The sequence below is a fragment of the Curtobacterium sp. ME12 genome (assembly GCF_903970855.1).
Taxonomy (GTDB): Bacteria; Actinomycetota; Actinomycetes; order Actinomycetales; family Microbacteriaceae; genus Curtobacterium; species Curtobacterium poinsettiae_A.
Map to the genome: position 1 here is coordinate 1 of NZ_CAJCKD010000029.1, position 44,796 is coordinate 44,796.

The following is a 44,796-nucleotide window of genomic DNA, read 5'->3' on the forward strand; positions in this document are numbered from 1 at the left end:
GGTCTTGAGGCTCTTACGCATCGTGATCAGTCCTTTGCTGTTGTCGCGCTCGGCGCGGCTGCTGTGTGCGCGCCGAACACACCCTTGGTGGGGTGGAGAACCAGCGATGTGCGGCTGGTGAGCGCACCGGGTGTTTCCCGGTCGTTGCAGGTGATTCGGCACCCTCCGGCGACGGGTTTGGACCGATCTCCGGTCGTTACCGCTCTGTGACCTTCGAGCCCATCCGGACAGCGGTCACGCCCGCAAGTACGTTCGCTGTGAGGCCGCTGAACGTGGCTCATCGAGAAAGGCATTCCCCATGGCATCGACGTCCAGTCGTCCCACCTCCGTCACCGTGTCGTTCGTCATCTGGCTGGTGGTGGTCCTGGCGAACATCCTGCAGGGCATCATCGGTCTGGTCTCGGGTGGCAGCTCGTCCGCCGCACAGGACGTCGGCACCGCCCCGCTCGTCGGTGGCGCGATCTTCGCGTTCATCCTCGCCGTGATCGAGCTCATCATCGTCTTCAAGATGCGCGACGGCCGCAACTGGGCCCGCATCGTGCTGACGGTCCTCGCGGTCCTGCAGCTCATCGGTGTCGGCGTCGGTGCGGCCTCGGGTGGCAATGCCTTCGGGTTCATCGGTGGCATCGCGGTGCTCATCGCGACGATCCTGATGTACGTCGGTGGCGCGAACGGGTACTTCCGTCGCCACTGAGCGGGCGTGCGTGCGGAGGCGCTCCTGCGTGACGCACACCGGTCGCTGAACGCGACCACTTGACGCAACGGGAGGCCCGGTGCCAGCTGGCACCGGGCCTCCCGTTGCGTCGTCCACCCGGGTCAGAACGCCTTGCCCGGGTTCAGGGTCCCTGCCGGGTCGAGCGCGTCCTTGACGGAGCGGTGCATCGCGAGCACGCGTTCGCCGAGCTCGACGCGCAGGCCCGGCAGCTTCAGCAGCCCGACGCCGTGCTCACCGGTCACGGTCCCACCGAGCGCCAGGCAGTCCGCCACGATCTGGTCGAACGCGGTCTTCGCGCGGGCCTTCGCGGCGTCGTCGCCCTCGGGCGCGATGATGAGCGGGTGCAGGTTGCCGTCGCCGGCGTGCGCGATGTTGGCGATCGTGACGTCCTGCGCGTCCGCGGTCACCTGGATCCGCCGGAGCATCTCGGGCACCGCGCTCCGTGGCACGCAGATGTCCTCGGTCAGCACCGGACCGAGCCGTTCGAGCGCCGGGTAGGCGAGCCGGCGGGCCTGGAACAGCCGGTCGATGTCCTGAGGGTCGGTGGCCCGCTCGACGTCCGTGCCACCTGCCTCGGCGAAGACGTCCGCGACGTGGTCGGCGATCGCGTCCCCGGCGGCACCGCGCTCGTCGACCCGCGCGAGCAGCAGGGTGTCGACGTCCGCCGGCAGCCCGAGGTGCATCCAGTCGTCGACGGCCCGAAGGCAGGTGCGGTCGACGATCTCGAGCGCGGCGGGGACGATCCCCGCACGCGAGATCGCCGCCACGGCGTCGCCCGCGGCGGTCAGCGAGGGGAAGTACCCGATCACCGCACGTTCGTCACGGCCGGCCAGGGGGAGCAGCTTCACGGTGACCGAGACGACGATGCCGAGCGTGCCCTCGGAACCGACCATCAGTCCGGTGAGGTCGTACCCGGCGACGCCCTTCGCCGTCCGGCGGCCGAGCTCCACCACCGACCCGTCGGCCAGCACGACGGTCATGCCGAGCACGTAGTCGCGGGTGACCCCGTACTTGACGCAGCAGATGCCGCCGGCGTTCGTGGCGACGTTGCCGCCGATCGTCGAGATCGCCGAGCTCGCGGGGTCCGGCGGGTACCAGAGGCCGTGCTCGGCGACGGCGGCGCGGAGTGCGTCGTTGATGACACCGGGTTCGGTGACCGCGTACCGCTCGTCGGTGTTCACCTCGAGCACCCGGTTCATCCGCTCGAGCGACACGACGATCGAGTCGGCCATCGCGTTGGCGCCGCCGGACAGGCCGGTGCCGGCACCGCGGGGGACCACACGCAGACCCGCTGCGGCTGCCCACCGGACGGCGGTGACGACGTCGTCGGTGCTGCGTGCCAGGACCACGGCGAGCGGTGCCGCGGAGTCGGCCCACTCGGCGTCGTCGTGGCGGTAGTGCTCCAGTGACTCCGGGTCGTGGAGCACCTGCTCGGACCCCAGCAGGTGTTCGAGGGCGCTGGCGTCGGCTGCGGTGGTGACGGTCATGCGGAGTGCTGGTCCTTCCGGCGTGCTGCGGTGCGGAGCGTCCGACGATACGCCTCGGCGCCGTCCGTCCGTGTGCTCTGCCAGCCACGCTGAGGAGCGTTGGGCCCGCGGCGGAACCGTCGTACGGAGCAAGGAGGCCCCATGTACTTCCACGCACAGACCTGGATCAACGAGATCGCCGACGGTGAACCGGACCCCGCCGCCGCGAACGCCCTGCAGGAGGGGCTCGGCGGACAGTTCGGCGAGATGCGCACGATGATGCAGTACCTCTTCCAGGCGATGAACTTCCGCGGCCCCGCCGCCAAGCCGTACCGCGACCTCATCCAGGGCGTCGGCACCGAGGAGATCAGTCACGTCGAGCTCATCGGCACCACCATCTCGCGGCTGCTGGACGGCTCACCCGAGTACAGCGGCAAGCTCACCGACCCGCTCGACACCCCGGGAGCGAAGGGCGCGACGCCGCTGAACATCGCCCTGGACACGAGCAACATCCACCACTACCTCGTCGGTGCCCAGGGAGCCCTGCCCGTCGACGCCGCGGGCAACCCGTGGAGCGGCAGCTACGTGTACAACTCCGGCAACCTGCCGCTCGACCTGCTGTACAACCTGATGCTCGAGTCGACCGGTCGCCTGCAGAAGTGCCGGATCTACGAGATGACGGACAACCCGACCGCCCGCAGCACGATCGCCTACCTGATCGTGCGTGACCAGGCGCACGAGAACGCCTACGCGAAGGCGCTCGAGACGCTGGGTGTCGAGTGGAAGACGCTCCTGCCGATCCCGAAGACGAACGCCGAGCGGTTCCCGGAGGTCAAGGAGCTCGTCGACCTCGGACTGCAGAGCAAGCAGTACAGCTTCGATCTCGACGGCGCGTCCGAGGCGGGCAAGATCTTCCGCGGGGCGTCGCCCTCGAAGGACGGCACCGACCTGTCCGCCACGGAGCAGGCCCCGGTCGGTGTGCCGTCGTTCATCGCGGAGGAGCGGCTCGAAGAGTTCGCACCGGGGCTCGACGCAGACCTGCTCGCCCTCATCCAGCAGACCGCCGAACTCGAGCTCGACCAGGCGGAGACGCCGATCTACGGGCCGGTGGCCTGACACCCTGCGGGACGTGATGACGCCAGGCCGGTGACGCGTCCGCCACCGGCCTGGCGTCGGGTCGTCAGTCCAGGCAGAACTCGTTGCCCTCGACGTCCTGCATGACGATGCACGACTCGTCGACCTGGTCCGCCGTCATCCGACGGATCTGGGTGGCGCCGAGTGCGACGAGTCGAGCGCTCTCGGCGTCGAGGGCGGCGAGTCGTTCGGCGCCGACCATGCCGGTTCCGACCCGGACGTCCAGGTGCACGCGGTTCTTCACCGTCTTGCCCTCGGGGACGCGCTGGAAGAACAGGCGCGGGCCGGTGCCGGTCGGGTCGACGCACGCGAAGGCCGACCCCTGGTGTTCCGGCGGCAGCGACCGGTCGAAGGCGTCCCAGTCGGCGAACCCCGGTGGGGGCGGTGGGACCACGTACCCGAGGACCTCGCACCAGAACCGGGCGACACGCTCCGGCTCGGCGCAGTCGAACGTCACCTGGACCTGTCGCACCGTTGCCATGGCGCCGAGGATACGACGATGCGCGACCGGCGTCCGCCCGGGCCGCCCGCGCCCGCCCCGCGCCCGCCCCGCGCCCCCGGCGCCCGCTCAGCCGAGCTGGGCTGCCGCCGCTCGGAGCTCGGCGAGCGCGGCCGTGGCGTGGTCGGCCAGCCGGTCGTCGTCCGCGCGCCCCACACCGGACCACCGCTCGAAGCCCTGCTTGAACGCCAGGACCCCCATCTCGGCGGCCAGCCGAGCGGGCGCGTCGGGGACTCCGCGGCCGACCAGGGCATCGGTCATGGCCGCGGCCATCCCGACGCTCTTCAGGGCGTCGCGCTCCTGCAGCTCGACACTCGCGGCGACGGCCGCTCGCAGTCGTGGTCCGAGCTCGCGGTTCATCGGTCCCATCTCGTCCGAGGCCCGTTCCAGTCCTGCTGCGACGGCGTCGAGCGGGGTGGTGTCGGCCGGTGCGCCGGTGATCCCTTCGGCGAGCAGTCGGCTCAGGGTCTCCTGCCCGGCGACGAGCAGTTCGCGCTTGTCCGGGAAGTGCCGGAAGAACGTGCTCTTGGTGACACCGGCGCGCTCGGTGATCTGCGCGACGGTCGTCTCGTCGTAGCCCTGCTCGGAGAACAGGTCGACCGCGGCCAGGACCAGTCGTTCCCGGGCCCCGGGTTGCCATCGCGCCATGGGACGATCATACGCGACGGGACAATTGTCCCGTCGGGGGTGTACGGTGACGGTACAAAAGTCCCATCACTTCTGAGGAGCACCCATGCACGTCTTCGTCACCGGCGGCACCGGCACCATCGGCACCGCGGTCGTCACCGAACTCATCGCCGCCGGGCACACCGTCACGGCACTGGCCCGGTCGGACCGGTCGGCAGCTGCCCTCGTCGCCGCGGGGGCGACCCCCGCCCGCGGTGCACTCACCGACCTCGACGTGCTGCGCGAGTGCGCGCGCTCCGCCGACGGCGTCGTCAGCCTCGCGTTCTCGAACGACTTCAGTTCGGCGGAGGCGCTCGAGCGGGGCATCGCCGAGGAGCGCGCCGCCATGGCCGCACTCGGCGAGGCGCTCGTCGGCAGCGACCGCCCGTTCGTCGTCGTCTCCGGCACGCCGTGGGAGTCCGGTCGGGCCTCGGTCGAGACCGACCCGCTCCCGCTCGAGGGGCCGGTCGCGGGTCGAGCCCGATCCGTCCTCGCCGCCCTCGACCTGGCGGCACGGGGCGTCCGGGTCTCGGCGATCCGGCTGCCGCGCACCGTGCACGCCGACGGCACGGGTGGGTTCGCGGGGATCCTGACGGAGACGGCCCGACAGGCGGGGGTCGCGGGCTACCCCGGCGACGGCGAGCAGCGGTGGCCCGCCGTGCACGCCGCGGACGCCGCGGTGCTGTTCCGGCTCGCGCTCGAAGGTGCTCCGGCGGGGACCGTCTGGCACGCGGTCGCCGACGAGGGCGACCGGGTGCGTGACCTGGCCGAGGTCATCGGGCGTCGGCTCGGCCTGCCGGTCGAGCGGGTGGCCGACGAGACGTTCGGCGCGTTCGCGCCGATCTTCGCGATGGACCAGCCGGCGTCGAGTGCCCACACGCGCGAAGCGCTCGGCTGGGTCCCGACACACCCGAGCCTGCTCGAGGACCTGGAGAACGTGCAGCGCTGAGCGCCGCGGAGCACCGTCAGCGGTGGGCGGACGGCGCGCTGGACGGGAGGCGCGGTGCCGGGCCGCCACGGGCCTCCTGTCCGCCGTGCAGCCGCGTCAGTGCTGCCCGCCGCGCAGGCGGCCGATGCCGAGCACGATGCCGACGACGACCATGCCCAGCGCGAGGCCGGCCACGGCCGACACGGCGGTGTCGGCGATCCACACGACGACGGGGCCTGCGGCCTCGAGTGCGTGCTCGATCACGTGCAGCAGGTCGTACGGCCCGTGCCAGACGGTCTCGGCGAGGTTCGCGATGACCAGGTGTCCACCGACCCAGAGCATCGCGACCGTGCCGATGACGCTGATGACCCGGAAGACCATCGGCATCGCACGGACGATGCGGGCACCGATCCGGCGGGTGCGGCGGACGGAGTTCTTCATCATCTGCAGGCCGATGTCGTCGACCTTCACGAGCAGTGCCACGGCGCCGTAGACGACCGCGGTCATGACCAGGCCGATCACGATCAGGGCGCCGAGTGTCGGCCAGAGCCCGAGGTCGGGGTCGAGGCCGGCAAGTGCGATGAGCATGATCTCGGTGCTCAGGATGAGGTCGGTGCGGATGGCGCCGAAGACGAGCTTCGGTTCGGTGACGGCCTCGTCGGACCCGCCCTCGTGGTGCACGCCGAACCACTCGGTGACCTTCTCGGCGCCCTCGAAGCACAGGTAGGTGCCGCCGAGCAGCAGGAGCCACGGCAGCACGCCGGGCGCGAAGGCCGTCAGCAGCAGGGCCAGCGGGATGATGATGACGAACTTGTTGAACAGGCTGCCGAGCGCGATGCGCCCGACGACCGGGAGTTCACGAGCGGGCTCGAGGCCCTGCACGTACTGGGGCGTGACGGCGGCGTCGTCGATGACGACCCCGGCGGTCTTCGCGCTGGCCTTGAGGGCTGCGGAGAGGATGTCGTCCACCACGGCGAGCAATCCGACTGACAATTCGTTCTCCACTCGTCTGACCTGTGACCGTGCACAGCGTAGTGGCCGCGGGGCATCCTGAACGCCAGCCACCGGACGTCCGTAGGCTCGCGGCATGGCTGACTTCACCGCCTCCCAGGCCGCCGTCGTCCGGATCGAGCGTTCCGAGCAGGGGCGCTGGGACCTCTCCGTCATCAGCGACGCCGGTGTCGCGATGGGGCACGGGGTGTACCTGTTCGACGCGGCCCAGGACGACGCCGAGGACGAGCAGGCCGCAGCCCTCGACTTCGTGCGTGACTACGGGTTCCGGTTCGAGCGCGACGCGGTGCAGGCCGACGGTCCCGACGCCTTCTGGGCGCCGCTGCTGCCGTCCGACCAGCAGTAGGCGCTGCAGCGCGCGGGACGCAGCGCGCCTGGGTCAGCGTGCCGAGCCCTCGAACCCGATCAGCCAGGTGACCCCGAACGCGTCACGGACGGTGCCGTCCCAGTCGCCCCACGGCCGCTGCTGCAGCGGGTCGACGACCGTACCGCCCTCGGCGAGCCGGTCGAACCACCGACGCAGGACGTCCGGTTCCGCAGCGCCGAGCAGTGAGAAGAGCAGCCCCGTCGCCGAGAACGGGGTGTCGCCCTCGCTCGCGTCCGCGGCGAACAGCTGCAGCTCGCCGGTCAGCTGGCCGTGCGCGACGGCGTCGGCCGGACCGTCCGTGCGGGAGAAGTCCGCGTAGGTCGCGATCCGCACCTCGCCACCGAACACCCGCTGCCAGTGCTCGAGGGCCCCCCTGGCGGTACCGGCGAACTGGAAGTACGGCGCGGGTCCGGTCGTGTGCATGCCGGCAAGGTACTCCGGCGGGCGGAGTGGGGGAAGCCTGGGGTTCGTCAGTCGAGCAGCGCCAGTGCGCGCTCCACGACGTCCTCCGGTCGTCCGTCGCCGTGCAGGGCCCACCAGGTGAGTGCTGCGCTCGCGGCGGCGGCCAGCGTGTGGGCGCGCACGGCGGCGGCGAGGTCGTCGGCGGTGCCCCCGTCTCGCTCGGCCACGTACCGCAGGATCTCGTCGGTCAGGGCCGTGACCGTGGCTGCGCCGACGTGCTCGAGCGACGGGTTCGCGCGGATGACCCGGAGTCGGTGCCGGGTGACCTCGACCGCGTCGTCCGGGAACGTCGCACCGATCCGGTAAGCCGCCCGGAGCGCGACCGCCGAGGGCTCGTCGGCCGGCCGTGCCCGGAGGGCTTCGCGGAACCGTGCCGCGAACTCGTCGAGACCTCCCCACACCAGCGCCGCCTTGTTCGGGAACAGCCGGAAGAGGGACCGGCGACTGACCCCGGCCGCCGCGGCGACGTCGTCCATCGACACGGCATCGAAGCCCTGGTCGTCGAACAGCCGGAGTGCGACGAGGGACACGGCGTCGGGGTCGATGGTGCGCGGGCGCCCCGTCGGACGGTCGTTCGTCGAGCTCATGGAGACCTTTCGGCACTGAGTGCTATAACCGGAGTGGCGCAGCGAGCGCCTCGCATCGAGGAGACGACATGACCGACACCACCACCGCCGGACGGTTCACCGGCAGGACCATCATCGTCACCGGAGCGGGTTCCGGCATCGGACGCGCCACGGCGACGCGCATCGCGAACGAGGGCGGCCGCGTCATCGCGACCGACGTCGTGGCCGAGCGGCTCGACGCGCTCCGCACGGAGCTCGAGGGCTTCGCCGTGGAGACCGTCGTCGGCGACGTCGCCGCGAGCGAGACCATCGACGCACTCATCGCCGCCGCCGGCGACCGTGTGGACGGGCTCGCCAACGTCGCCGGCATCATGGACGCGTTCCTGCCGCCGGACGAGGTCGACAACGCCACCTGGGAGCGTGTCTTCAGCGTCAACGTCACGGGCCCGATGCGCCTGACCCGCGCCGTGCTGCCCCTGATGATCGCCGCCGGCAAGGGGTCGGTCGTGAACGTCGCGTCCGAGGCCGCCTTGAAGGCCTCGGCCGCCGGCGCTGCCTACACCTCGTCCAAGCACGCCATCGCCGGGTACACCAAGAGCGTCGCGTTCTTCCACGGGCCGCAGGGCATCCGGGCGAACGCCGTGGCACCGGGTGCGGTCGCCACGAACATCGAGGCACCGATGCGCAGCGAGTACGCGGCCCGCCGCGTCGGTCCGATCATGCAGACCACCATCCCGCCGGTCGCCCAGCCCGAGCAGCTCGCCGCCGCCATCACCTGGCTGCTGAGCGACGATTCGACGAACGTCAACGGCGCGGTGCTGCCGAGCGACGGTGGCTGGTCCGTCGTCTGACGCTGACCACCTGACGGACGGGAGGCCCGTGGCGGCGCCGCCACGGGCCTCCCGTCCGTCTTCGGCCACGTCGACGACGCGCGGTTCCTTCCCAGAGCGCGTGCGCTGGAAAGCGGAACCGGGCGTACCGGGCAGGAAGTTCCTGCCCGGTACGCCCGATCCGACACGGCGAGCCAACGGCCGGCGGCTCAGGAGACGAGCGCCGCCATCTCGCGCACGACGGAACGGAGCCGATCCGCGAGCTCGTCGTTGCTCCGCACGGTCTCGCGGTGCGCCGCCTCGCTGAGCGCGGACATCACCAGGGTCACGGCGGTGCGGGCGGTCTGCGTGTCGGTGCGGGTGCCGACGACGCTGAGCAGGGACTGGCGCGACTCGGCCATCCACCGCATCACCATCGCGGACATCTCCGGCCGGAGCACGAGCAGCTCCTTCATGCGACGGCGGTCCTGCGAGAGCGGGACGGTCGCCGCGACCAGGGTGCACAGGTCGTCGACGAGGGCGCCGTCGGCCTCGACGAACCGGGCCGCGGCACGCTCCGGGACCTCGACGGAATCGAGCCCGAGCGCCGCGTGGGCCTTCGACGAGAAGTAGTTGAAGAAGGTGCGGGGGGAGACGTCGGCGTCGGCGCAGATCTGCTCGACCGTGACGCCGTCGAGCCCGTGCGCCGACACCAGGGTGAGCGCTGCGTCGTGCAGTGCCTGTCGGGTCTGCTGCTTCTTCCGTTCACGCAGCGTGCACGGCTCCGTTGCCGCAGCCACTGCCGGTGTGGTGATCACGTGGACTCCTGGTGGTTGGTGTGTCTGTGTGTGGGAGGGGCGCCCGCCCGGAAAGGGGGCACGGACGGACGCCCCGGTCGGTCACCGACGGTGCGTCGGCGTGGATCCGGTCGAACCCTGTCCGGTCGAACCCGATCCGGTCGGTACGGACCCGGTCATCGGTCCGGTGAACGAGCCGGCCTCGGCTGCTGCGGCACCCGCCTCGGCCTCGAGCTGCGCCTCGGCGGACATGTCGGCCTGCTCCTGCAGCGCGGAACGCTGGCGCAGCGGCGGCACCCGGAAGAACCAGGTGAGCACGAACGCGAGCAGGATGACGCCGAGACCGACCCAGTAGATCGTCACGGACGAGGCGTTGAAGCCCGCCATGAACGGCCGGGTCAGGCGGCTGTCGGCACCGGTCAGGAACGAGGTGTCGTTCGTGCTGGTGGCGCTGTCGCTCGTGCTGGTGCCGTCGTCGATCTTCTTCGCCAGCTCCGGGGTGAGCTCGTCGACCCAGTAGGAGCGCTGGTCGGCGTTCGACCAGTCGACGGACACGGTGCCGCCCTGCACGCTGGCGTGCGCCTGGTCGGCGACCTGCTCGAGCGCGGACTGCTCGGCGGCCGGCGTGGCCGCGGCGACCTGCTGGTCGATGACGCGCTGCGCTGCTGCGGCGGGCACGGCACCCGCGGTGACCTGCTGCTGCACGGCCGCGGTGACCTGCTCGGTGACCGCGGCGTCGGCGGCCTGCTCCGCCTTCGCCGAGGCCGCGTCGAGCTGCGACTGCACGGTCTTCGTCAGCGGGGTGACGACGGGCGTCCAGATCTTGTCCATGGCGCCCTGGTTCGCCTTCGCGCTGGCGACGGTCGGGTTGAGCGCGGCGTCGAGTGCCGGACCGAGGTCCTTCTGGTTCGCCGTGGCCGTCAGGATGTTCGCCGGCATCACCGAGAACAGGATGGACAGCAGCACGGCGGTGCCGAGCGTGCCACCGATCTGACGGAAGAACGTGGCGGACGACGTGGCGACGCCCATGTCACGGGCCTCGACGGAACCCTGCGACGCCAGGGTCAGCGACTGCATGACCGATCCGAGGCCGAGGCCGATGAGGAACATGCCGATCATCAGGAACCAGAGCGGCTTGTCGATCGTCATGAAGGTCAGGACGACGTAGCCGGCGGAGACGAGCGCGGTGCCGATGACCGGGAAGATCCGGTACCGGCCGACGCGTGCGACGATCTGACCCGAGGTGATCGAGGCGATCATGAGACCACCGACGAGCGGCAGGGTGGCGAAGCCGGACTCGGTCGGGGTCAGTCCGACGACGATCTGCAGGTAGAGCGGGATGGTGAGCATCGCGCCGAACATCGCGAAGCCGACCAGGAACCCGATGACGGTCGCCATCGAGAACGTGCCCGAGCGGAACAGCTTGAGCGGGATGATCGCCGCGTCGCCCATCTTCGACTCGATGAGCAGCAGACCGATCAGGCCGACGATACCGACGACGTAGCAGGCGATGGCGGCGGGGGAGCCCCAGCCCCAGATGCGGCCCTGTTCCGCGACGAGCAGGAGCGGCACGAGGGTGACGATGACGGCGGTCGCGCCCCACCAGTCGACCTTCGGCTTCGCGTCGCCGGCGCCGTGCACCTTCGGCAGGTGCAGGAACACGATGACCATGAGGAGCGCCGCGACACCGATCGGCACGTTGATCAGGAGCACCCAGCGCCAGCCCGTGATCCACAGGATCTCGGAGGAACCGGCGAGCAGACCGCCGATGAGCGGGCCGATGACGGACGAGATGCCGAAGACGGCGAGGAAGTACCCCTGGTACTTGGCGCGCTCCCGCGGGGCGAGGATGTCGCCCATGATCGCCAGCGGCAGCGACATCAGCGCGCCGGCACCGATGCCCTGCACCGCGCGGAAGGCGGCGAGCATGAGCATCGAGGTCGACATCGACGACAGGACGGCGCCGAGGATGAAGACGACGATGCCGAAGATGTACAGCGGGCGCCGGCCGAAGATGTCGGAGAGCTTGCCGTAGATCGGCGTCGCGATCGTCGAGGTGATGAGGTAGGCGGTCGTCACCCAGGCCTGCTGGTCGAGCCCGTGCAGGTCGTCGCCGATCGTGCGGATCGCCGTGCCGAACACCGTCTGGCCGAGCGAGGACAGGAACATGCCCGCCATCAGGCCGTAGATCACCAGGAGGATCTGACGGTGGGTCATCAGCGGCTGCTGGCCGGCGCCCGCGGAGGCCGCGGGGGCCTCGGCGGTGTGCCGACCGTGCTGCACCGGGACGGGTGCGGTGGCGGTCATCGAACTCCTTTTTCTGGCTGTGAAACTTTGCAGACCGCGCAACGATACATCTGTTGCTTCCGGCAAGCAACTAAATGTGCCCGCTACGCTGAGCGCGTGACCGACGACCGGCGTACCGCCGAGCGACTCCTGCGATCCCAGCTCGACCGGCTGTGGGTTCGGCAGACCCTGCGCTCTTCGCTCATCGAGTCCCGCGGTGGCCTCGACCCGACGGCCCGCGTGATCCTGCGAGCCGTCGCCGGGCACGGGCCGGTCCGGGCGACCGCGATCGCCGACGCGACGGGGCTGTCACGCCCGGTGATCAGCCGCCGGGTCGCCTCGCTGATCGAGGCCGAGCACCTGATCGGGTCGCCCGACCCCGCGGACGGCCGCGCCACGCTCGTCACGCTCGCCCCCTCCGGACGACGGCTGCTCGACGAGCTGGACGCCGCCGGGGCCGAGGTGTTCGACGACCTGACGGAGGAGTTCGCCTCCGACGAGCTGCGCTCGCTCGCCGAGATGCTGACGCGACTGAACGACCGGGCGGACGCGGTCCTGGGGATCGGCACCACGCGCTCCTGAGGTGACCGAGGGCAGGGACGGGAGGCCCGTGGCGGCATCGCCACCGGCCTCCCGTCCCTGCGGAGCGCGCATCCGAGATACCGTTGGTGGTATGAGCACGGACACCACCCCAACCACTGAGACCCTCGACGACGGGCCCGTGGTGACGTTCGCCGGTCTCGGCCTGAGCGACGCTGTGCTCAAGGCCGTCAAGGACATCGGCTACGAGACCCCTTCCGCCATCCAGGAAGCCACCATCCCCACGCTCCTCGCCGGGCGCGACGTCGTCGGACTGGCGCAGACCGGTACCGGCAAGACCGCGGCCTTCGCGCTGCCGATCCTGTCCCGCATGGAGTCCGGCAGCAAGAAGCCCCAGGCGCTCGTGCTGTCCCCGACGCGTGAGCTCGCCCTGCAGGTGTGCGAGGCGTTCGAGCAGTTCGCGTCCCACATGAAGAACGTGCACGTGCTGCCGGTCTACGGCGGCCAGGCCTACGGCGTGCAGCTGTCCGCCCTGCGCCGCGGCGTCGACGTCGTCGTCGGTACCCCCGGCCGCATCATGGACCACCTGGCGAAGGGCACGCTCGACCTGTCCGAGCTCAAGTACCTGGTGCTCGACGAGGCCGACGAGATGCTCAAGATGGGCTTCGCCGAGGACGTCGAGACGATCCTCGCCGACACCCCCGACGACAAGCAGGTCGCGCTCTTCTCGGCGACCATGCCCGCGCAGATCCGCCGCATCTCGCAGCAGTACCTGACCGACCCGGCCGAGATCACCGTCAAGACCAAGACGAAGACCGCCGCGAACATCACGCAGCGCTACCTGATGGTCTCGTACCCGCAGAAGGTCGACGCGCTCACCCGCATCCTCGAGGTCGAGGACTTCGAGGGCATGATCATCTTCGTCCGCACCAAGAGCGAGACCGAGACCCTGGCCGAGAAGCTCCGTGCCCGCGGGTACGCAGCCGACGCGATCAGCGGTGACGTGGCCCAGGCCCAGCGCGAGCGCACGGTCAACCAGCTGAAGTCGGGCAAGCTCGACATCCTGGTCGCGACGGACGTCGCCGCCCGTGGCCTCGACGTCGACCGCATCACGCACGTCGTGAACTTCGACATCCCGGTCGACATCGAGTCCTACGTGCACCGCATCGGCCGGACCGGTCGCGCCGGCCGCTCGGGCGACTCGATCAGCTTCGTCACCCCGCGCGAGCGTCGCCTGCTGTCCGCGATCGAGCGTCACACCAAGCAGCCGCTCACGCAGATGCAGTTGCCGACCATCGACGACGTCAACGAGACCCGCCTGACGCGCTTCGACGACGCCATCACCGCGGCGCTCGAGGACCAGGGCCGGATCGCCGCCTTCCGCGACGTCATCGCGCACTACGTCGAGCACCACGACGTCCCCTCGGACGACGTCGCCGCTGCCCTGGCCGTCGTGGCGCAGGGCGACTCGCCGCTGCTCCTCACCGCAGCCGACGACGCACTCCGCACCCAGATGGAGCGCGACGCCCGTCGCAGCGAGCGCGACGAGCGTGGTGCCCGCGACGACCGTGGCGGCCGCAGCGACCGCGGCGACCGTGGTGGCGACCGCGACCGTGGTGACCGCGGCGACCGCGGCCCGCGCCGTTCGCAGCCGATGTCCCCGTACCGCATCGAGGTCGGCCGTCGTCACCGCGTCGAGCCGCGCCAGATCGTCGGTGCCCTGGCCAACGAAGGTGGCCTGCGCCGCGACGACTTCGGTGCGATCCAGATCCGTCCGGACTTCTCGATCGTCGAGCTGCCGGCCGACATGGACCCCGGTGTGCTCGAGCGCCTCACCGACACCCGGATCAGCGGCAAGCTCATCGAGATCCGTGCGGATCGCCGTGGTGGCGGTCGCCGCTCGGACGACCGCGCCCCGCGCGGTGACCGCGACGACCGTCCGGAGCGCAGGCCGCGCTACTGAGACGCGCGCGTCTGCGACGCGACCTCTTCTGACGGGAGGCCCGGTGCCAGCTGGAACCGGGCCTCCCGTCCGTCGTCAGTGCGGGTCCCGGGCCTGCGGCATCTTGCGGTGCGGGGAACCGCAGATCCCTCCCGCAGGCGTTCCCCCGGAGTCCGCACGGTGCTGTGATGACCGGAGCCGTGACGCAGGGAGCCGCGGAGAAGGCAGGGGAACCATCGTGTACCGAGCACTCATCACCGCGGTCGCCGCCGCGGCGCTCGTCTTCGGAGGCGCGGTGCCGGCGACGGCGCACACCTCTCCGTCGGTGCCGGGAGCACCGACCGCCGTCCGCGTCACCGGCGACGCGGACAGTGCCACGCTGACGTGGCGCGGTCCGAAGCACGGCGCGAAGGTGACGGGCTGGAAGGTCGCCGTCGCCGCCGTCGCGAACCGGCACGACCGCCAGGTCGACCGACTCCACCCGCGCGCCCGCTCCGACCGGTTCGACGAGCTCTCGCCCGCCACCACGTACCGCTTCTCGGTGCGTGCCCTCGGCCACCGGGGGACCGGCCGCACGATCACGCTGCGCTGGACGTCACCGTCGGTGCCCGAGCCGGAGGCAACGCAGTCGCTGTTCGCGCTCGACGGCAACGGTGACGTCGTGCGGTTCGCGGATTCCGGCGGCGGTGCGAAGACCGTGGTCGCGACGGACGGCGAGGGCTTCGCCGCGAACGCCGACGGTGACGTCTTCACCCCGTCGGCGGACGGCACCGAGATCCTGCTGCACCCGGCAGACGGTGGCGGGATCTCGATCATCGCGTCCGGGCTGCACCTGACCCCGGACCTGCGCTCCGACGCCGAGGGCAACCTGTACTGGGTGGACTCGGTGAGCGGTGCGGTGCAGAAGCTGTCCGTCGGCACCTCGACCCCGAAGGTCGTGCTGGACCTGGGTGGCAAGGCCGTCGGGAGCGATCAGCGTTTCTGGACGGTCACCCCGGACGGCAAGGTCGTCGTGCTCGGCGGAACGGTCAGCCAGCCGTACGTCAAGGGCACCGGCATCGCGCCCCGCACGTTCACCGGGCCGATCGGCACGGTCGTCGGCTACCCCGCCGGCGTGCTCGCCGACTCGCACGGCAACGTCTACGTCGACATCCGATCGACCGGTGGCGCCGGGTCGTGGGTCTGGTACCAGCTCGAGCCCGGGGCGACCCGACTGACGCAGATCGAACCGCGGTACGCGTTCGAGTACGCCGCCGCGAACGCCGACGGCTTCTCGCTCCTGCAGTCGGCGCAGTTCTGCCCCGCCCCGTCGGAGTACCGGCCGGGCGGGTGCACGATCGACCGCGGCATCCCGGACAAGCTCGTGGTGGGCAGCGGCGGCACGTCCACCGTGCCGGTGACCGGGCTGACCGCCGGGTCGCGTGGCGAGCACCTGGGTGCTGCCTCCGCCGACGGGGACGTGTTCGTCTCCATCGACAGCGGCCCCTCGGTCGGGCTGTGGAAGGTCCCCGCCGCGGGTGGAGCTGCCCGGCAGCTCGACGCGGCGCAGTACTCGAGGCTGCTGGTGATCTGACCGGCGGTGCGAGGCGGAAGGGGGTGGGACGCAACGGCGCGTCCCACCCCCTTCCGTGTGCGGCGGCGGCGGTCCAGGCGGTGTCGCGGCGATGTCGCGGCGGCGGCGGCGGCGGTTCAGGCTGCGCCGGCGGCCGTCCGGCGGCACACCTCGTCCCACGGGGTCGGTTCGATCCCGAAGTGCGCCCGGCTCTCGCGGTCGTCGACCACGTACGGCGCGGTCCACTGGTAGGTCAGGTCGGCCAGCTCGCGCATCATCGGCGACACGAGCCCGCCGACGCGGAACAGGGCCGCGGGCATCCGGTGCACCGGCACCGCGGGCTTCCCCGCCGCCGCGAGGACGTCGGTGAGGGCCCGGCGCTGCGTCCGCGGTGCGTTGCTCGGCACCGTCCACGTGCGGCCGTGGGCGCCCTGGTCCTCGGCGGCGGCGACGAGGGTCCGGGCGACGTCGAGCACGTCGGTGAAGGTGTGCGGCAGGTCCGTGCGACCGACCATCGACACCGCCCGGCCCCGCAGCGCCGCCGGCAGCACGCGCGTGACGTGCCCGTTCGCGCCGATCCCGGGGCCGAGGTAGTCCGAGGCGCGGACCTCGACGGCGCGGACACGGCCGGCGTCGTGCGCGGCGAGGGCGTCGGCCCACATGGTGGCGCGGAGCACTCCCTTGTGGTCGGTGGCGGCGTCCGGCAGTCCCTCGTGCATCGGCCCGTCGACCGGGCCGTACGGGTACAGGTTCCCGGTGATGGCGTAGGTCGCCCCGGTGCGTTCGGCCGCGGTGAGCAGTGCTGCGGCGAGCGGGGGCCAGGTGTGCTCCCACTGCGTGTAGTCGCCGGGGTTCGCGCAGTTGTAGAGGACGGCTGCTCCCTCGGTGGCGCGGGAGAGCGCGTCGGAATCGGACGCGTCGAGCGCGAGGTGCTCGACACCGGCGATGCCCGTGCTGCGACCGGAGCGGGAGACGACGGTGGCGCGGTCGCCCCGGACGGTCAACAGCTCCGCGACGTGCCGGCCGACGGGGCCGGCGCCGACGACGAGGTGGTGGGTCATGGTCTCCTGCTTCCTGGTCGATCGCGTCTTGGTCGATCGCTTCCTGGTCGATGCGAGAGCACTGCTCTCGGGGTCGAGCATGACGCTTTGGCTTCGAGAAAGCAAGAGCAGTGCTCTCCTTTGTGTGCACTGCTCTCCCGTGCCAGGATCGTCGGATGGCACCCACCGCACGAGTACTCGCACGGCAGACGGTCACCGCAGACATCCTGGCCGCGGCGCGCACCCGCCTGACCGACGAGGGTCCGGCCGCCCTCAGCCTGCGTGCCGTCGCCCGTGACGTCGGGTTGGTCTCGTCGGCCGTGTACCGGTACTTCCCGAGCCGCGACGACCTGCTGACGGCCCTGCTCATCACCGACTACGACGAGCTCGGCGCCGCGGTCGAGGCCGCCGGTGCCGCGGCCGGACCGGCTCCCGGTGCGCGCTGGGTGGCGATGTGCCGGGCGGTCCGGGACTGGTCGATCGCGCACCCGGGGGACTTCGCGCTGCTGTTCGGCTCACCCGTGCCCGGCTACGCGGCACCGCGCGAGACCGTCGTGCCCGCGACGCGGACGACGTTGGCGCTGGTGCGCGTGGTCGCGGACGCCGTCGGCTCCGGTGCGCCTGGTGCGTCGGGCTCGTCCGTCACGTCGACGCCGGAGGCGGCCGGGAGGCCCGGGTCGCCCACCGCTCCCACGGCGGCTCCCGGGGTGGCCGGTCCCGCCGTCGCGGACGCGGTCGCCACCCTGCGCTCGTTCGGCATCGCCCTGCCCGACGAGGTCCTGGTCCGCACCCTGATGGCCTGGACGACGGTGTTCGGGACCATCTCGTTCGAGCTCTTCGGCCACTTCGTCGGTTCCGTGTCCGACCCGGCCGCCTACTTCGACCAGGTCATCGTGCGCCTGGCGGATGACCTGGGGTTCGCCGCCGCGTTCTGACGCCGATGCTGTCCCCAGATCGGGTGCGCAGCCTGACAGAGTCGCCACCGGTGCGGTAGACAGGTCGTCACGCCGAGGTCGTGCCCGAGGACCAGAGCGGACGACCGGCACGGTGGCCCCTGGGCCAGCTGCCGGACGCAACCACACCCGGGCGTGCGCAGCGGCCGGGGCCCGCGCGGATCAGGAGGCATGCTTGCGACGCAGCACGTGCGGCGGCACCACGAACGGGGCGACCCGGTGACCGCGCTCGACGTCAGCCGACAGGACCGCCGCCGGCTCACCACCGGCACCGCCCGCCGACGCCTGGTGACCGTGCGCACGGTGGCGCTCCTGGCGTCCCTCGCCGGTGTCAACTACATCGTGTGGCGCTGGGCGGCCTCGGTGAACTGGCACTCGTGGTGGATCGCGGTGCCGCTGATCCTCGCCGAGACCTACAGCGTCATCGACTCCCTGCTCTTCGCCCTCGGGGCCTGGCGGCTCCGGGAGCGCGGCGAACCACCGGCGAAACCGTCCACCGACGTCACCGTGGACGTCTTCATCACCACCTACAACGAGCCGATCGACCTGGTCGAGCGCACCGCCAGGGCGGCCAAGGCGATCTCCCACCCGCACACCACCTGGATCCTCGACGACGGCAACCGCCCCGAGATGCGTGCAGCGGCCGAGGCGCTCGGCATCGGCGTCATCACGCGCGGCGCCGACTGGGTCGACCGGCCCCGGCACGCCAAGGCCGGCAACCTCAACAACGCCCTGCTCGCGACCCAGGGCGAGTTCCTGCTGATCCTCGACGCCGACCAGGTGCCGGACCCGGCGATCCTCGACCGCACGCTCGGCTACTTCAAGGACCCGAGGATGGCGCTCGTGCAGACCCCGCAGTGGTTCGAGAACGTACCGGAGTCGGATCCCCTCGGCAGCCAGGCACCGCTGTTCTACGGCCCGATCCAGCAGTCGAAGGACGGCTGGAACGCCGCGTTCTTCTGCGGGTCGAACGCGATCCTGCGTCGCGAAGCGCTCATGCAGCTCGGCATCTCGCGCTACGTGGCCGAGGTCGAGGCGTCCGTGCAGCGCACCCTCGCGACGTCCCGCAAGCTCCTCGCCCGTTCCAGGGAGACCGAGACCGACCCGCGCGTGCTCGCCGCGCTGGACGACGCCGAGCTCGTCGTCGACCAGGCTCGCGAGCAGGTGCGCGCCGGTGAACCCCTCGGGGACGTGACGTACGCGTTCCAGCGCGGGATCGACGCCATCGCGTTCCGGTTCGCCGCCGCCGACCTCGAGTCGGTGCGGAACGACCTGCAGGAACTCGCGGCGATGTCCACCGACGCGAACACCTTCGCCGGTCTCGACGACGCCGCGCTCGACGTGCTCGGCCGGCGTGAGGCCTCGCCGGTCGCCGCCATCGAGTCGATCGCCGTGCTCGCCCGTGCCCTCGACGTCAACCGCGACGACGAGGCGCAGCCGATCATGCCGCTGGCGACGATCTCGGTGACCGAGGACATGGCCACGGCGATGCGCCTGCACGGCCTCGGCTGGAAGTCGGCGTACCACGACGAGATCCTCGCGAAGGGCCTGGCCCCCGAGGACCTGCCGACGATGCTCGTGCAGCGGCTCCGTTGGGCGCAGGGCACCATGCAGGTGTTCTTCCGCGAGAACCCCCTGGTGCAGAAGGGGCTGTCGTGGGGGCAGCGGCTCATGTACTTCTCGACGATGTGGAGCTACCTGTCGGGGTTCGCCGCGATCGTCTACATCGCCGCCCCGGTGCTCTGCCTGTCGTTCGGGGTCGTCCCCGTGCAGGCCTACAGCGTCGACTTCTTCGCCCGGCTCATCCCGTTCCTGGTCCTGAACCAGCTGCTGTTCTGGGTGGTGGCCGCCGGCAGACCGACCTGGCGCGGTCAGCAGTACTCGCTCGCGCTGTTCCCCGTGTGGATCGAGTCGGTGACCAGCGCCTTCGAGAACGTCTTCCGCGGCAAGCCGCTCGGGTTCCGTGTCACCCCGAAGGTGCGGGACGAGACCGAGCAGAAGCCGCGGTGGGACCTGGTCAAGCCCCAGCTCTACGCGATGGGCGCCCTGGTCGCCGCCCTGGTCATGATCGGCATCCGTTACCTGACCGGCCAGGCCGAGGGGATCGCGCCGCTCGTGAACACCGCGTGGGTCGTCTTCGACCTGTTCATCTTCAGCATCGTGATCCGGGCCGTCCGGTACCGCGGACCGGCCACGCCAGCCCAGTCCGAACACGAGTCGAGCACCGCCGGAGGGCCACTGTGAGCACCGTCACCACGTTCGAGGTCGCGGCCGTGCCCGAGTCGCTCGACGTCGTCCAGGACCGCTTCGCCGCGTGGTGGGACGGCCTGGGCATCGACGACGTGCGGATCCGTTTCGCGCTCGAGACCGCGCTCGCCGAGGTCGCCGCGAACATCGTCGAGCACACCGTGCGCACCGACCGGCAGACCGGTCGCCGCTACACGGTGCGGCTCGAGGCGACCGACCGCGAACTGACGGCGGTCCTCACCGACAACGGACTCCCCGTCGACATCGACCTGAGCGCCGTCACCATGGCCGACGTCGAGCAGGAGAGCGGCCGGGGCCTCGCGCTCGCCATCGCTGCGCTCGACCGGTTGGAGCACCGGCACGAGCCCGGCCACAACGTCTGGACCCTTGCGTGCGAGCGGTGAAGAAGCCCGTGGCCCGCGCGGTCGCCCTCCTCGTCACGTTCGCCACACTCCTGCTCGGTGGTGCGCTGCCGGCGTCGGCTGCGTCCGTGCACCCGGCGGCCGCCGTGCAGCCGGCCGAGGGGTCGACGTGGTTCGGCCCCGACCTCGACTGGGCGAGCGACTCGCCCGAGGGGTACGCGGGGCGGCTCGGCGCGACGCCGTCGATGTACGGGGTGTCCGTCGACTACCCGCTCGACCGCACGGCGAAGCAGGAGCTCCTCCGCTCGGCGCGTGCGGCGGCGACCCAGGGTGCGGTGCTCGTGGTGAGCCTCGAACCCGATCGCGCACTCGGGTCGCTCGACACCGCGGACACCCGTGCCGTCAACACCGTGTTCGAGGACCTGCACGACCAGTACGACACCCAGGTGCTCGTGCGGTTCGCACCGCAGATGAACGGCACGTGGGTCCGCTGGGGCCAGCAGCCCACGGAGTTCGTCCGGGTGTTCCGGGCGCTCTCCACGACCGTGCACGCGGGCACGTCGGACGCGCTCATGGTCTGGTCGCCGGGGTACGGCGCCGGCTACCCGTTCGGCGAGTCCGCCGGGCGGCTGCGGAACCTGTCCCCGGTCGACGTCGCGAAGGCGGACACGAACGGCGACGGACAGCTCACCGGTGCCGACGACCCGTACGGGCCGTACTGGCCGGGGGCCGAGGCCGTCGACTGGGTCGGGCTCTCGATGTTCTCGTACGGCAAGGGCGACCCGACCGAGGCCGCCGGTCGCGCCGTGCCGCTCACCCGCAGCGGTGAGGTCGAGTCGCGGTTCGACGAGGACTGGGGCTACGACCAGCCGCAGTCGGACACGTTCTACGACCGGTTCGCGGTGGCCGACGACCGTCCGATGCTGCTCGACACCGGTGCCCTGTACAACCGTGAGCTGCAGGGCGACGCCGAGCTCCAGGTCAAGCGGAGCTGGTGGCGGCAGGTGCTCGCCGCCGTGCAGGAGCGTCCGCTGATCCGGGGCATGACCGTGCTCGAGGCGGAGCGACGCGAGCCCGAGGCCGGCAACCGCGTGGCCGACTGGCGACTCACCGCGGACCCGGCCGTCGCGGAGTCCTTCCGCGCCGACCTCGAGCGGTCCGGCGACTTCGCCTTCGGACCGGTCACCGACCGCGTGACCGTGCAGCAGGGCAACGCCGCGATCTCGCAGGAGTACGAGACCGGCGGCGACCAGATGGCGTGGATCGTCTGGCTGGCCGCCGGGTTGGCGATCGTGTTCCTGCTGAGCGGGGTGTTCGGGCGGCTCCTGCCGAGCTGGCGATACCCCGACGACGGCAAGCCCGGCCGTGACCTGCGGCTCGATCTGTTCCGCGGGTTCATCATCCTCGCCGTGGTGATCACCCACATCGAGATCGGCGGGCCGTACTCGTACCTCACGCTGCACGCCGTCGGGGCGATCACCGGCGCCGAGATGTTCGTGTTCCTGTCCGGCATGGTCCTCGGCATGACGTACCCGTTCGCCGTGAAGAAGTTCGGCGAGTGGGCGGCGGCCATCGGGGCGTGGAAGCGCGCGCGCAAGCAGTACGTCGTCACGCTCGTGGTGATCCTGGTGGTCTTCGCGCTGAGCTTCGTCCCGTTCCTGAACACCGACGCCATCACCACGTTCACCGACCGCGGGACGGGCACCGGCGGCGTCGAGGCCGAGGGCCGGGTCTACGACCTGTACCCGAACGCGATGCAGCTGCTCGCCTACCCGCCGCCCTGGTACGCGATCCGCCAGTTCCTGCTGCTCGAGATGGGGCCGTGGCCGTTCAACATCATGGGCCTGTTCGTGGTGCTGAGCCTGTTCATCCCGGTGTTCATCTGGGTGATCCGCCGCGGGTTCTGGTGGGCGCTCCTCGCCGCCAGCTGGGCGCTGTACGTGTTCCAGGCGCTCCACCCCGACTTCCGTCCGCTGAACTCGCAGTTCGAAGCGGTCTTCCCCCTGCTCACCTGGCAGGTCGTGTTCACCCACGGGCTCGTGCTCGGCTACTACCGACGGCAGATCGTCGGTGCGCTCACCGGGCGCCTCGGCAAGGTCCTGGTCGGCATCGCCGTCGGCGGGTACGCGGCGTTCCTGGTCTACGTCTGGGCGGGCGACCACTACGGGTTCACCCCGGTGCCGTTCCCGGCGGAGATGTACGAGTCGCTGTACAACACGGCGTACCAGCGGGTGGACCTGCAGTGGGGCCGCCTGGTGGACATCGCGTTCTTCGCGATCGTGTCCTACGCGATCCTCACCGTGTTCTGGAAGCCCATCGCCGCCGCCATCGGCTGGCTCTGGATCCCGCTCGGGCAGGCGAGCCTGTACGTCTTCGTCTGGCAGGTGTTCTTCGCCCTGGCGATCGCGTCGATCCCCGGAGTGCCGTGGGGCGACTTCTGGATCGGGTTCGTGGTGCACACGGCGCTGATCCTGCTGGCCTGGTACATGGTCCGCAAGAAGTTCCTGTTCTCGGTCATCCCGCGCTGATCGTGCGCACGGACGGACAGGAGGCCCGTGGCGGTGTCGCCACGGGCCTCCTGTCCGTCATGCGCTCACACGGTCCGCGTGACCGTCAGCGGCGTCGGGTCCACCGGGTCCGGCGGGACCGGGAGCGACCCGCGGATCTGGTTCTGCGCCTGGCAGTCGCTGGTGCAGTTCGTCGCACCCTGCGACAGTTCGACGGCGTCCTCGCCGAGCACCCCGCCCAGACGTCCGCCGGGCTGGACCGTCCACGTGGTGGTGGTCGTGGTCTGCGAGGTCTTCGTGGCGACCTGCGGGCTGTCCTTGCCGAGGAGCATCTGGTGGGCACCGCTGCCCGACGACACCGCGGCCGTGCCGTCGCCGAAGTTGATCTTGCCGGTGTACGGGTTCGTGAAGTAGAACAGTCCCGCCCCGAGGGTGTGGGTGAAGGTCACCGGTCCCGCGAACTCCGTCTCCATCTGGAAGACGCCGCCCTGGGCGCCGTCCTTCGCCTGGATCTTGAGCTTCCCGGCACCCGTCGAGAAGATCGCGACGAGGGTGTCGTCCTTGACCTCGAGCGACGACAGCTTCGTGCTGGCGAGCTGCGCGGCAGTGAGGGACGGGACCTTCGACGCGAACACCACGGTCGGCTTCGTCACCATCCGCTGGGTGTCGGCAGCGCCGGTCAGCGTGTAGTCGTACACGCCGAGGTCGGCGATCCGGATGTCGAAGCCGTTGTGCTTGCCCCGTACCGCGATCGTGCCGGCGACCGCGGTGTCGCGCACCTTGAGTTCCTTGCCCTGAGCGGGGTTCGCCGTGACGCCGTTCACGGTGACGGCGTAGTCGCCACCGGTCGAGGTCTTGCCGGACGCGTTCGCGGGGGAGACCCCGACGAGGGCAGCGGCGGCGACGGTGCCGAGGGCGATCGCGGCGACGATGCCGCTGCCGATCCTGCGTGAGCGCTGGGTGTGCATGGGTTCCTCCTGGTGGGCCTGTCTGGCCGGTACGACGATCGTCGCCGCCGGCCCGACTCCGCACCATCGGACCTTGGTACTAGTACCCGTCAGCAGTGCCCGTTCAGCAGTGCCGCTTCAGCAGTGCCCGTTCACCACCCGTGGTCGCGCGCCCACAGTGCCGCGCTCGTGCGGTCCGCGACGCCGATGCGCCGGAACAGCGAGCCGACGTGCACCTTCACGGTCCGCTCCGCGATGCCGAGCTCCGCGCCGATCTGCCGGTTCGACATGCCTCGGGCGATCCGGACGAGCACGTCCCGTTCACGGGGTGGGAGCTCCGGATCCCGGTCCACCGCGGCTCCGGCGGCTGCTCCGGGCAAGAGCGCCCGGGCCACCCGGGGGTCGATCGGCGTCTCGTCGCGCGCTGCGGCACGGACCGCCGCGACCACGTCGTCGGGCGCGGCGTCCTTGAGCAGGTAGCCCGTCGCGCCGGCCGCCAACGCGGCCCGCACCCGGTGGTCGTCCGAGAACGTCGTGACGACGAGGACCCGGACCGACGGCAGGAGCGCCCGCACCTGCCGGGTCGCCTCCACGCCGCCCGCACCGGGCATCGACAGGTCCATCACGACGACGTCGGGCTGGAGCGTCGGCACGAGCGACACCGCTGCTTCGCCGGTGGCTGCCTCGCCGACGACCTCGCAGTCGTCCGTCGTCCCGAGCACCGCGCGCAGCCCGCTCCGGACCAGCGCGTGGTCGTCGACCAGCAGGACCCTCAACGCAGGGCCTCCGCGTCGACGGGGACCTCGAGGTCCCAGGTGGTGCCGGCACCCGGCGCGGTCCGGAGCAGCAGGGACCCGCCGGTGTCCTCGGCGACCTCGCGCAGCAAGGTGGTGCCGAGGTGTCCGGTGCGGCCGCCCTCGACGACCACGGCGGGGTCGAAGCCCGCCCCGTCGTCGTGCACGACCACCCGGACCGAGCCGCCGGCCTGCGTCACCGTGACGTCCACCCGGGTCGCTTCGGCGTGCTTGACGACGTTCCAGACGGCCTCACGGACGAAGCGCACGACCGCGAGCAGCGCTGCGGAGGACGCTTCGACGACGTCCGGCACCCGCACGGTGGTCGCGAGCCCCGCAGCACGCGCGCGGGCACAGACGTCGTCGAGGGCGGCACCGAGTCCCTCGGGCGTCGGAGCCGCTGGCCGGATCGTCGCCATCGAGGTCCGCAGCGACGACACCGCACCCCGGAGCACCGTGGCGGCGTCGCGCGTGGCGGGATCGGCACCGAGGGACAGCGCGAGTCCGGCGACGTCCTGCACCGGTCCGTCGTGCAGTTCGGCGGCCATCCGTCGGCGTTCCGCGGCCTCGGCGTCGAGTGCGCGACCGAGCAGCCGCTCCCGCAGGCGCTGCCCGGAACGGATCCGCAGCAGCAACCCGAGCAGCAGCGGCACCAGGAGCGCGAGCACCACGGCCACCGTGCCGAACGCCAGGACGGCGAACGACCGCCGCAGGTCCGCGGCGCGCGCGAGCACCTGGTCGTACGGCTGGTACGCCTCGAACAGCAGCGCCTCGCCGGACGGCGTGTGCACCGCCTGGTACGCCTCGAGCAGCGGCCCGTGCCCGCGCTCGTAGCGGTTCTCCGGCTCGGTCAGGTCCGACACCTCGGCGTCGGAGCGGTCCGACTCCAGCGCCTCCAGGTCCTCGTCGGACAGCGGGAAGCGCTCGCCGACCAGTCGACGTTCGTCCGACCAGAGCACCGTGCCGTCGGCAGCCCAGAGCTTCATCCGGACGGCCGATCCGGCGCGCAGCTCACCGGCCACCGCGTCGTCCAGGCGCGTCCGTGCGGCAGCCCGGTCGACGGCCGGCCGCAACGGGTCGGCGACCGCGTCGAGCAGTGCGGGTTCGACCACGACGCGTGCGAGCGCCGCGGTGTCGCTGGTCGCGTCACGGACGGCGAACGACTCCGCGATGCGCTGCGCCACCAGGGTGCCGGCGGTCGCGACCGCGGCGCCGCCGACGACCGCGGCGAGCACGACGCCGACCAGGACGAGTCGCCAGGGCGTCCGGCCGGTCCGCCGGCGCGGGTCTGCCGCGACGAGCACGACCGGCTCCGCCGCCGTGTCACTGTCCGACGACCGTTGTCCGTGCACCCGGACACCGTAACCGGCGGCGTCCCAACCGGGCGCGCCGGGGCCCGGATCGCCGCAGAACGCAGGCCTGGAGGCCCGTGGCGGCGTCGCCACGGGCCTCCAGGCCTGCTCAGGGTGCGTCGTACCGCACACGGTGAGCAGGAACGGTCGGGTCGCGGTGCGCGACCGGACCGTCGCTGATCACGAAGCGGGGAGCCGCTCGCGCAGGGCGCCGCGGACCGACTCCCACCCGGCCAGGCGGTCGCGGATTGCGTCGTCCTGCTCGGCGGTCAGCGCGTCCCGGTGCGCCTGTTCGAGCACCTCGTCGATGACGACGCGGCGGCCGCTGCGGGCCGAGGTGATGGCCGCGTCGACCATGGTCAGGCTCATCACGTTGCCGTGCACCTCGCCGTCCGGCGCCTCGCCCGAGCGGACCGCCCGGACGAAGGACGCCAGCGACCCGGCGATCTCGTGCCCGACCGACGGCGCCGCTGTCGGGGACCCCGGTGTGCCGTCGAGGTCGCTCGACGGGTCGTGGTCGCCGTCCCAGAGCGCCGTACCGGCCGCTCCGGAGGCACGCCAGTCGCCGTTCCACGAGGTTTCGGCACCCGGCGCGCACCACGAACCGTCGTAGACGTAGCGGACGTCGTCCTCGAACGTGAAGACGGCTGCGGCCGCCGCATCGCCCCGGTACCAGGACCACGAGGGGTTCCACGATTCGCAGTACACCGACACCGGGTCGCGTTCGAGCACGTACCGGGCGGAGTCGAAGGCGTGGATGGCCATGTCGAGCAGCAGGACGTCGTCCATCTCCTCGCGGAAACCACCGAAGTGCGGGGCCTTCGCGAACCGGGTGCTCAGCCCACCCACGGCGCCGAGGTCGCGGACGTGCTGCCGGAACGCGACGAGCTGGTCGTTGTAGCGACGGGACTGCGACACCATGAACAGCTTGCCGGTCGCCTCGGCGGCGGCGGCGAGTGACAGCGCCTCGGCGACGGTCTGTGCGGCCGGTTTCTCGCCGAGCACGGGGAGCCCGGCTCGGAGCGCCTGCAGGGTGACCGGGTGGTGCGCGACCGGCACGGTGATGTCGAGGACGGCCTCGGCACCGGTCTCGGCGGCCAACACCGTCAGGTCCGTGCCGACCGGGATCGACGGGTCGCCGGCGAGCTCGGCCCCGGCGCGGGCGGCGTCGAGGTCGAGGTCGACGATGCCGACCAGCTCGACCTCGGGGTCGGCGGCGACGGTGGCGAGCCAGGCCCGCCCCATCCCGCCGGCGCCGACCTGCAGGACGCGGAGGGGGCTCACGCCTGCGCCCCGTCGCGCTCGGCAGCCGGCTGGCTGGCCGTCGGTTCGGCGGGCTCGGGCTCGGCGTCGTCGAACGGACCGCGGTAGTGCTGCCCGTCGAAGTACTCGCCCAGCTCGTAGCGGCGGAGCGTCGGGATCTCCCGTTCGCGCTCGGGCCGGGCCCACTCGGCGCCGTTCGCGATCACGCGGCGGACGTCCGGGTGGTGGTACACGGGGAAGTCCTGGTCACCGGGGGAGAAGTAGAAGATCTTCCCGAGGCCGCGGCGGTACGTCATGCCGCTCCGGAACACCTCGCCGCCCGTGAAGCCCGAGATGAACACCAGCTCGTCGGGCGTCGGGACGTCGAAGTACTCGCCGTACATCTCCTGCTCCGGGATGACGATCGGGTTCGGCACCCCGCGGGTGATCGGGTGCTGCGGGTTGACGGTCCAGACGAGTTCCTGGTCGTGCTCGCTGCGCCAGCGGAGGGTGCAGGTGGTGCCCATCAGCTTGCCGAAGATCTTCGACCAGTGGCCGGAGTGCAGGACGAGCAGCCCCATGCCGGAGAGCACGTGCCGGTGCACCCGGTCGACCACGGCGTCGTCGACGTCCTGGTGTGCTGCGTGCCCCCACCAGGTGAGGACGTCGGTGTTCGCGAGGACCTCGTCGGTGAGGCCGTGCTCGGGCTCCTGCATGGTGGCGGTCCGGACGACGGCCTCGGGCAGGTGCTCGCGGATGCCGTCCGCGATCGCGCCGTGCATGCCGTCGGGGTACCGCTCGGCGACGTGCTGCTCGACCTGTTCGTGGACGTTCTCGCCCCAGACGGTGATGCGGAGCGGGGTGGTGGTCATGGTGTGTGCCTTTCGGGGGTGGTGGGACCCGGTCACTTGACTGCGCCGCCGGTGGCCCCGGCGGCGATGAACTTCTGCGCCACGAGCAGCAGCACGATGGCGGGGATCGAGGCCATCACCGCGGCGGCCATGACGGTCGACCAGTCGGCGGTGAAGGTGCCGATGTAGTTGTAGATGCCGAGCGTGATCGGCCGGACGTCCTCGGTGGTGGTGAGGGTCAGGGCGAACAGGAAGTCGCTCCAGGTGAACAGGAACGTGAACAGTCCGGCGGTGATCAGGGCGTTGGCACTGATGGGCACGACGACCGAGCGGAAGGCCCGGAAGTTGCCGGCACCGTCGACCTTCGCGGCCTCGATGATCGACGGCGGGATGTTCTGCATGAACGCCCGCATGATCAGGATCGCGAAGGGCACGCCGGCGGTGCTGTCGGCCAGGATCAGCCCCGGCACGGTGTTGAGCAGACCGAGGTCGTTGTACGCCGCGTACAGGGCGTTCGCGACGACGATGCCGGGGATCATCTGCGAGATGAGGATGCCGAACAGCACCGCGTTGATGCCCTTGACCTTGAACTGGGCGAGCGCGTAGGACGCCGGCGTCGCGATGAGCAGGCTGACGACGACGCTGCCCAGGGCGATCACCAGGCTCGTGACCAGGGCGCCGCCCTGGTCGGCGATCGCCTGCGCGTAACCGCCGAGCTGCGCGTTGATCGGGAACCAGGCGGCCTCGATCGCGGAACCGGCCGGCTGCAGCGAGATGTTGATCATCCAGTAGACGGGGAACAGCATCACGGCGAGGATCAGGATCCCGACGCCGGACAGCACCCACTGCTTCGCGCTCGTGGGACGGACGGGTCGCCGGGTGCCGCGGGTGACCACCGCGCGGGTCCGGAGGAGGTCGTTGGTCGGCGCTGCGTCAGTCATCGACGGCCTTCCTGTTGAGGCGGAGGTAGACGATCGCGAACAGGGCGGAGATCACGATGAGGATGTTGCTCAGCGCGGCGCCCTGACCGAAGTCGAACTGCTTGAACGACAGGTCGTAGGACTGGGTCGCGATGGTCTGGGTGGCGTTCGCCGGACCGCCGTTCGTCAACCCGAGGATGATGTCGAGCACCTTGATCGTGTAGACGACGCCGAGCACGAGCGTGACGCTCACGACCGGTCGCAGCATCGGCCAGGTGATCGCCCAGAAGGCCTTCCACCCGGTCGCGCCGTCGAGCGCCGCTGCCTCGTACAGCTCGGTGGGGATGTCCTGCAGACCGCCGTACAGGATCGTGGTGTTGAAGGGGATCCCGATCCAGATGTTCACCGCGATGACGGTGATGAGCGCCACGGCGGGGCTCGTCAGCCACGGGACCGACGGGATGCCGAAGGTGCCGAGGAACTGGTTGACGACGCCCGAGTCCTGGTCGAGCATCCACTTCCAGACCGCGCTCGAGACGATGAGCGGCAGCAGCCAGGGCAGCAGGAGCAGCGAGCGCAGGAGGCCGGACAGCGGGAAGTTCCGGCGGAAGAACAGGGCGAGCAGCAGGCCGAGGACGAACTGGCCGACGATCGACCCGATCGTGAACAGCGCCGTGTTGAGCATCGCCGTGCCGAACAGCTGTGACGAGACGACCGAGGCGTAGTTCGCCAGGCCGACCCACGGGGCCTCGCCCGTGTAGAACGTCGATGTCGTGTACGCCTGGAAGCTCATGACGATGTTCTTGACCACCGGGTAGCCGAAGAACAGCAGCAGGAACAGGACGGCCGGCAGCAGGAACAGCAGCTGCGCGATCCGTTCGAAGCGCAGCGAGCGGCCCGGGCGGGGCCGCCGGGACGGAGCGGGTGCTCCGTCCACGGCGGCCCGCCGTGGGGCGACGGGGGTCGCGGTGCTCGTCATGCTCAGTTGCTCGACTGCGCGTTCTGCAGGGCGTCGGCCGGCGAGTCCTGCCCGGTCAGCGCCGACTGCACGGCCGTGTAGATCTTCGTCGCGGCCTTGGGCCAGTCCGCACCGAGCTCGCCCGTGCGGGCGCGGGCATCGGCGACGAGGTCGACGAACACCTGCTCCTCGGGGACGTCCTTGCCGAACTGCTGCGCGACGTCGGTCTTCGAGGGGATCGTGTACCGCAGCTTCGCCATCGCGAGCTGGTTCGCGTCGCTGTTCATGCAGTCCACGATCTTCGCCGCGACGGCCTGCTTCGCCTTGTCACCGGTGTTCGGGACGGTCCAGACCTCGCCACCGAGCGGGGCCACGGCCTTGTCGCTGGCCGACTGCACGGGGATCTGGGCGATCCCGTAGTCGACCTTCGACTCCTTCAGGCCGGGGATCTGCCACGGGCCGTTGATCATCATCGCGGCCTTGCCGGCCATGAACTGGTCGTTCACGTCGGCCTGGGTCCAGTTCACGACGCTCTTCGACATCGAGCCGTCGTCGACCAGGCCCTTCCAGAGCGACAGTGCTTCCTCGGTCTCCGGGGTCGCGATGTCCTTCTCGTCGCCGCCGTTCGACCACATGAACGGCAGGAACTGCCAGGTGCCCTCGTAGGTGGCGTTGGCGTCGACGGCGAACCCGTACTGGTCGCCCTTCGTCAGCTTCGCCGCGGCGGACTGCAGCTCGTCCCACGTCTTCGGCGGGGTGACACCTGCCTCGGACAGCACCTTCTTGTTGTAGAAGAGCGCGATGGTGTTCACGGTGGGGGCGAGGCCGTACACCTTGTCCTCGTAGGTGCCGGCCTGCAGCACGCCCTTTGCGTACCCGTCGGTCGAGATGTCGTAGTCGGACAGCGGCGACAGCGCACCGGTCTCGGCGATCTGCTGCAGGTCCGGGTTGTCGAGCATCAGGACGTCCGGCAGGGTCTTCGACGACGCCTGCTGCAGGACCTTCTGGATGAGCGACGAGCCGGGCACCAGACTGCGCTTGATGGTGACGTCGTTCTCGGCCCCGCACTTGTCGAGGTACTCGCCGATGACCTTCTTGTCGTTGCCCTGGTTGTAGTAGTCGAGCACGGTGATGGAGTCCACCTTGCCGCCGGAGCTCGCGGACGAGCCACCGGAACAACCGGCGAGGACGAGGGGGACGGCCGCCAGCATGGCGACCGCGCTGAGGACCTGAGGCGTCCTGCGGTGTCGAGGCTTCATTGCTTCGCTCTTCTCTGGATGGTTGCCGGACACGAGTCGAACGTGTCGCTCGTGGATCGGGGACGACCGGACCAGAACCGCTCCGTCGCGTCCCGAGTGGGGTCGAAGCTAGCATCGAAGCGGTTAGATGGTAAAGCGCTTAGACGAACTTTTTCGGGCACCGTCCCCGCTACAGTGAGCGGGACAGGGTGAGGGGGCGGCATGGCGACGATGCAGCAGGTCGCCGACCGGGCGGGCGTCTCGATCGCGACGGTGTCCTTCGTCGTGAACGGCAACAAGCGCGTGTCCGCCGACACCCGTGCCCGGGTCACGGCGGCGATGCGCGAGCTGGGCTACCGGAACAACGTGGTCGCCCGGGCGCTGGCATCGCGCCGTACCCGGATCCTCGCGCTCGTGTTCCCGGTGCTCGAGCACCGACTCGGCCAGACCGCGCTGCAGTTCTTCACGAGTGCCGCGAGCCGCGCCTCGGAGCTCGGGTACCACCTGGTGCTCTGGCCGGCGGTGACGACGGCGGACGACGTGCAGGACCTCATCTCGGGCGGTCTCGCCGACGGGGTCGTGGTGATGGAGGTCACGATGCACGACCCCCGGATCGCCCGGCTGGCCGAGCTCGAGGTCCCGTTCGTCGCGATCGGCCGCACCGCCGACCCCTCGGGCATCTCGTACGTCGACATCGACTTCGAGCGCACCGTCGAGGATGCCCTCGACCACCTCACCGGGCTCGGGCACCGTCGGATCGGGCTCGTGGTCGAGGACCTCGACGGCACCACCATGGCCGACTACGGGCCGAAGGTCCGCTCCGAGGCGGCGTTCCACGCCGGCATCGAGCGCCGCGGCCTGATCGGCACCGTGGTCGCCGCCGGTGCCTCCGCCGAGGGCGGGCGCCGTGCGGCGGCGGACCTGCTGGTGCGCGACCCCGACGTCACGGCCGCGATCATCATGAAGGACGACTCGAACTTCGGGCTCGTCAGCGGGTTGCGGGCCGGCGGGCGCCGGGTCCCCGCGGACGTCTCCGTCATCGCGATCGTGTCCTCCGACGGCGCCGGCGCCGCGACCGAACCGGTGCTCACGACGCTGAACGCCCCCGGCCCGGAGCTCGGCCGCCTGGCGGTCGAGTCGCTGGTCGATCGCCTGGAGGGCGGCAGCACCGAGCGCACGCACACGCTCATCCCGTGCGCTCTGCACCTGGCCGACTCGACGGCCCCCGCCCCCGCCTGACCCCCTGCCGGCCTGGAGGCACGGGGCGGCCCCGCCACGCGCCTCCAGGCCGCCGGATGGTGAGCCGAGTCTCGGCTGGCCGGACGGGATGCGCCGTCGTGTCCCCGTGGAATGTCCGCGGACCCGAGACTCGGCTCCGCTCCTCGCCGCCGGCACCGCCTGGCGGACAGACCAGGCTCCGCCTGGTTGTGTGGACGTACAGGTTCGCAGCACCACACGTCGAGGAGGACGGATGGCAATCGACCGGAGGACGTTCATGCTCGGGGGAGCGGGGGTGCTGCTGCTCGCCGGCTGCTCCACCCGACCCGAGCGCACGCGGGTCGAGGACTGGCCCACCGAACCGCCCGAGGACGAGGCGACGATCAGCTGGTGGGCCGGTCAGGTCGCCTCGAAGGACGGCGGTGACCTGCGGCGCCGGCTCATCGCGGAGTTCCAGAAGGAGCACCCGAACATCCGCGTCCGGATCGTCAGTGCCCCGAGCGACACCGACACGAACCGCACCAGCCTGACGACCCAGATCGCGGCCGGCAGCAGCACGCCGGACGTCTACCTCGGTGACGTCGCCTGGCCCGGGCAGTTCGCGAAGAACAAGCTCGCGACCCCCGTGAACCAGCTCGTCGGCGAGGACTTCTTCGACCAGTTCCCCGAGGGCCTGCGGCTGGCGGCGAGCGTCGACGGCACGTACTACATGTTCCCGCTCTACATCGACGAGTCGTTCTTCCTGTACCGGAAGGACCTGCTCGCGAAGCACTCCCTGCAGGTTCCGGGGTCGTGGGAGGAAGTGCGCGAGACCGCCGCGAAGCTCGTCGACACCGGCGACGTGTCGTACGGGTTCGCGTTCCAGGGCGACGTGTACGAGGGGCTGACCTGCAACGTCACCGAGTTCGTCGCCGACGCGGGCGGGTCGCTGCTCAACGACGACCTCACGAAGCCCGAGACCACGAGTTCCGAGACCAAGCGCGCGTTCGAGTTCATGCGGTCGCTGGTCACGTCCGGAGCGTCTCCACGGGCCACCCTGACGTACCAGGAGCAGGACACCAACGACGCCTTCTCCGGCGGCCGTGCGGCCTTCCTCCGCAACTGGTCGTACGCCTGGGGGATCGCGAACGGCCCGGACAGCCAGGTCGCCGGCAAGGTGGGTCTCGCCGCCCGGCCGACGTTCGACGGCATGGACGAGCACCACTCGACGATCGGGGGGTGGGGGAACTACATCAACCCGCACACCCAGGAACCCGCGGCGGCGCTGACCTTCGCGCGCTGGATGTCGAGCGAGCCCGCGCAGCAGTTCCTGACCCGCGAGGGCGGGGTCCTGCCGGCTCGGTCGGCGAGCCTCGTCAGTGCGGACGCGAAGCGGCAGGAGCGCCCGACCTACGACACGGCAGCGGGCATCACGCTCGTGCCCCGCCCGACCTCGACGGCCTACTACCCGAAGGTCTCGCAGGGCGTCTACCAGAACGGCAACAGCATCCTCGGCGGGCAGGCGTCCGTCGACGGCGGCACCAGCGCGATGGCCTCCGCCATCTCGCTCGCCCTGCAGGGAGCGGCGCTGTGAGCGCCGGCACGGCGACACGACCGGCACGGCCTGGAGGCACGGGTCGCGTCGATCCGCCGCCCCGGCCGACGGGGCGGTCGCGTCTCGACCGCATCCGCGCGCGGGGCGCGTGGGGCTTCGCAGCCCCGGCGCTCCTGGTGGTCGCCGCCGTGACGATCTTCCCGGTCGTGTACTCGGTCGTCCTGAGCTTCGCGGACGTCGAGGTCGGCTACGAGGGCTTCACGATCCAGTCGTTCGGGTTCGACAACTACGCGGCCCTGCTGCAGAGCGCCGACTGGTACCGGGCGCTCGGCTTCACGGTGCTCTACACGGTGGTGACGGTGTCGGTCGAGCTCGTGCTCGGCATGCTCGTCGCGCTGGTGCTCGAGCGGCTCGGGGCCACCCGCGGCTGGATGCTCGCGCTCATGCTCGTCCCGTGGTCCCTCGTCACCATCGTCAACGCGCAGCTGTGGAAGTACATCTACGACAGCACCTACGGCGTCGCGACGTGGTTCTTCGGCTTGTTCGGGGACGCCCCGGTGATCCTCGGCGAACCGGTGCCCGCGATCACCGGGCTCATGGTCGCGGACATCTGGAAGACGACGCCGTTCGTCGCGATCATCCTGCTTGCCGGGCTCGTGCAGATCTCCGAGGACCACTACGAGGCCGCCGAGCTCGACGGCGCGAGCACCTGGCAGACGTTCTGGCGCGTCGTGCTGCCGCAGCTCACCCCGACCCTGACGATCGCGGTGCTGTTCCGCATCCTGCAGGCGTTCGGTGTGTTCGACCTGCCGTTCGTGCTGACGAACGGCGGACCGGGAACCGCCACCCAGTCGCTCGCGATCATGGGCTACAAGGTGCTCTTCCAGGACATCAACATCGGACCGGGCGCGGCGATCGCGACCTCCACCGCGGTCATCGTCGCGGCCGGGTGTCTGCTGTTCCTCCGGGCGTTCCGGAACCAGGCGAAGGGAGGGGACGACTGATGCCCCGTCAACGTGTGCGCAAGGGATGGCGCAAGTGGGTCAACACCGTCAACGTCAGCGGTGTCGTCATCGCGGTGCTCACCGCGCTGCCGCTCTACTGGCTCGTCACGACGTCGCTCAAGCCGGCGTCCGAGATCGGGCAGTCGCCGCCCACCGTCTGGCCGCGGTCGTTCACCTTCGACAACTTCGTGGTGGCCTTCCGCGACAACGCGCTCGGCCAGTACATGGTGAACAGCGTCATCGTGTCGGTGTCGACCACGGTGATCGTGCTCGCGCTGGCGTTCCTCGCCGGGTACGCCCTGGCCGGCCGGTTCATCCGGGGGCGCACGGCGATCATGACCTCGCTGCTCATGCTGTCGGTGTTCCCGGCGATCGCGGTGCTGACGCCGCTGTACCTGCTCGAGCGCAACCTGGGGCTGCTCAACTCGTACCCGGGCCTGATCGTGCCGTACGTGGCGTTCAACCTGCCGTTCGCCATCTGGATCATGCGGAACTACCTGCAGGGGATCCCGTCGACGATCGAGGAGGCGTCCGAGATCGACGGCGCCGGCGCGTGGCGGACCGTGCTGTCGGTGATCCTGCCCATGGCGAAGCCGGGCCTGTTCACGGTCGGCGTCTTCACCTTCACGGCCTCGTGGAGCGAGTTCCTGATGGCGCTGACCTTCAACAGCGAGAACTCGTTCCGGACGATCCCGGTCGGCATCGCGCTCTTCGGGACGCAGTTCACGGTGCCGTTCGCGCAGATCTTCGCCGCGAGCGTCGCTGCGACGGTGCCGATCGTCATCCTGGTGCTCGTGTTCCGTCGCTCGATCGTGTCCGGTCTGACCTCCGGCGCAGTGAAGGGATGACGGGTGTCGGGCACGCGGAGATACGTAGGGATCTTACCTAGCTGCGCATGCTGGACATTCGTCCGGGCGTCGTCCTGACCGCCCGTACCCTGCCGTCAGGGGCTCGGTGCGCCGAGGTCGACGGCTGCGACGATGCGGTCGATGATCCGCACGAACCTGGCCCGCTCCCGTTCTGAGAAGGAGGCCATCAGGTCGTGCAGGTGCTTGTTCGTGCCGTCCATCGCGCGCGCGTAGTCGCGGCGGGCAGCATCGGTCAGCTCGATGTGCCGGCTCCGGCCGTCATCCGGGTTCGGGACACGACTGAGGTGTCCGCTGTGCTCGAGGCGGTCCACCATCCCGGTGACCGCCGGGCCGGTGAGCCCCAGGTGCTTCGACAGGTCCTTCACGCGAACCGTCCGGCCCGCTTCCTCGGCGCGCGAGACGAACTGCAGCAGCGTCAGGTCGCCGCCGGAGACGCCGAGCTCGTCGCGCAGGCGCCCGCGCAGTTCGGACACCGCGGCCTCGAGCCGGGTCAGGGCCGCGTCCAGGTCGAGATCGCTCACGACAACGCCCCCTCTGCACGGGTCTCGTCCGCATCACGATACGCCGCAGTCACCGACCCAGCGTATCCACATAACGCGGGGCGTGGAACGGCGCAGGTGACGACGACGGATGCGCGGCACCGTGGCTGACCGCTTCCCGACCCCGGTGTCCGCTCTCCGCGCCGGTGAACCGGTCCGTTTCGAGGTCTCCGGCGGGGACCCCGACTCGGCTGAGCGCGACCTCGCTGCCGTCCACGGCGCCGATCGGTGGTCCGTCCGGCGCATCGACGACGAGTTCTCGTACCGGTACACGGCCGTCGGGGACTCCGACGTGAGCATCCGGCGTTCGCAGCTCCGCGGTGCCGTGCGCGGCTCGGTGCCCGTCGGTGCCGACTACGTGGTGACGTGGATCACCAGCGGGACCGCGCACCTGGACTCGGGGCACGTCCGGATGGAGTTGCACCGGGACGTCCCCGTGCTCCTGCCACCCGAGGACGAATTCGTGTTCACGGCCGAGGACCACGACCAGCGGTTGGTGCACTTCGGGCGGGAGTACGTGCACCGCGTCGCGTTCGAGTACCTGGAGGTCGAGACGACGCCGCTGCGGTTCGACCCGACCCGCATGCCGGAACCGGAGACCGCCGTGCGCTGGCAGGGTGCGCTCGTCGCGCTGTCCCGGGCCCTGCGTGCCGAGGGGCCCGACTCCGACGCCTGGCACGAGGCCAAGTGGTCGGCGGCCACAGCGTTCCTGGACACCTTCCCGCCGCAGGCCGACGACCTGCCCGCGGTGCTCGGCCTGCCCCGGAACGCCCGACTGCGCGCCGCGGTGGAGTACATCCACGCGCATGCCGCCGAGCCCGTCACGGTCCAGGAGCTGTCCGAGGTCGCGGGCTTGAGTGTGCGGTCGGTCCAGGAGTCGTTCCGTCGGGTCTTCGACGTGTCGCCGCTGACGTACCTGCGCGAGGTCCGACTCGACCGGGTGCGCGGCGAACTGCTCGAGCTCGACCCGCAGTCCGGTGTCGTCGGCGACGTCGCCCGACGGTGGGGGTTCGCCCACCTCGGCCGGTTCTCGGCGGCCTACGCTGCGCGGTTCGGCGAGTACCCGAAGCAGACCCTGCGCCGCTGACGACGGCCGGTGCTCAGCGGCCGGACGCCGACCTCGGAGCGGGGCCCGTGCTCGCACGCACGCGCAGGGTCGTGGGGAGCCGGACGTGGTCCGTGGTCGGTTCGCCACGGAGCATGGTCAGGAGCATCTGCACCGCGTGCGACCCGAGCTCGGCGAGCGGCTGGGACACCGTGGTGAGCGGCGGCGTCGTGGTGGACGCCTGCGGCACGTCGTCGAAGCCCACGATCGACAGGTCCTGGGGTACGCGGAGCCCGACCTCGGCAGCCGCGCGCAGCACACCGATCGCCGACGAGTCGTTCGCGGCGAACACCGCGGTGGGGCGGTCGGCGAGGGTCAGGAGCTCGCGGGCGACGGCAGCGGACTGGTCCTCCTGGTAGCCGCCGTCACGCAGCAGGCACTCGTCGACCGTGATGCCCGCGGCCGTCAGGGCCGAGCGGTACCCGGCCGCCCGCAGCTGGGCGGAGGCCAGGTCGGCGCGCCCCTGCAGGTGCGCGATGCGGGTGTGCCCGAGTGCGAGCAGGTGTTCGACGGCCTGCACGGCTCCGGCTTCGTTGTCGGCGTCGACGGTGGCGTGCCCCTCGGGCCCGGTGTGCGGGTCGATCGCCACGACGGGGATCGACGAGCTCGACAGTGCCGTGGTCGGGGTGACGACGATCGCGCCGTCGATCAGGGTGCCGGACAGGCGGGACAGCGATCGGCGCTCCCACCCGGGTCGGTCGGCGCCGGTCATCAGGCCGGCGTAGGCGAGGAGCTCGTAGCCGGTGCCGGTGGCCGCCCGCGAGATACCGCGGAGCAGCTCGGTCGAGAACGGCTCGAACTCGGGCACCAGGATGCCGACGACCCCGGTCCGCGAACTCCGCAGGCTCCGGGCGACCAGCGAGGTCTCGTACCCGAGGTCCTCGACCACCTGCTGCACGCGGAGCATCGTGGCGGGTGCGACCCCGTCCCGCTGGTTGATCACCTTGGAGACCGTCGGGATCGAGACCCCGGCCACCCGCGCCACGTCGCCGATCGTCACCCGGCCGGCACCGGGACGCGCGCCGACTGCCGAGTCCATGTGCACACCGTACCGCTGCGCCACCACGCTCTTGGTAAAGAAAACGTTATCGATATCGATTGACATCGGCCCGGAGCAGCAGGCATGCTCTCCGCAGCGGCAGTCGATGTCGCGCATGTCAACGACGACACTTCAGGAGTTCCACGATGACGAGGAAGATCCGTGCCGCGGCAGCCATCGCGCTGATCGGGGCCACAGCACTGGTGGCCAGTGGGTGCTCGGCGGGCAGCGATGCCTCCGAGGACGGCGGGAAGGTCACGATGACCTTCTGGCACAACTCGACCACCGGACCGGGCAAGGCCTACTGGGCCTCGACGGTCAAGGCGTTCGAGGACAAGTACCCGAACGTCACCATCAAGACCCAGGCGATCCAGAACGAAGACCTGGACGGCAAGCTCCAGACCGCCCTCAACTCCGGCGACGCACCAGACGTCTTCCTGCAGCGTGGCGGCGGCAAGATGGACGCGATGATCGCTGCCGGGCAGCTCATGGACATCTCCGACTCCATCAGCGCCGACGCGAAGAAGTCCATCAGCGCGGGCACGTTCGCCGGGTACGAGAAGGACGGCAAGACCTACGCGATGCCGGGCGCGGTGCTCCCCGAGGGCATCTGGTACTCGAAGGACCTGTTCAAGGAAGCCGGCATCGAGGGCACGCCCACGACGATGGACGAGCTGAACGACGCGATCACGAAGCTCAAGGCCAAGGACATCGACCCGGTCGCCGTCGGCGCGAAGGACGCCTGGCCGGCTGCCCACTGGTACTACAACTTCGCGCTCCGCGAGTGCAGTCAGAAGACGCTCGAGGACGCCGCGAAGTCGCTGAAGTTCGACAACGCCTGCTGGACGAAGGCCGGCGAGCAGCTCGAGGACTTCAACGCCACCAAGCCCTTCAACAACGGCTTCCTGACCACCGCCGCACAGCAGGGTGCCGGCAGCTCCGCCGGTCTCCTCGCCAACCACAAGGCGGCCATGGAGCTCATGGGTGCGTGGGACCCGGGCGTGATCGCGTCGCTGACGCCGGACGCGAAGCCGCTGCCCGACCTCGGCTGGTTCCCGTTCCCCGCGATCGACGGTGGCAAGGGTGACCCGAAGTCGATGATGGGCGGTGTCGACGGCAACTCCTGCTCGGCACAGGCCCCGAAGAAGGCGTGCACCGACTTCCTGAACTTCATCGTGCAGAAGGACAACCAGGAGGCCTACTACAAGGCCTTCAACGCCATCCCGGTCAACAAGGAAGCGCAGTCGGTCGTCGACTCGGACTACCTGAAGTCGGCCCTGGCCGCCTACCAGGAGGCACCGTTCGTCTCGCAGTACCTCGACACCCTGTACGGCCAGAACGTCGGCAACGCGCTGAACACCAGCGTCGTCGACCTGCTCGCCGGCAAGGGTGACGCGAAGGACATCGTCGAGACCACCAACCAGGCTGCGGCCAAGGGCTGAGCATGACCCTCGACACCTCGCTCGGTACGACTCCGGCCACCGGGTCGGACACGGCCGCGGGGACGTCCCCGGCGGGGAGCGGTTCGCCGCTCCCCGCCGGTCGGCGGACCAAGCGCCGCATCGCCGACTGGCGGAAGCGCGTCGAGATCGCGGTCCTCGCCGGACCCGCGGTCATCGTCTTCGTCACGTTCGTGATCCTGCCCGTGGCGCTCGCCGCGTACTACGGGTTCTTCAAGTGGCAGGGCTACGGGCCGCCCACGGACTTCGTCGGGCTGCAGAACTACCTGATCATCTTCCAGGACAAGGCGTTCCACGCGGTCCTGATGCACAACGGCTTCATCGTCGTGCTCTCGCTGGTGCTGCAGGGGCCGATCGCGATCGTGCTCGCCCTGCTGCTCAACCAGAAGATGCACGGCCGCGGGCTCGTCCGCGTGCTCGTCTTCGTGCCGTACGTCATCTCCGAGGTGATCGTCGGCACCGGGTGGAGCCTGATGCTCCAGTCGAACGGCGCCGTGAACGACCTGTTGCAGAGCATCGGCCTGGGCGGACTCCGTGCGGACTGGCTGTCGAACCCCGACATCGCCATCTGGACGCTGCTCGTGATCATCTCGTGGAAGTACATCGGCTTCGCGGTGATCCTGTTCCTCGCCGGCCTGCAGAGCATTCCCGAGGAACTGTTCGAGGCCGCCGCGATCGACGGCGCCGGCTACTGGCAGATCCAGCGGCGCATCACCCTGCCGCTGCTCGGTCCGACCATCCGCATCTGGGCGTTCCTGTCGATCATCGGCTCACTGCAGCTGTTCGACCTCGTCTACATCATCTGGGGCCAGTACATCGCGTCGACCGCGGGCACCTCGACGATGGCGACGTACATGGTCGCCAACGGCCGGACCTCGGGCAACTTCGGCTTCGGCAGCGCCGTCGCGGTCGTGATGTTCGTGATCTCGCTCGTGGTCGCCCTGATCTACCAGCGCTTCGTGCTCCGCCGCGACACCGCGGGTGCACTCACCGAGAGGAAGAACTGATGGCCACCACGAGCATCGTCGCCCCCGGGCGCCGGGCCGTGCGGGAGCGACGGTCCAGTGCCGCGATCGGACGCGCGAACCCGTTGACCTACGTCGTCGCGATCCTGTTCGTCGCCGCGAACCTGGCACCCGTGCTCTACATCGTGCTGGGCGGCTTCCGGACCAACTCGCAGATCACCACGAGCCCCGCCGGGCTGCCGGCGCCGTTCGAGTTCGGCAACTACGGGTCCGTGCTGTCCAGCGGGATCTTCTGGCAGCAGCTCGGCAACTCCACGATCAGCGCCGTCACGACCACCATCGGGGTCGTCGTGCTCGGGCTGATGGTGAGCTTCGTGCTCGCCCGCTACCGGTTCGCCGGCCGCGGGGCGCTCTACGCCCTGTTCGCCGCGGGCCTGATGTTCCCGATCACCGTCGCGATCACCCCGCTGTACCTGCTCGTCAAGGACCTCGGACTGACGAACAGCCTGGCCGGCGTGATCCTGCCGCAGATCGCGTTCGCGCTACCGACCACCGTCATCATCCTGGTGCCGTTCCTGCGGGCGATCCCCGACGAGCTCGAGGAGGCCGCGTCGATCGACGGGGCGAGCCGTCTCGGGTTCTTCTTCCGGATGGTCGTGCCGCTGTCGCTGCCCGGGGTCGTCACGGTCGGCATCCTGGCGTTCATCGCCAGCTGGAACAGCTACATCCTGCCGCTGTTCATCCTGAACAACGAGGCCGCGTACACGCTGCCGCTCGGCGTGCAGTCCTTCTCGTCGCAGTACTCCGTCGACACCGCCAAGGTGCTCGCGTTCACCTCGATGTCGATGATCCCGGCGCTCGTGTTCTTCACGATCTTCCAGCGCCGCATCGTCGGCGGCCTGACCGGGGCGGTGAAGGGGTGACCGCGACCGACGCGACGCGGACCGCCGGACGCGACCCGCGCCTCCAGGCCGACACCGCGACGGACGCGACCGCGACCACCGCCGGCCCCCGCGCCGACGCCCTGCTCGCCGTGATGACCCTCGACGAGAAGGTCGCCCAGCTGGTCGGCTACTGGCTCGACCAGAACGGCGTCGTCGCCCCCATGCAGGGCGAGATGGCGGCCGTGCAGCAGGGCAGCACCCTGGCAGACATCACCCGCGACGGCATCGGGCAGTTCACCCGCGTCTACGGCACCCGCCCCGTCGAACCCGACGAGCGTGCCGCCTGGCTCTGGGCCGAACAGCGCCGCCTGCAGCGCGAGACCCGGCTCGGGATCCCCGCGCTCGTGCACGAGGAGTGCCTGACCGGCCTCGCCGCGTGGAAGGCCGCGACGTTCCCGACCCCGCTGGCGTGGGGTGCGTCGTTCGACCCGCAGCTCGTCGAGCAGGTCGCTGCCGCGATCGGTGCGTCGATGCGCCAGCTCGGCGTCCACCAGGGGCTCGCACCGGTGCTCGACGTGATCCGTGACCCCCGCTGGGGCCGGGTCGACGAGTGCATCGCCGAGGACCCCTACCTGGTCGGCACGGTCGGCACCGCGTACGTGCGCGGGCTGCAGTCCGCCGGGGTCGACGCGACCCTGAAGCACTTCCTCGGGTACTCGGCGTCGCAGGCGGGGCGGAACCACGCCCCCGTGCACGCCGGGGCGCGCGAGGTGGCCGACGTCTACCTGCCGCCGTTCGAGATGGCGCTGCGCGACGGCGGCGCCCGGAGCGTCATGAACTCGTACGCCGAGATCGACGGCGTGCCCGTCGCGGCGAACGGCGAGCTGCTCACCGACCTGCTCCGCGACCGGCTCGGCTTCGACGGCACGGTCGTCGCGGACTACTTCTCGGTGGCGTTCCTCGAGGTCATGCACGGCATCGCCGCCGACCGTGGCGAGGCCGCGGCGCTGGCGCTCGAGGCCGGCATCGACGTCGAGCTCCCGACCGGTGACGCGTACCTCGCGCCGCTCGTCGAGCGGGTCCGCAGCGGGCAGGTGGACGAAGCCCTCGTCGACCGGGCGGTGCTCCGGGTGCTCCGGCAGAAGGAGCGGCTCGGCCTGCTCGAGCCGGACGCCTTCGCCGGGGACGCTCCCACCGGGATCGACCTCGACACCCCGCAGCACCAGGTGCTCGCACGCCAGCTGGCGGCGAAGTCGCTCGTGCTGCTGTCGAACGGCAGCGGCAGCACCACCGTCGACGGCGGCAGCGCCGCCGTCGACGGCACCGCCCCCGTCCTCCCGCTCGCGCCGGGGGTGTCGGTCGCGGTCATCGGCCCGAACGCCGACCGCGCCGAGGCCCTGCAGGGCTGCTACTCGTTCGCGAACCACGTGCTCGCCTCGCACCCCGACCTGCCGCTCGGCTTCGCGATCCCGACCGTCCGCGAAGCCGTCGCCGAGGCCCTCGGCCCGTCGGCGGTCCGCTTCGCAGCGGGCTGCGCCGTCACGGGCGACGACCGGGCCGGCTTCGCCGACGCGGTCGCCGTGGCCTCCGCCTCGGACGTCGCGGTGGTCGTCGTCGGCGACCAGGCCGGGCTCTTCGGCCGCGGCACGGTCGGCGAGGGCAACGACACCGAGTCGCTCGACCTGCCCGGCGTGCAGCGTGAGCTGGTCGAGGCCGTCGTCGCGACCGGTACCCCCACCGTGATGGTGCTGCTCACCGGCCGGCCGTACGCGATCGGCTGGGCGCTCGACGGCGACCAGCCGCGTCCGGCCGCGGTCGTGCAGGCGTTCTTCCCGGGCGAGGGCGGCGGGCTGGCGATCGCCGACCTGCTCACCGGTGCCGCCTCGCCCTCGGGCCGCCTGCCGCTGTCCCTGCCCCGGTCCGCCGGTGCGCAGCCGTTCACCTACCTGCACCCGCGGCTCGGCGGTCCGTCGGACGTCACGGCCGCCGACTCGACGCCGGTGCGGCCGTTCGGCTTCGGTCTCGGCTACACCGACTTCGCCTACGACGAGCTCGTCGTCGACCCGGACGTCCGGTCCGACGGCGTCTTCACCGCGTCGGTGACGGTCCGGAACACCGGGGCCCGTGACGGCGAGGACGTCGTGCAGCTCTACGGGCACGACGTGCACGGCAGCGTCACCAGGCCCGAGGTCCAGCTCCTCGGGTACGCGCGGGTCGCGGTCGCCGCGGGGGAGTCCGCGCGGGTCCGCTTCCGCGTCCCGGTGCAGCGCTTCGCGTTCACGGACCGCCGGATGCGCAAGGTGGTCGAGCCGGGCGGCGTGCAGGTCTGGGTCGCGTCGCACGCGGCGGCGTCACGGCCGGGAGGTCCGGTGGCAGCGGGTGGGATCGTCGCCTCGGGCGACGGGCCGGTCCGACACCCCGTCCCCGGCACCGCCACGGAGCGCGCCACCGTCGCGATCACGGGCGCGGTGCACGAGGTCACCCCGGGCGATCCCCGCCTGGTGGAGTGGTCGGTCGTCTGACCTGGTGACGGACCACCCGCCCTGGGCGTGACCGGGCGACGGACAGGAGGCGCGGTGCGGGCCCGCACCGCGCCTCCTGTCCGTCGCCGGGTCGCGGTCACCCGACCGGTTCGGTCCGGTCGGACAGGTCGAGTGACCAGACGGCGACGCCGGTCAGGCCGAGCCGCTCCGCCAGGGCGACCCGTTCGCGCAGGGAGCGTGCGTCGGACCACCAGAGCACCTCGCCGCTCCGCAGGGTCGCGGTCCACTCGCCGACCGTCGTGTCCCACCGGGCGGTCGCGCCCGCCTTCCGGACCCGCAGTCGTGCCTGGGCGTCCGAGAGCTGGCCGGCCGGACGCGTCCCCTTCCAGTGGTAGCCGTACCCTGCGACGCCGAGCACGATCTGGTCGGCGGGGGCGAGGGTCGCGAGGGCACGGGCGGCCTTCGACGACCACGCGAGCGACCCGACGGGGCCCGGCGCGTCCGGCTCCCAGGGGCCGTGCTGGTCGTACGCCATGAGCGTCAGG

Annotated in this window: 41 protein-coding genes; 21 read left to right on the top strand and 20 right to left on the bottom strand. The window is 71.0% G+C overall.

Features of this window, described 5'->3' with window-relative positions; translation table 11 throughout:
• Nucleotides 1–298 precede the first annotated feature (298 nt).
• Entirely contained in the window at nt 299–694 is a 396-nt protein-coding gene (locus tag H7A73_RS13470; RefSeq protein ID WP_182066426.1) for a hypothetical protein, read from the top strand.
• Nucleotides 695–816: 122 nt separating this feature from the next.
• On the opposite strand, the gene H7A73_RS13475 is transcribed toward H7A73_RS13470, so the two are convergent.
• On the bottom strand, nt 817–2,202 hold the full coding sequence (locus H7A73_RS13475; protein WP_182066427.1) for an FAD-binding oxidoreductase: 1,386 nt from the start codon (nt 2,200–2,202) through the stop codon (nt 817–819).
• A 141-nt stretch (nt 2,203–2,343) separates the two neighbouring features.
• On the opposite strand from H7A73_RS13475, the gene H7A73_RS13480 reads away from it, so the two are divergent.
• Nucleotides 2,344–3,297, top strand: a complete 954-nt coding sequence (locus H7A73_RS13480; protein WP_182066428.1) for a manganese catalase family protein — start codon at nt 2,344–2,346, stop codon at nt 3,295–3,297.
• Between the two features lie 64 nt (nt 3,298–3,361).
• On the opposite strand, the gene H7A73_RS13485 is transcribed toward H7A73_RS13480, so the two are convergent.
• Nucleotides 3,362–3,796: a VOC family protein gene (locus tag H7A73_RS13485; protein ID WP_182066429.1), complete on the bottom strand. Its 435-nt coding sequence runs from the start codon at nt 3,794–3,796 to the stop codon at nt 3,362–3,364.
• Between the two features lie 87 nt (nt 3,797–3,883).
• Complete coding sequence (locus H7A73_RS13490; protein ID WP_182066430.1) at nt 3,884–4,462, bottom strand: TetR/AcrR family transcriptional regulator; 579 nt, start codon at nt 4,460–4,462, stop codon at nt 3,884–3,886.
• An 85-nt stretch (nt 4,463–4,547) separates the two neighbouring features.
• On the opposite strand from H7A73_RS13490, the gene H7A73_RS13495 reads away from it, so the two are divergent.
• Nucleotides 4,548–5,429: an SDR family oxidoreductase gene (locus tag H7A73_RS13495; protein WP_182066431.1), complete on the top strand. Its 882-nt coding sequence runs from the start codon at nt 4,548–4,550 to the stop codon at nt 5,427–5,429.
• A 96-nt stretch (nt 5,430–5,525) separates the two neighbouring features.
• Here the strand turns inward: H7A73_RS13495 and H7A73_RS13500 are convergent, their stop codons facing one another.
• On the bottom strand, nt 5,526–6,401 hold the full coding sequence (locus tag H7A73_RS13500) for a DUF808 domain-containing protein (RefSeq protein ID WP_182066432.1): 876 nt from the start codon (nt 6,399–6,401) through the stop codon (nt 5,526–5,528).
• A 94-nt stretch (nt 6,402–6,495) separates the two neighbouring features.
• Between H7A73_RS13500 and H7A73_RS13505 the strand changes: the two genes are divergently transcribed.
• Nucleotides 6,496–6,765: a hypothetical protein gene (locus H7A73_RS13505; protein ID WP_182066433.1), complete on the top strand. Its 270-nt coding sequence runs from the start codon at nt 6,496–6,498 to the stop codon at nt 6,763–6,765.
• Nucleotides 6,766–6,798: 33 nt separating this feature from the next.
• Here the strand turns inward: H7A73_RS13505 and H7A73_RS13510 are convergent, their stop codons facing one another.
• The gene (locus H7A73_RS13510) at nt 6,799–7,209 is read right to left on the bottom strand and encodes a VOC family protein (RefSeq protein WP_182066434.1); all 411 of its coding nucleotides are present in this window, start codon (nt 7,207–7,209) and stop codon (nt 6,799–6,801) included.
• A 47-nt stretch (nt 7,210–7,256) separates the two neighbouring features.
• Nucleotides 7,257–7,835 carry a TetR family transcriptional regulator gene (locus H7A73_RS13515; protein ID WP_182066435.1) on the bottom strand — a complete coding sequence of 193 codons (579 nt, stop codon included), beginning with the start codon at nt 7,833–7,835 and terminating at the stop codon, nt 7,257–7,259.
• Between the two features lie 68 nt (nt 7,836–7,903).
• Between H7A73_RS13515 and H7A73_RS13520 the strand changes: the two genes are divergently transcribed.
• Complete coding sequence (locus tag H7A73_RS13520; RefSeq protein WP_182066436.1) at nt 7,904–8,665, top strand: SDR family NAD(P)-dependent oxidoreductase; 762 nt, start codon at nt 7,904–7,906, stop codon at nt 8,663–8,665.
• Between the two features lie 188 nt (nt 8,666–8,853).
• Here the strand turns inward: H7A73_RS13520 and H7A73_RS13525 are convergent, their stop codons facing one another.
• Together H7A73_RS13525 and H7A73_RS13530 are read right to left on the bottom strand one after the other, a co-directional pair.
• A complete protein-coding gene (locus H7A73_RS13525; protein WP_182066437.1) occupies nt 8,854–9,441 on the bottom strand; it encodes a TetR/AcrR family transcriptional regulator in 588 nt (195 codons plus the stop codon).
• 81 nt (nt 9,442–9,522) lie between these two features.
• A complete protein-coding gene (locus tag H7A73_RS13530; protein WP_182066438.1) occupies nt 9,523–11,727 on the bottom strand; it encodes an MDR family MFS transporter in 2,205 nt (734 codons plus the stop codon).
• Nucleotides 11,728–11,823: 96 nt separating this feature from the next.
• Here H7A73_RS13530 and H7A73_RS13535 point away from each other — a divergent pair, with 96 nt between their 5' ends.
• The 3 genes from H7A73_RS13535 (at nt 11,824) to H7A73_RS13545 (ending at nt 15,761) form a co-directional block, all read left to right on the top strand.
• Complete coding sequence (locus H7A73_RS13535) at nt 11,824–12,288, top strand: MarR family winged helix-turn-helix transcriptional regulator (protein WP_182066439.1); 465 nt, start codon at nt 11,824–11,826, stop codon at nt 12,286–12,288.
• Nucleotides 12,289–12,379: 91 nt separating this feature from the next.
• A complete protein-coding gene (locus tag H7A73_RS13540) occupies nt 12,380–14,209 on the top strand; it encodes a DEAD/DEAH box helicase (RefSeq protein WP_182066440.1) in 1,830 nt (609 codons plus the stop codon).
• A 217-nt stretch (nt 14,210–14,426) separates the two neighbouring features.
• A complete protein-coding gene (locus tag H7A73_RS13545; protein WP_182066441.1) occupies nt 14,427–15,761 on the top strand; it encodes a fibronectin type III domain-containing protein in 1,335 nt (444 codons plus the stop codon).
• A gap of 116 nt (nt 15,762–15,877) precedes the next feature.
• Here the strand turns inward: H7A73_RS13545 and H7A73_RS13550 are convergent, their stop codons facing one another.
• Nucleotides 15,878–16,801, bottom strand: a complete 924-nt coding sequence (locus tag H7A73_RS13550; RefSeq protein ID WP_182066442.1) for an NAD-dependent epimerase/dehydratase family protein — start codon at nt 16,799–16,801, stop codon at nt 15,878–15,880.
• 155 nt (nt 16,802–16,956) lie between these two features.
• On the opposite strand from H7A73_RS13550, the gene H7A73_RS13555 reads away from it, so the two are divergent.
• The 4 genes from H7A73_RS13555 to opgC all read left to right on the top strand — a co-directional run bounded on the left by H7A73_RS13555 (nt 16,957) and on the right by opgC (nt 22,870).
• On the top strand, nt 16,957–17,715 hold the full coding sequence (locus tag H7A73_RS13555) for a TetR/AcrR family transcriptional regulator (protein ID WP_182066443.1): 759 nt from the start codon (nt 16,957–16,959) through the stop codon (nt 17,713–17,715).
• A 189-nt stretch (nt 17,716–17,904) separates the two neighbouring features.
• Nucleotides 17,905–19,977 (top strand): glycosyltransferase, encoded by a 2,073-nt coding sequence (locus tag H7A73_RS13560; RefSeq protein WP_259362897.1) that lies wholly within the window; start codon nt 17,905–17,907, stop codon nt 19,975–19,977.
• A complete protein-coding gene (locus H7A73_RS13565) occupies nt 19,974–20,384 on the top strand; it encodes an ATP-binding protein (RefSeq protein WP_182066444.1) in 411 nt (136 codons plus the stop codon). The genes H7A73_RS13560 and H7A73_RS13565 overlap by 4 nt, the downstream gene beginning before the upstream one ends.
• Nucleotides 20,381–22,870 carry an OpgC domain-containing protein gene (opgC, locus tag H7A73_RS13570; protein WP_182066445.1) on the top strand — a complete coding sequence of 830 codons (2,490 nt, stop codon included), beginning with the start codon at nt 20,381–20,383 and terminating at the stop codon, nt 22,868–22,870. Before H7A73_RS13565 ends, opgC begins: the two co-directional genes overlap by 4 nt.
• Nucleotides 22,871–22,935: 65 nt before the next feature.
• On the opposite strand, the gene H7A73_RS13575 is transcribed toward opgC, so the two are convergent.
• The 8 genes from H7A73_RS13575 to H7A73_RS13610 all read right to left on the bottom strand — a co-directional run bounded on the left by H7A73_RS13575 (nt 22,936) and on the right by H7A73_RS13610 (nt 31,172).
• Nucleotides 22,936–23,817 (bottom strand): hypothetical protein, encoded by an 882-nt coding sequence (locus tag H7A73_RS13575; RefSeq protein ID WP_182066446.1) that lies wholly within the window; start codon nt 23,815–23,817, stop codon nt 22,936–22,938.
• A 131-nt stretch (nt 23,818–23,948) separates the two neighbouring features.
• On the bottom strand, nt 23,949–24,572 hold the full coding sequence (locus H7A73_RS13580) for a response regulator (RefSeq protein ID WP_182066447.1): 624 nt from the start codon (nt 24,570–24,572) through the stop codon (nt 23,949–23,951).
• Entirely contained in the window at nt 24,569–25,942 is a 1,374-nt protein-coding gene (locus H7A73_RS13585) for an ATP-binding protein (RefSeq protein WP_182066448.1), read from the bottom strand. The genes H7A73_RS13580 and H7A73_RS13585 overlap by 4 nt, the downstream gene beginning before the upstream one ends.
• Before the next feature lie 180 nt (nt 25,943–26,122).
• Complete coding sequence (locus tag H7A73_RS13590; protein WP_182066449.1) at nt 26,123–27,226, bottom strand: Gfo/Idh/MocA family protein; 1,104 nt, start codon at nt 27,224–27,226, stop codon at nt 26,123–26,125.
• Nucleotides 27,223–28,056: a ThuA domain-containing protein gene (locus H7A73_RS13595; protein ID WP_182066450.1), complete on the bottom strand. Its 834-nt coding sequence runs from the start codon at nt 28,054–28,056 to the stop codon at nt 27,223–27,225. Before H7A73_RS13595 ends, H7A73_RS13590 begins: the two co-directional genes overlap by 4 nt.
• Before the next feature lie 32 nt (nt 28,057–28,088).
• Complete coding sequence (locus tag H7A73_RS13600; RefSeq protein ID WP_182066451.1) at nt 28,089–28,976, bottom strand: carbohydrate ABC transporter permease; 888 nt, start codon at nt 28,974–28,976, stop codon at nt 28,089–28,091.
• Nucleotides 28,969–29,934, bottom strand: a complete 966-nt coding sequence (locus H7A73_RS13605; RefSeq protein ID WP_182066452.1) for a carbohydrate ABC transporter permease — start codon at nt 29,932–29,934, stop codon at nt 28,969–28,971. Before H7A73_RS13605 ends, H7A73_RS13600 begins: the two co-directional genes overlap by 8 nt.
• Before the next feature lie 2 nt (nt 29,935–29,936).
• Complete coding sequence (locus tag H7A73_RS13610) at nt 29,937–31,172, bottom strand: ABC transporter substrate-binding protein (protein ID WP_182066453.1); 1,236 nt, start codon at nt 31,170–31,172, stop codon at nt 29,937–29,939.
• 201 nt (nt 31,173–31,373) lie between these two features.
• Here H7A73_RS13610 and H7A73_RS13615 point away from each other — a divergent pair, with 201 nt between their 5' ends.
• From H7A73_RS13615 to H7A73_RS13630, 4 genes are all read left to right on the top strand, one after another.
• Nucleotides 31,374–32,390: a LacI family DNA-binding transcriptional regulator gene (locus H7A73_RS13615; RefSeq protein WP_259362898.1), complete on the top strand. Its 1,017-nt coding sequence runs from the start codon at nt 31,374–31,376 to the stop codon at nt 32,388–32,390.
• Nucleotides 32,391–32,622: 232 nt separating this feature from the next.
• On the top strand, nt 32,623–33,942 hold the full coding sequence (locus H7A73_RS13620; protein ID WP_182066454.1) for an ABC transporter substrate-binding protein: 1,320 nt from the start codon (nt 32,623–32,625) through the stop codon (nt 33,940–33,942).
• Nucleotides 33,939–34,907: a carbohydrate ABC transporter permease gene (locus H7A73_RS13625; RefSeq protein WP_182066455.1), complete on the top strand. Its 969-nt coding sequence runs from the start codon at nt 33,939–33,941 to the stop codon at nt 34,905–34,907. The genes H7A73_RS13620 and H7A73_RS13625 overlap by 4 nt, the downstream gene beginning before the upstream one ends.
• Complete coding sequence (locus H7A73_RS13630) at nt 34,907–35,755, top strand: carbohydrate ABC transporter permease (protein ID WP_247737520.1); 849 nt, start codon at nt 34,907–34,909, stop codon at nt 35,753–35,755. The genes H7A73_RS13625 and H7A73_RS13630 overlap by 1 nt, the downstream gene beginning before the upstream one ends.
• A 95-nt stretch (nt 35,756–35,850) precedes the next feature.
• Here H7A73_RS13630 and H7A73_RS13635 read toward each other — a convergent pair whose 3' ends face one another.
• Entirely contained in the window at nt 35,851–36,297 is a 447-nt protein-coding gene (locus H7A73_RS13635) for a MarR family winged helix-turn-helix transcriptional regulator (RefSeq protein ID WP_182066456.1), read from the bottom strand.
• Between the two features lie 121 nt (nt 36,298–36,418).
• Between H7A73_RS13635 and H7A73_RS13640 the strand changes: the two genes are divergently transcribed.
• On the top strand, nt 36,419–37,402 hold the full coding sequence (locus H7A73_RS13640) for an AraC family transcriptional regulator (RefSeq protein WP_182066457.1): 984 nt from the start codon (nt 36,419–36,421) through the stop codon (nt 37,400–37,402).
• Nucleotides 37,403–37,415: 13 nt separating this feature from the next.
• On the opposite strand, the gene H7A73_RS13645 is transcribed toward H7A73_RS13640, so the two are convergent.
• Nucleotides 37,416–38,459 (bottom strand): LacI family DNA-binding transcriptional regulator, encoded by a 1,044-nt coding sequence (locus H7A73_RS13645; RefSeq protein WP_182066458.1) that lies wholly within the window; start codon nt 38,457–38,459, stop codon nt 37,416–37,418.
• A gap of 146 nt (nt 38,460–38,605) precedes the next feature.
• Between H7A73_RS13645 and H7A73_RS13650 the strand changes: the two genes are divergently transcribed.
• From H7A73_RS13650 to H7A73_RS13665, 4 genes are read left to right on the top strand one after another with little or no spacing between them, the layout of a single operon-like run.
• A complete protein-coding gene (locus tag H7A73_RS13650; protein WP_182066459.1) occupies nt 38,606–39,901 on the top strand; it encodes an ABC transporter substrate-binding protein in 1,296 nt (431 codons plus the stop codon).
• 2 nt (nt 39,902–39,903) lie between these two features.
• Nucleotides 39,904–40,926, top strand: coding sequence for a carbohydrate ABC transporter permease (locus tag H7A73_RS13655; protein WP_182066460.1), 1,023 nt, complete (start codon nt 39,904–39,906; stop codon nt 40,924–40,926).
• Nucleotides 40,926–41,807 (top strand): carbohydrate ABC transporter permease, encoded by an 882-nt coding sequence (locus H7A73_RS13660; RefSeq protein ID WP_111024614.1) that lies wholly within the window; start codon nt 40,926–40,928, stop codon nt 41,805–41,807. Before H7A73_RS13655 ends, H7A73_RS13660 begins: the two co-directional genes overlap by 1 nt.
• Nucleotides 41,804–44,290: a glycoside hydrolase family 3 N-terminal domain-containing protein gene (locus H7A73_RS13665; protein WP_182066461.1), complete on the top strand. Its 2,487-nt coding sequence runs from the start codon at nt 41,804–41,806 to the stop codon at nt 44,288–44,290. The genes H7A73_RS13660 and H7A73_RS13665 overlap by 4 nt, the downstream gene beginning before the upstream one ends.
• Nucleotides 44,291–44,387: 97 nt before the next feature.
• Here the strand turns inward: H7A73_RS13665 and H7A73_RS13670 are convergent.
• The coding region (locus H7A73_RS13670; RefSeq protein ID WP_259362899.1) for a glycosyl hydrolase family 18 protein at nt 44,388–44,796 on the bottom strand (409 nt) is incomplete at its 5' end.

Coding starts and splice junctions, on each gene's coding strand:
- H7A73_RS13470 (WP_182066426.1), top strand. CDS start 299: ATGGCATCGACGTCCAGTCGTCCCACCTCCGTCACCGTGTCGTTCGTC.
- H7A73_RS13475 (WP_182066427.1), bottom strand. CDS start 2,202: ATGACCGTCACCACCGCAGCCGACGCCAGCGCCCTCGAACACCTGCTG.
- H7A73_RS13480 (WP_182066428.1), top strand. CDS start 2,344: ATGTACTTCCACGCACAGACCTGGATCAACGAGATCGCCGACGGTGAA.
- H7A73_RS13485 (WP_182066429.1), bottom strand. CDS start 3,796: ATGGCAACGGTGCGACAGGTCCAGGTGACGTTCGACTGCGCCGAGCCG.
- H7A73_RS13490 (WP_182066430.1), bottom strand. CDS start 4,462: ATGGCGCGATGGCAACCCGGGGCCCGGGAACGACTGGTCCTGGCCGCG.
- H7A73_RS13495 (WP_182066431.1), top strand. CDS start 4,548: ATGCACGTCTTCGTCACCGGCGGCACCGGCACCATCGGCACCGCGGTC.
- H7A73_RS13505 (WP_182066433.1), top strand. CDS start 6,496: ATGGCTGACTTCACCGCCTCCCAGGCCGCCGTCGTCCGGATCGAGCGT.
- H7A73_RS13510 (WP_182066434.1), bottom strand. CDS start 7,209: ATGCACACGACCGGACCCGCGCCGTACTTCCAGTTCGCCGGTACCGCC.
- H7A73_RS13515 (WP_182066435.1), bottom strand. CDS start 7,835: ATGAGCTCGACGAACGACCGTCCGACGGGGCGCCCGCGCACCATCGAC.
- H7A73_RS13520 (WP_182066436.1), top strand. CDS start 7,904: ATGACCGACACCACCACCGCCGGACGGTTCACCGGCAGGACCATCATC.
- H7A73_RS13530 (WP_182066438.1), bottom strand. CDS start 11,727: ATGACCGCCACCGCACCCGTCCCGGTGCAGCACGGTCGGCACACCGCC.
- H7A73_RS13540 (WP_182066440.1), top strand. CDS start 12,380: ATGAGCACGGACACCACCCCAACCACTGAGACCCTCGACGACGGGCCC.
- H7A73_RS13550 (WP_182066442.1), bottom strand. CDS start 16,801: ATGACCCACCACCTCGTCGTCGGCGCCGGCCCCGTCGGCCGGCACGTC.
- H7A73_RS13555 (WP_182066443.1), top strand. CDS start 16,957: ATGGCACCCACCGCACGAGTACTCGCACGGCAGACGGTCACCGCAGAC.
- H7A73_RS13560 (WP_259362897.1), top strand. CDS start 17,905: ATGCTTGCGACGCAGCACGTGCGGCGGCACCACGAACGGGGCGACCCG.
- H7A73_RS13575 (WP_182066446.1), bottom strand. CDS start 23,817: ATGCACACCCAGCGCTCACGCAGGATCGGCAGCGGCATCGTCGCCGCG.
- H7A73_RS13595 (WP_182066450.1), bottom strand. CDS start 28,056: ATGACCACCACCCCGCTCCGCATCACCGTCTGGGGCGAGAACGTCCAC.
- H7A73_RS13600 (WP_182066451.1), bottom strand. CDS start 28,976: ATGACTGACGCAGCGCCGACCAACGACCTCCTCCGGACCCGCGCGGTG.
- H7A73_RS13605 (WP_182066452.1), bottom strand. CDS start 29,934: ATGACGAGCACCGCGACCCCCGTCGCCCCACGGCGGGCCGCCGTGGAC.
- H7A73_RS13610 (WP_182066453.1), bottom strand. CDS start 31,172: ATGAAGCCTCGACACCGCAGGACGCCTCAGGTCCTCAGCGCGGTCGCC.
- H7A73_RS13615 (WP_259362898.1), top strand. CDS start 31,374: ATGGCGACGATGCAGCAGGTCGCCGACCGGGCGGGCGTCTCGATCGCG.
- H7A73_RS13620 (WP_182066454.1), top strand. CDS start 32,623: ATGGCAATCGACCGGAGGACGTTCATGCTCGGGGGAGCGGGGGTGCTG.
- H7A73_RS13630 (WP_247737520.1), top strand. CDS start 34,907: ATGCCCCGTCAACGTGTGCGCAAGGGATGGCGCAAGTGGGTCAACACC.
- H7A73_RS13645 (WP_182066458.1), bottom strand. CDS start 38,459: ATGGACTCGGCAGTCGGCGCGCGTCCCGGTGCCGGCCGGGTGACGATC.
- H7A73_RS13650 (WP_182066459.1), top strand. CDS start 38,606: ATGACGAGGAAGATCCGTGCCGCGGCAGCCATCGCGCTGATCGGGGCC.
- H7A73_RS13655 (WP_182066460.1), top strand. CDS start 39,904: ATGACCCTCGACACCTCGCTCGGTACGACTCCGGCCACCGGGTCGGAC.
- H7A73_RS13660 (WP_111024614.1), top strand. CDS start 40,926: ATGGCCACCACGAGCATCGTCGCCCCCGGGCGCCGGGCCGTGCGGGAG.